Origin of the sequence: Agrobacterium sp. DE0009, from assembly GCF_007680755.1 — a bacterium.
Lineage (GTDB): Bacteria > Pseudomonadota > Alphaproteobacteria > Rhizobiales > Rhizobiaceae > Agrobacterium > Agrobacterium tumefaciens_B.
In genome coordinates, this window is the sequence record NZ_VEIU01000005.1 from 230,687 (window position 1) to 288,357 (window position 57,671).

The following is a 57,671-nucleotide window of genomic DNA, read 5'->3' on the forward strand; positions in this document are numbered from 1 at the left end:
CAAATACGGCCAGGTCATCGGCATCGCCACGCAGGACATCGAGCCTGGCCGACACGTGCACCTGCACAATCTTGCCATGGTGCCTTCAGAACACGCGCACCAGTTCAGTGTCGATATCGAAGAAAAGGGCATGGTGCCGGAAGCTGAGCGCCGGACCTTCATGGGGTACGACCGTGGTCTGGGCGGCGTTGGCACACGCAACTACATCGGCGTCATCGCCTCGGTGAACTGTTCCGCCACCGTGTCGCGCTATATCGCCGACTATTTCAACAAACAGGGCGGCCTTGACGGCTTTGACAATGTCGATGGTGTCGTCGCACTGACCCATGGCGGCGGCTGCGCGCTGAACACCAAATCGGAAGGCTACCGTCTGCTGATCCGCACCATCCAGGGCTATGCCCGCCATCCGAATTTCGGCGGCATTCTGTTGATCGGCTTGGGTTGCGAGACCAACCAGATTGCCCCTATCCTCGAACACTACAAGATGGAGGAGGGTGAGCGGCTGCGGACCATGACGATTCAACAACATGGCGGCACACGAAAGACGATCGATGCGGCGATTGCCGAGATCAAAGCCATGCTGCCGATGGCCAATGCCGCCCGTCGTACCGAGCAACCGCTCTCCAAGCTGAAAGTCGCGCTGGAATGCGGAGGCTCCGACGGCTATTCCGGTATCTCCGCCAATCCGGCTCTGGGTTATGCATCAGATCTTATCGTGCGCAATGGCGGCACGACTGTGCTTTCCGAGACGCCTGAAATCTATGGGGCCGAGCACCTGCTGACAAAACGGGCCGTCACGCCCGCGGTCGCCGAAAAGCTGCTGCAGCGCATCGATTGGTGGCGCGATTATACCGCCCGCAACGGCGACGAGTTAAACAACAACCCTTCCCATGGCAACAAGCTTGGCGGCCTGACCACAATCCTGGAAAAGTCACTTGGCGCGGTCGCCAAAGGCGGATCGATGCCGCTGAAGGCGGTTTATGAGTTTGCCGAAACCGTGACGGAACAGGGTTTCGTCTTCATGGATACGCCCGGCTATGACCCCGTTGCCGTCACCGGACAGGTCGCTGGCGGCTGCAACGTCATTTGTTTCACCACCGGCCGTGGCTCGGTGTCGGGCTTCAAGCCGTCACCCTGCATCAAGATCGCCACCAATTCCGAAATGTATGAGCACATGAAGGAAGACATGGATATCAATTGCGGGGAAATCGTTACCGGCAATGAAACGATCGAAGAATCCGGCAAACGAATTTTTGAACATATTCTCGCGGTGGCTTCCGGTGCCAAGACGGTGAGCGAGATTTACGATTATGGTGACAACGAATTTGTGCCGTGGCAGGTGGGCGCCGTCACCTGAAACGGCGGGCCAGGTACTGTCCCACGTGAAACAAGAATGACCCGGAAATCGCTTTCCGGGCCATTGTCATCCTGTCTGGGCCGCGCTTAGTGGCGGAAGTGACGCATGCCGGTAAAGACCATCGCCACGTTATGCTCGTTGGCGGCGTCAATCACGTCCTGATCGCGCATCGAGCCGCCCGGTTGAATGACCGCCGTAGCGCCCGCAGCGATGGCAGCAAGCAAGCCATCCGCAAAGGGATAAAATGCCTCGGAAGCGACCGCGGAACCACGCGTCAGGGGTTCGGCCAAGCCGAGCGCCTTCGCAGCATCTTCCGCCTTCTGAGCCGCGATACGGGCCGAATCGACGCGGCTCATCTGGCCGGCGCCGATACCAGCCGTCTGGCCGTCCTTTGCATAGATCACGGCATTGGATTTCACATGCTTGGCGATCTTGAAGGCGAACTTCATGTCCTCAAGCTCCTGCGCGGTCGGCGCACGCTTGGTCACCACCTTGAGTTCGAGGTCCTCGATCATGCCGTTGTCACGGCTCTGCACCAGCAGGCCGCCGGAAACGGTCTTCGCGGTCAGGCCAGCCGCGCGCGGATCTGGCAGGCCACCGGCGGCCAGAAGGCGCAGGTTCGGCTTGCGGGCGATGATCGACTTGGCTTCCTCGGTTACGTCAGGCGCGATGATGACTTCGGTAAAGAGCTTTACGATCTCTTCCGCCGTTTCGGCATCGAGCGTGCGGTTCAGGGCAATGACGCCACCAAAGGCGGAAACGGAATCGCATGCCAGCGCCCGCCGATAGGCTTCGGCAAGGGTCGGGCCGGTTGCAACGCCGCAGGGGTTGGCGTGTTTGATGATGGCGACGGCTGGCGCATTTTCCGGCAGGAACTCCGCCACCAGCTCGTAAGCCGCATCCGTATCATTGATGTTGTTGTAGGAGAGGTGCTTACCCTGCAGAAGCGTTGCGGTCGCAACGCCGGGGCGCTTCTCGCCGGTCAGGTAGAAACCGGCGCTCTGATGCGGGTTTTCACCATAACGCATCTTTTCCTTCAGCACGCCGCCGATGGCGCGGTAATCGGGCGTCTCAATTGCCAGTGCTTCGGCAAACCAGTTGGATATCACGGCATCGTAGGCAGCCGTGCGGGCGTAGGCCTTTGCGGCAAAACGCTGGCGCAGCGCATAGGAGGTCTGTCCGTCATCGGACTGGAGGGCTTCGACCAGCGCCGGGTAGTCGGAAGGATCGGTAACGACGGTGACATAGGCATGATTCTTGGCGGAAGCGCGGATCATCGCCGGGCCGCCAATATCGATATTCTCGACCGTCGTCGGATAATCGCCACCCTTGGCGCGCACTTCCTCGAAGGGGTAGAGATTGATAACTGAAAGATCGATCGCCTCGATACCATGCGCCTTCATGGCCTCGACATGATCAGCGTCGTCGCGGATCGCCAGTAGTCCGCCATGAACATTGGGATGCAGGGTCTTGACGCGACCATCCATAATCTCAGGGAAATTCGTAATGTCCGAGACATCCGTCACCGGAAGGCCAGCCTCAGCGATGGCCTTTGCCGTACCGCCGGTCGAAAGCAGCTTGACGCCAAGCTTGGAAAGCACCGTCGCCAGCTCGATAATGTCCGTCTTGTCAGACACGGATAGAAGCGCCGTACGGATTTTAACCTTATCAGGGGCGGGAATTTTTTTGGACACGACGGCCATCAGGCATACTCCGTTTCGCAGGGAGGGCAGGCTGGAATGGAAATGATCCAGCAATTGCCGCCGCGTTAACATAGCTTACCAGATTAATAAACAGAGAGGATGACGAAGGACAAAAACTATGCCGTTTTTACCCTTTGGAATAACGTTTTCAGGCCTTCCTTTCGAGAAGCCAGCGGATCTCGCGCGTGTTGACAAGGTTGAAGGGTAATTCAATCTGCTGCGACGGCCGCATGCCGGACGCATCCGCCATGAAAACATCCTCCGTTATGAAGAGCTCCAGCCCGGGCGCTGAAAGCAGCCATGTCGTGCCGTCGCCAGCCTCCAGATAGACCGACTCCTCGTCTCGCGGATGAAGCTGAATATGCGGATGGATGTGGAAGCGTGAAACGGCCGCCACCGATTGCAACTGCTCCTTCGCCGCGGCCCCATCGGCGCGGAGCAGGTCGCGACCCTTGATCTTCGTACCAGCGGCGTTCAATTCAATTTCACGTTCATGGTAGCAGCCAAAGTTCTGCACATAGCCGTCGTGAGCGGCCCAGAGGACATCGTTACCGTTGGCGTCTGTGCTACGCCGGCTATCGACATGGCTGACGCCCGATACCATAATAGGGCCGAGGAGCCGCGAGCGCGAGAGCCTGCTGGAGGACGTGTCCGCCAGCGTGACGGTAGAGTGCGCCGCCGTCGACCTGCTCGCCCGTTGATATTCGGGCGCAGCGTTTCGCGGAAAGCCTGAGTTGACGATGAACCGGTTTTTGCCGCAGGACATCTCGAACGACAGACAGCCCGAATGCGCTTGGCGGGAAAGTTCCGCGGAGCCCGGATGACCGGTATCAATGATGACGACAGTGTCATCCGCGGCAAGCCGATGGTAATTCACATCCGGCAGGACTTTCGATGGCCGACCGGCCGTCTCGTCATACCGAAGCACGGAAACGAGCTCGCTGGCAAGCGTCGCCGTGGCACCATTGAACAGCGCGAGATCACCACCCTGGTGACGGAAAAACCGGATAGCCGGGAACATACGATCGATCGCGGGAACAAGACCAGAGGGAAGGTCGTGTCCGAGATTGATGTAACTTTGCCGCAGCGGCAGGAGGTCGAGCAGCAAATCCAGTATGACGCGCGGATTGCGGGAGACATGGCCCCCATCGGGGAGAATCTGGCGTTCCATTTCCTGAGCCAGCTTCACGCCATTGCGGTTTATACGGGACAGGCGGGTTGGCATGGCGATGGAGGCCATGGCGAGGGCAATCCTGATCTTCAGCCGCGCTTCCCCATCCGGCGCGTGTTTGGCGATCCTTTCAAGGTAACGAACATGAAGGCCAATGCTTTTCAGGAAACGGCGATAGAAGCCCGCGTCGGCCTCGAATAACACCACCGGCGAGTGGGAGAGCCAGGCAATTAACCTCTGCGCCGCGATTTCCGGCGACCACGCGGTACCTGTAAGCCGCTTGCCGTGAAATCCCATCCATTCCGCAACAATTCGTCGGGCACGTTTGCAAGCTTCGCTGGATTTATCGGAGCGAATGTGGCGCAACCAGCTGAACGCGTGCAGCCTCTCTTCAAAAACCGCTGAAGGGTACTCAATCTGAAACGGCGATGCGCCGCCGGTCTCGACAACTCGCCCCGCAAGCGCGATACGGCCCCTTAAAAGTTCCTCCGCGAAATAAGGGTCGATCGCCCTCAGATCCGTCGGCGCCGCCACCAGCCCTGCCGGCACTCGATTGGCGAACCGAGAAAGATGCAGGCGCAATGGCGCGAGGCCGACACACAGATGACGATACGCCATCCGCGACAGAAGACCGGCGGCATTCATGCTGCCTGCGAAGGACCCTAACAAGCTGTGTTTCCCGTTTCACATGTTTTGTTTTTATCAGTGAACCGCGACGACCGGAACGTTTTCGATAAATATCTAATGATTCGCGAGAGCTTCGCTTTTTTCTACTTCTTACGCAAGACACTGCTAAAAAAGCCGTCTACACCGCCGAACATGTCCGGCGTCGTGCGAAGATCGCCATCTCTGTTGACGGCCGCCTCCATGCCCGGCCAATCCTCAGCGCGAACGGCAACCCGCTCGAAATCGGGATTTTCAGCCAGGACAGCGTCGATCACCTCTTCTCCCTCGGATGGATCAAGCGAGCAGTTGGAAAAGACCACCAGACCGCCCGGACCCACAAAGGTCAGCGCGTGCCGCAGCATCTGACCCTGTAGCGCCGCGAGTTTGGCGATATCGTTTGCATCCTTCGTCCAGCAGACATCCGGATGTTTGCGAAGTGTGCCGGTGGAAGAACAGGGGGCATCGAGGAGAACCGCGTCAAAAAGCTCTTCCGGTTGATACTTCAGCATGTTGGCCTCAACCGTCTCGGCATGCAGGCCAAGTCGGTCGAGATTTTCCTTCAAACGCCGGAGACGATTGCCGGACTGGTCCAATGCCGTTACATTGGCGCCAGCCAATGCAAGCTGCGCGGTCTTGCCACCGGGTGCCGCACAGAGGTCGGCGACACGCTTACCGGACACATCGCCCATGAGCTTGACGGGAATGCTCGCCGCGAGATCCTGCACCCACCACGCCCCCTCGGCAAAACCTTCCAATGAAGGGATTTGCCCTTCAAACGCGCCCAGCCGCACGCTGCCGTTCGGCATGAGCGTTCCACCAAGCTTCTCTGCCCACAGAGCCGGATCAGCTTTAACGGTCAGATCAATGGAGGAAGGCGTCAGCTGGGCGTGCGAAATCAGTTTCGCCGTTTCCTGCCCGTAGGCTGAAACAAGCCGCGCATAGAACCACTGCGGCAGAACGGGCACATCCGCAACGGCCTTTTCAATTTCCGCCTTCTCGCGACCAAGCCTTCTGAGAACGGCATTCACCAACTTTACAAAGCGACGGTTGCGCGGATCGCGGTGAGCCTGCTCGACGGCGAGATCGACAGCGGAATGATCCGGTACATCAAGATAGAGCATCTGCGCCGCACCAACGACGAGCACATGGTGAAGCGACCTTGCGCCCTGCGGGAGCGGTCCATCAAGCAGCATCGACAGCGCCGTTTCGATGCGGGGGAGATGGCGAAGCGCGCTGTTAACGATTGCCCGGACCAAGGCCCGGTCGGCAATCGAGAGGGCGCGATAGACGGGGTTGCCATTTTCACTATCGAGCATGCCGTCCAGCGATGTTTTCTTTTCCAGAACGGCTGCCAGAATGCGGCTGGCGGCAACGCGTGCGGAAAGACCAGGCTTATCCTGGAAAGACGAAGGGCCGTCTTCACGGCCCCTTCCATGCGCTGGCTTTGACCTGTTTGATCGCGCCTGCTTGTTCTTCGTATCGGATGTCAAGACCACGGCCCCTTGCGCTCGTTTTCATTGCCACGTCCCCAGCCTGTGTTCGGGACGGAGCCTGATTTGCGCAGAGGTCTACCACCCGTTGCCGGCGGCGTCGATCCTCGCGGCGAAAACTCCTGGGCCATGGCATGCAGCGCCGCAACGCGGTTTTCCGTATTTGGATGAGTCGAAAACAGATTGTCCATGCGCTCGCCCGAGAGGGGGTTAATGATGAACATATGCGCCGTTGCAGGATTGCGCTCGGCGTCGTCATTGTGAATCTGTCGGGCCATGCCTGAGATTTTCTGCAGCGCCGAAGCAAGCCAAAGCGGGTTCCCGCAAATCTCAGCGCCACGGCGATCGGCGGAATATTCGCGCGTGCGGCTGATCGCCATCTGCACCAGCATCGCTGCCAAGGGCGCGACAATCATTGCGACCAGAACGCCGATAAAACCGAGGGGATTGTTGCTGTTTTCCCTGTTTCCACCGAAGAAGAAGGCAAAGTTTCCCAGCATCGAGATCGCGCCCGCGAGCGTGGCGGTAATCGTCATCGTCAGTGTGTCCCGGTTCTGGACATGGGCGAGTTCATGCGCCATGACGCCAGCCACCTCCTCCGGCGTCAGCCGCTCCAAGAGACCGGTGGAGGCCGCAACCGCCGCGTTCTGGGGATTCCTGCCTGTCGCGAAGGCGTTTGGCTGCGGGCTGTCGTAAATGTAGACCTTCGGCATTGGCAGGCTGGCGTTCCGTGACAGATCACGAATCATGTGAAAAAACTCGGGCGCATTCGCCTCGTCGATTTCCCGAGCACGATAGGCCGAAAGCACCATCTTGTCGGAATTCCAGTAAGAGAAAAGGTTCATGCCGGCCGCAATTACAAGCGCGATCATCATGCCGCCCTTGCCGCCGATCAGAAAGCCGACACCCATGAACAATGCGGTCATGAACGCCAGAAGCATCGCCGTGCGCATCATGTTCATCCGTCAATTTCTCCCTGACACCGTGGCTGGAATAATCCGGGGTTTGATTGGCCCCACATTTTCTATAATCTGGGATGCGGCAACTATTTTTCAATATCCCGTCATTGGGAGGATTTCATGCAGAATGCAGATAACGACAATGCCTCGGCTCGGAATAGGGATGACGCTAGAGAGCTTCCACCGGCGGCGCAGAGAGCCCTGAAGGAAGCTGAGGAGCGTCGCAGGCAACAGGCTGACCTTCAATTGCCTCCGGAGACCGGTGGCCGTGGCGGCGCGGAACCAGTACGCTTTGGCGATTATGAAATAAAAGGTCGCGCAATCGATTTTTGACTGCGTAAAATGGAAATACCCGCCAGAAGCGGGTATTTTATAATTACATCAAATACTTATCATTTTTGCTCGAGAAGCCTGCATACCGCTTCGAGTTGCTCCAAGGTGCGATAGCTGATGCGGATCTGACCCGAACCGCCCTTGTGGTTGATCTTCACATCAAGTCCAAGCGCGTCGGACAGGCTCCGCTCAAGCGCGACCGTATCCGAATCCTTTTCAACGGCAGGACGTTTCTCGCCGCCATCGCCCTGGGACTTGATGTCATTCTGCGCGAGGCGTTCGGCGTCGCGAACAGAAAGCCCTTTGGCCACAATTGTCTTGGCGAGCGTGGACGGATCAGACGTCGACACAAGCGCCCGGGCGTGCCCGGCCGAGAGCGAGCCATCCGCCAGCATATCCCGGACCGGGTCGGGAAGCTTCAAAAGACGAAGACTATTGGCGACATGGCTTCGGCTCTTGCCTATGATCTCTCCGAGGTCGTTCTGGGTATAACCGTGCTCGGCAATCAGCTGCTCATATCCCATCGCTTCTTCGAGGGGATTGAGATCCGACCGCTGGACGTTTTCGACGATGGCCAGTTCAAGCGCGGTGCGATCATCGACATCGCGAACAATGACGGGGACCTCGGTAAAGCCCGCGAGCTGGGCCGCGCGCCATCGTCTTTCACCTGCAATGATCTCGTATCTGTTGGTTGCAACTGTTCGTACAACCACAGGCTGAACAATACCATGTTGCCGGATTGACGCCGCAAGATCCTGAAGCTCGTTCTCATCAAAGTGACGCCGCGGATTTCTTTGGCTTCGGGCAATGAACTCGATTGGTATCGTGCGGTCTGGACTGACAGCGCGCGGCGGCTCCCCAACCGGAACTGGCTGGTCCATTTCCCCGATCAGTGCGGCGAGGCCACGTCCCAAACGGCGCTTCGAGAGATCATCACTCATAAAATATTACTCCATACACTCCCAACAAAGATTACGCTGCTCTGCGCAGACGCTCCCTTTGGATCACTTCGGATGCCAGCTGCAGATAGGCCTGGCTACCGGCGCATTTCAAATCATAGAGAATGGCCGGTTTACCGTAAGATGGCGCTTCCGAGACACGTACATTTCGCGGAATGAGGGTGTGATAAACCTTCTCACCCAGATGTGAGCGCACATCTGAGACAACCTGCTGCGCCAGATTGTTTCGAGCATCGAACATCGTGAGGACGATGCCTTGGATGTCGAGCTGCGGATTTATCGATGAGCGGATTTGGCTAACCGTATCGAGCAACTGACTCAGCCCTTCAAGCGCGAAAAACTCGCATTGAAGCGGCACCAGAACCGAATGAGCCGCCGTCATCGCGTTCATGGTCAGGAGATTAAAAGAAGGCGGGCAGTCAACGAGAATATAGGAATATCCTCTAGCCTCAGGAGTCTCCATCGCCGAGCGCAGTAGAAAGACGCGGTTGGAAACATTCGCTACTTCCATTTCAAACCCGAGCAAATCCATGGTCGACGGAACAATGTCGAGATTCGGTACGGCGGTCGGGAAAGCCACATCCGCAACACCATAGTCGCCAACCAGAAGATCATAGGAAGAAAGCTTGCGCTCTTTGCGATCGATGCCCAGACCCGTGCTCGCATTCCCTTGGGGATCAAGGTCAACAATCAAGACCCGCTCGCCAATGGCAGCAAGCGCCGTCGCGAGATTAATGGCTGTGGTTGTTTTACCAACGCCGCCTTTTTGATTTGCGACTGCGATAATTCGATTTTTTTCAAAAGTCATGCCGCACCTGGCCAGCTCGTCAGCGCCTCAAAGAGAGGTTGCTGATTTCAAGAACAACAGAATCTGCCTCAATGGCACTCTGGTGTTTTATCAGATCGAACTGCCAACGACCATGCGCTTTCTGCACTTCGGATTCGTAATCCCGTCCTTTATTGAAAAAGGCCTTGAGGTCAGAATTTTTCTCTGCCCAGGGGTGAATATACTCCAAAAGAAGATCAAGCTCGGCCAGCGCCCGTGCCGAGACCGCGTCGCAACTTTCGATCGTCTGGGGCGCCGTTTCAATTCTTAAGGGGTGAACTGACCCGCGCGCACCTGTTTCTTTTAGAGCGATACGTAAGAACGCGGCTTTTTTATTGTTGCTCTCAACCAGATCAACCCAGCCGTCGCCCAATTCAGCAAGGAAAATCGCCGTTATTACACCAGGGAATCCACCGCCACTGCCGAGATCAATCCATCTTTGAGGTACAGAACAGAGCTGAAATATTTGCGCGCTATCCGCCACATGACGACTCCAGAGCTCTGTGAGCGTTGAGGGCGCCACCAGATTTGTGGTTTTGTTCCACTTCTTGAAAAGTTCGACAAAATGCTCGAGTCTCTCTTGTGTTTCACGTGAAACACTCTGGCCGTTTATATTCATAATTTGACTCGTTATGGGTGCATGCGCAACTTCGTATCGGCCACTTCTGAGTTTTTCCGAAGCAGAGCGAGGAGAAGCGATATAGCAGCGGGAGTCATGCCGTCAACACGAGCAGCCTGCGCGATATTCTCTGGACGCGCTTTTTCCAGCTTTTGTTTCAATTCGTTGGAAAGACCCGAAAGGTTCTTGAAGTCGAAACTAGAGGGAATCTTACGGTCTTCGTCGCGTCTGATATCGATAATATCCGCGTTCTGTCGTTGCATATAAACTGCGTAGCTAGCTTCGATTTCAAGGACCTCTGCCAACTTCTTGTCCAGCGCCGCCAATTCAGGCCAGAGAGCGGAAAGCGTATCGACGGTCATGTCAGGATAGGCGAGCAGCTCGTAAGCCGAACGACGGTGACCATCCTGGTTGAGCTTCAATCCCTGTTTAGCCGCCTGCGAAGGGCTGATCGTCAATCCCTTCATTACCTCGCGGCCATGGTCGAGGTCGGCGATGAAATCAGCAAATCGCCTTCTCCTTGCTTCGCCGACAATTCCAGCACGCAGGCCGAGCGGAGTCAGTCTCATGTCTGCATTATCCACACGCAGCGAGAGACGATACTCGGCTCTTGACGTGAACATTCGGTAGGGCTCACTGACGCCCTTGGATGTTAGGTCGTCGATCATGACACCGATGTAAGATTCGGTGCGGCTAAAGTAGATCGGATCACCGCCGCCGGCACAAAGTGAGGCATTGAGGCCGGCAACAAGCCCCTGCGCCCCTGCCTCTTCGTAGCCGGTCGTGCCGTTGATCTGCCCGGCCAGGAACAGCCCCGGAATCTTCCTGCATTCCAGGGACGGCTTTAATTCCCGAGGATCCACATAATCATATTCAATCGCATAACCCGGCTGAAGAATGGAAACACGCCCAAGGCCGGGTATCGTTCGGATAAACTCTTCCTGGACAGACGCGGGGAGGGACGTCGATATGCCGTTCGGATAGATCGTATGATCGTCCAATCCTTCGGGCTCCAGAAAAATCTGGTGGCCATCGCGTTCGCCGAAACGGGTAATCTTATCCTCGATGGAGGGACAATAGCGGGGACCGACACCTTCGATCTGGCCGGAATACATCGCCGACAAATGAATATTGTCCTGTATGACCTTGTGGCCCGCCGGTGTCGTCCGCGTCACACCGCACTCGATCTGCGGATTGAGAATACGGTCTGTCATGAACGAAAAGGGCACGGGGTGTTCATCGGCACCCTGCCGTTCCACGGCTTCCCAGTCGATGGTTCGCCCGTCGAGGCGTGCGGGAGTGCCGGTCTTCAAGCGGCCCATGGTAAGTCCCAGGCGAGCCAAGGTGTCAGATAGACCGACAGACGGTAGCTCGCCAGCGCGACCCGCAGGGATCTTTTGGGCGCCGATATGGATGAGTCCCCGCAAGAAAGTTCCGCTAGTCAGAACTACGGCGCCACATCGAATCCGGCTACCATTCTTCATGACAACGGCGGATGCCCGGCCTTCAGCCATTTCAATATCGAAAGCATCACCTTCAATAATCGTCAGGTTTTCGATCAGGCCGATCTCATGCTGCATCGCCTCGCGGTAGAGGCGGCGGTCAGCTTGCGTGCGCGGTCCGCGGACAGCTGGTCCCTTCTTGCGATTGAGCATACGAAACTGAATTCCAGCAGCATCTGCGACCCGGCCCATCAGCCCGTCGAGCGCGTCTATCTCGCGCACGAGATGTCCCTTGCCCAGACCACCTATGGCGGGATTGCAAGACATGACACCAATTGTATCGCGCTGATGAGTGATGAGCACAGTCTTTGCGCCATGTCTTGCTGCCGCTGCGGCCGCCTCGCTACCGGCGTGGCCGCCGCCAATTACCACAACATCGAATGACTGGTGCATGTTCTTACGTCCTGCTCTGCCGTGTTCACCGACCATGAGGTACAATGTTTCACGTGAATCATTTTCCTATGCAGAATTCCGAGAAAATAACGCCAAGCAAATCTTCAACGTCGACACGGCCTGTAATCCGGCCAAGGGAGGTGGCGGCAAGCCTTAGAAATTCAGACCTTATCGCAAGATCTGAACCTTCGGAATCGAGCGCATCACTAACATAAATGAGCGTCTCTTCAAGTCGTTTTTTGTGGCGTGCTCGGGTGGGAATCAGCGTCTGGCCAGCGCCAAGCCTATTTTCGATCTCCGCGCGCAGCCTCCCACGCAATTCATCCAGTCCGATCCCTTCCATTGCAGACACAAAGAGATCGAACGTTCCACAATGATTCCCTGAGCGGAGGGCGGTCTTCGTTCTTAAAAGCAAGGTTTGCTCATGAGGGACGTTGAAGAGGTGTTTCGGAGGCGAATCGTTGTCCGAAAGGATCAGGATAAGATCGGCGGTTTCCGCCGTGAAAATAGCGCGCCGCACCCCTTCCTGCTCGACAACATCCTGGGTTTCGCGAATTCCGGCCGTATCGAATAAGCGGACGAGGTAGCCATCGAAATTGATATCGACAGTCAACACGTCGCGAGTTGTGCCAGCAATATCCGTGACAATGGCAATGTCGCGCCCACTGAGCGCGTTCAGAAGCGTCGATTTTCCGGCATTCGGCTCACCGACAAGGGCAACCTTAAAACCGTCTCGGATAATCTCGCCTGTGTTACCGGCCGTCAAATGCCTCTGAATCTCGTCCTTTAGTGCAGCCACCGAGTCCCACACCTGCGACGCTACAGAATCGGGAACATCTTCTTCATCGGCAAAATCGAGTTCTGCTTCAATAAAAGCGCGAGCGCGGGTCAGGCGCTCGGCCCAACCGTCATAGAGCGCCGACAATCGACCGGTGCTTTGCTCCACGGCCAGCCGCCGCTGCATTTCCGTTTCGGCCTGGAGGAGGTCAGCCAGACCTTCGACTTCCAGTAGATCCATCTTCCCATTTTCAAACGCGCGACGTGAAAACTCGCCAGCGTCGGCAGGGCGCAGAGCATCGAGGCGGCCTAGCTCGTTCGAAATGGCTGCAATGACCGCACGGCTGCCGTGACTATGGATCTCGACGCAGTCTTCGCCCGTAAACGAGTTGGGTGCGGGGAACGTGATTACCAGAGCCTGATCGATGACCCCACCATTTCGATCCCGAATCGAACGGAGCGCAGCCTTCCGCGGCGGTGGCAACTCTCCGTGAATCAGAATTGCCAACGCATCAAATGCCCTTGGCCCGCTCAGGCGAAGGACAGCAACACCCGACGGCAATGCGCCGCTTGAAAGAGCATAGATCGTATCGGCAGAAGCGGGCATCATCACCTCGGTCTAAAACAGTCAAGCCGCATCCGAATGAACGAATGCGGCTTTCAGAACTGACATGGAGAATCCGGCTAAACTCCGGATCAGGTGTTCATCGACTCGAAGAAATCGGAATTGTTCTTGGTCTGCTTCAGCTTGTCGATCAGGAACTCGATGGCATCCATCGTGCCCATCGGCGCAAGAATACGACGCAGAACGAAAATCTTTTGAAGATCCTGCCGCGGCACAAGAAGGTCTTCTTTACGCGTACCGGACTTCAGGATATCCAGCGCCGGGAAGATACGTTTGTCGGCGACCTTGCGGTCGAGCACGATTTCCGAGTTACCCGTTCCCTTGAATTCTTCGAAGATGACTTCGTCCATCCGGCTGCCGGTATCGATCAGCGCCGTCGCAATAATCGTCAGCGAGCCACCTTCTTCGATATTACGCGCAGCACCGAAGAAGCGCTTGGGACGCTGCAGCGCGTTGGCGTCGACACCGCCGGTCAGAACCTTACCAGAGGAGGGAACGACGGTGTTGTAGGCGCGACCAAGGCGCGTGATGGAATCGAGCAGGATGACGACGTCACGGCCATGTTCGACCAGGCGCTTTGCTTTTTCGATGACCATTTCAGCGACCTGCACGTGCCGAACTGCCGGTTCGTCAAAGGTGGAGGACACAACCTCACCCTTCACCGAGCGCTGCATGTCGGTCACTTCTTCCGGGCGCTCATCGATCAGGAGAACGATCAGATAACATTCAGGATGATTTGCAGTGATCGAATGGGCGATGTTCTGCAACAGGACCGTCTTACCGGTGCGCGGCGGCGCCACGATCAGTCCGCGCTGGCCCTTGCCGAGCGGCGCAACGAGATCGATGACACGCGATGACAGGTCCTTCGAGGTCGGAACATCGAGTTCCATCTTGAAGCGCTCATTAGGGTAAAGCGGCGTCAGATTGTCGAAGTGAACCTTGTGGCGAATCTTTTCCGGGTCATCGAAATTGATCGTGTTGACCTTCAAAAGCGCGAAATAGCGCTCGCCTTCCTTCGGGCCACGGATCGGCCCTTCGACCGTGTCACCGGTTTTCAGCGAAAAGCGGCGAATCTGCGAGGGCGAAATATAGATATCGTCCGGACCGGGAAGATAGTTTGCATTCGCGGAACGCAGGAAGCCAAATCCGTCCTGCAGAACTTCGACGACGCCTTCGCCGATGATTTCGATGTCCTGGCTCGCGAGAACCTTGAGGATTGCGAACATGAGCTCCTGCTTACGCATAGTGCTCGCATTTTCAACTTCCAGGGATTCAGCAAAAGTCAGCAAGTCGGTAGGCGATTTGCTCTTAAGTTCCTGAAGCTTCATTTCAGCCATGAAGAGAAGACCGTTTGATAATGTAATGTCGGGGGAGGGCGTGTTCGCGAATCAGATGCTGTGGGTAAGACCGCAGATGACTGAATAATTCACATGCCACGAAGATGAGTGGGCTGAAAATAGCGATTGAACACGTTCCCCGCAAGAGGAAAGCACGAATTCCGCGAAATTTATCGTCTGACCGGCCTAACCAAAAGGTTTCACAACCACAAGTATGACAATCAGGATCATCAGCATGGTCGGAACTTCATTCATCAACCGCCAGTGACGGGCAGGTCTCGTGTTTTCATCACGCGCAAACCGTTTTGCACTCCGCGTGAAATAAACATGCGCCCCGGTCAATAGAACGACCAATCCAATCTTGGCATGCAGCCAGCCACCGGAAAAACCGTAGACCGACCAAGCGAGGTAGAGACCGAGAACCCAGGATATCATCATCGCAGGGTTCATGATGACCCTGATCAGACGCTGCTCCATCACCTTGAAGGTTTCGGACTGTTGCGAACCCGCGGGCGCATCCGTGTGATAAATGAAAAGCCGCGGCAGATAAAAAATCGCTGCCATCCAGGAAATCACGGCGATGACGTGAAGCGCCTTGATCCAGAGATAAAGATCGGCCGGATCTGCGTATAATAACAACGCTATGAACGCCAGGAAGACGCCAAGCGCGATGCCGGCACGCAAGGCCGCCCTTTTTCCAGAAAGGGTGGATGTCTGTTTTTCGGCGCTCATGCCGAAGCTCCAATGCCACGCACCCGCTGCACCAGCCGCGTCACGTTTTCCGGGTCCGCTTGCGGCGTAATGCCATGGCCGAGATTGAAAATCAGCGGGCCCTGTCCCAGTGCCTGCAGCACGGCGTCAATACCATCCTGCAAAGCCTTTCCGCCCGCCACCATCAGCATCGGGTCCAGATTGCCCTGGACAGGACCTTCCTTCTGCAACTCGGCTGCAAAGCTTAATGGAACTGACCAGTCGAGCCCAATTGCATCAGCGCCTGTCTTGGAGCGATAGTCCTTCAGGAGGTAACCGGCGCCCTTGGCGAAAGCGATGATCCGCGCATTGGGCCGGCGGGCACGCACGGACGCGATAATCCGGGCAACCGGCTTTACCGCGTAGTCCTCAAATTCCTTTTCGCCGAGAACGCCCGCCCAGGAATCGAAAATCTGCACGGCATCAGCGCCCGCATCGATCTGGGCCACGAGATAGTCGGCAGACACCTCAGCCAGAAACGCCAGTAGCTTTTCCATCGCGGCACGCTCCTGATAACCGAAGAGCCGCCCCGGTGCCTGATCCGGCGTGCCATGGCCAGCAATCATATAGGTCGCGACCGTCCAGGGAGCGCCACAGAAGCCGAGAAGAGTGGTTTCATCCGGCAAGCTGTTGCGTAATCGTGAAACCGTTTCGAAGACAGGTGACAGATACGTCATGACGCCAGATGCATCGAGACTGGCTATCCCGGTGACATCGATCGGGTCCATCGCTGGCCCTCTGCCTTCAGTGAAGGAAACGTTGCGATGCAGCGCGTCGGGGATGACAAGAATATCGGAGAAGAGAATGGCTGCATCCAATCCGAAGCGGCGTATCGGCTGAAGAGTGACTTCCGTCGCCAGTTCAGGGTTATAACAGAGGTCGAGGAAACTTCCCGCTGTCTTGCGCGTTTCACGATACTCCGGGAGATACCGCCCAGCCTGGCGCATCAGCCATATAGGTGGCGGCGTGACCGTCTCACCGTTCAACACCGTCATTACCTTACGTTCACTCATCGCACCAAGCTTCCAAAAAATAAAATCAAAGAGATTTAAAAGATTTTCTATTTCTTAGAGTCTGTGAGTAGCAAGGATTAAAATCGTTCCAGCTGAAATGCCGCAGGAAGCCATTTGGTGAGAGAAGTGCAAGGAACATCCGGCCACGCTTTCAGGCTCAATGGTGAAAAGTGATTTTACGTAATTTTTTCAGTTACTTGATCAAATCCTTTTGCCGACGCTGCCTGTGAATGACCTGTGGAAAATTTCCGACAGTTTTCGGTTCTTCCAACAATTCACAGGCTTGGCAAGAACGATTGCAGCCACTTGCGGATTGTGGAAAAACACCACCTTATTCACGTCGCGGTTCGGCCCGCAGGGCGATTGAGGGATTTGTCCCGGTTTATCAACAGCGGGAGAAAAACAGCGTGGAGAACAAAAAAAGCTTCTTCCATCTGCACTTGATTTCGGACTCAACAGGAGAGACTCTGATGTCGGCGGGTCGCGCCGTATCCGCCCAGTTCTATGCTTCAATGCCGGTGGAACATGTCTACCCGATGATCCGCAATCAGAAACAGCTCGCGCAGGTGGTTGATCTGATCGACAAGGAACCCGGCATCGTTCTCTACACCATTGTTGATCAGCAACTGGCGGAGTTTCTGGATTTGCGGTGCCACGCGATCGGCGTGCCCTGCGTCAACGTACTGGAGCCCATTATCGGCATCTTCCAGAGTTATCTAGGGGCCCCATCCAGGCGCCGGGTGGGCGCACAGCACGCGCTGAACGCCGATTATTTTGCCCGTATCGAAGCGCTCAATTTTGCGATGGACCATGATGACGGACAGATGCCGGAAAATTACGATGAAGCCGATGTCATCATTATCGGCATCAGCCGCACGTCGAAGACGCCAACGAGTATCTATCTCGCCAACAGAGGTATAAAGACGGCCAACATTCCCGTCGTACCCGATGTGCCATTGCCAGGAAGTCTTTATGCCGCCACCCGACCGCTGATCGTGGGACTAGTAGCGACGTCGGACCGCATTTCTCAGGTGCGTGGAAATCGGGAGCTGGGCACAACTGGCGGGTTCGACAGCGGTCGCTATACCGATCGCGCCACGATCATGGAAGAACTCAAATACGCACGCGCGCTGTGCGCACGCAACAATTGGCCGCTCATCGACGTCACGCGCCGTTCGATAGAGGAAACGGCGGCCGCAATCCTTGCCCTTCGTTCAAGGACGCGATAATCCGAATCCCATCATCGGGAGCGGAAGTCATGCCACAAGAGTTGATCCTCGCCTCATCCAGCGCATCGCGCCAGATGTTGATGCGTAATGCCGGACTGGCGTTTTCAGCGATCCCCGCGAATATTGATGAACGCGCCTTAGATGAGAAGCTGGAGCGAGAGGGCGCGAGACCTGAGACGGTAGCCCTTGAACTTGCTAAGGCCAAGGCGCTGTCCGTAAGTACGCTTCATCCGCAGGCCCTGGTGCTTGGGTGCGATCAGACCATGTCCCTTGGCGCTCGCGTTTATCACAAGCCAGCAACCATGAAGGAAGCTGAAGCGCACCTACTATCCCTCTCCGGTCAGGTTCACCGTCTCAACAGCGCGGCCGCTCTTGTTCAGCATGGCGAAGTGATCTGGGAGACCGTGTCGAGCGCAGAGTTGAAGGTGCGCGAGCTGAGCGCTGAATTTGTCTCCAGACACCTGAAACGGGTGGGTGAAAGCGCTTTGAGCAGCGTGGGCGCATACCAGCTGGAGGGAGAAGGAATCCAACTATTCACCTCAATCGACGGTGATTACTTTACGATTCTCGGCCTTCCGCTTTTACCACTGTTAACAAAATTGCGCGATCTGGGTGTCATCGATGGTTGATTCACGTGAAACATTAACCGTAAATGCCTTCGTCGTCGGATACCCGATTAAGCATTCCCGATCGCCTATCATCCATTCCCACTGGTTGAAAACATTCGGTATTGCCGGCTCCTATAAAGCCGTCGAAGTCGCGCCAGCCGACTTCGGAAACTTCATCATGTCCCTGAAGCACGGCGGACCCGGCGCACCGGTCGGTGGAAACGTCACCATTCCGCATAAGGAAGCAGTGTGCCAGCTCGCCGACAGGCCAGATGAACTGGCGCAGGAACTTGGCGCGGCCAACACGGTCTGGATGGATGAGGGCAGGCTGTGTGCCACCAATACGGATGGTTACGGTTTTGTCGCCAATCTCGATGAACGTCATCCCGGCTGGGACAAGACGGAGCGCGCGGTCGTTCTCGGTGCCGGTGGTGCCAGCCGAGCGGTTATCCAGTCACTGCGTGACCGGGGAATTGCTGAAATTCACGTCCTCAACCGAACTGTCGAAAGAGCCCATGAACTTGCCGACCGTTTCGGCCCGAGGGTTCACGCCCACCCGCAGGCCGCGCTTGACGAGGTCATGCAAGGAGCAGGGCTGTTTGTAAACACGACATCGCTGGGGATGGACGGAACGGAGGTCCCACGTCTCGATTTTTCGCCGCTTGCCGCTGGCGCGGTGGTTACCGATATCGTCTATGTTCCGCTCGTCACGCCGATCCTGAAAATGGCGCAGGAGCAGGGGATCGCAACGGTCGACGGTCTGGGCATGTTGCTGCACCAGGCAAAGCCCGGTTTCAAGACATGGTTCGGCCAAATGCCTGAGGTGGATGAGACACTGCGATCGCTGATCATTGCGGATATGGAGAGACATTGATGATCGTCATCGGTCTCACCGGCTCGATCGGTATGGGAAAAACCACCACCGCCCGCCTGTTTGCTGCCGAGGGTGTGGCTGTTCTTGACTCCGATGCGGTCGTTCATGAGCTCTACCGTGAAGAAGCAGCCCCGCTGATCGAAGAGGCCTTTCCGGGAACCACTGTTTCCGGTGTCGTTGACAGACAGAAACTCGGGGAAGTCTTACGAGAGAATCCGGCTAATTTTAAGAGGCTGGAGGAGATCGTGCATCCGCTGGTGCGAAAAAGGCAGCAAGCTTTCCTGGCCGCGGCACAAAATGAAGGGCGAGAATTCGCGCTGCTCGACATTCCACTGCTCTTCGAAACCGGTGCGGAAAATAGGATCGATAAAGTCGTGGTGGTAAGCTGTTCGCCTGAAGTACAGCGGGAGCGGGTGTTATCCCGCCCGGGCATGACGGAAGAGAAATTCGCAATGATCCTCGCCCGCCAGATGCCGGATGAGGAAAAGCGGCGACGCGCCGATTTCATCGTGGAGTCGGGAAGTGGTGTCGAAAATGCGCGGGATCAGGTAAGAGAGATATTGCAGACATTGGCCGCTCAGTCGCGCCGCGGAGAGACGAATGCGTGAGATCATTTTCGATACGGAAACCACGGGCCTAGAATCCAAGCTGGACCGTGTCATTGAAATCGGCGGGATTGAACTGATCAACCACTTCCCGACCGGGCGTACGCTGCACCTCTATATCAATCCGGAAGAACGCAAGGTTCATCCAGATGCGCTTGCGGTTCATGGCATCACTGACGAGTTCCTGAAAGACAAACCGAAATTCGCCGAGGTTGTTGACCAGATACGTGACTTCTTTGAGGGCGCGCGCTGGGTCGCCCATAACGCGACCTTCGATATGGGTTTCATCAATGCGGAATTCGCGCGGCTGGGCATTGAGCCCGTTTCACCTGAGTTGGTGACCGACACCCTGTCGCTTGCCCGCCGCAAGCACCCGATGGGACCGAATTCGCTGGATGCACTTTGCCGGCGATATGGCATCGACAATTCACACCGCACAAAGCACGGCGCGCTCCTCGACTCCGAACTGCTCGCCGAAGTTTATATTGAGATGATCGGCGGTCGTCAGACCGCGCTCGGTTTTGGCTCGTCTGCCAAAGAGCAAACGATCGTCATCGAAGAGGACGTCGCGTTTGAGCCGATGCAGAGGCCGCGACCTCTGCCGCCAAGGCTGGATGCGGAAACCATTGCGGCCCACGGTAAACTCGTCCTTGGCATGGGCGACAAGGCGATCTGGAACCGATATCAGAATTGATCATCGCTCGGCCGAAGCGCCAACAAAGACCAAAGAAAAACCCGGGCGAAGAACCCGGGTTTTGTTTTTCGTGCAATTTGCCGTTGGCTGTAGATCAGTTTGGAACAGCCTGAACCTGAGCCTTGGCCTGTTCTTCGGCAACGCGCTGGGCAAACATCTGTGCAAAATCGATCGGGTCGATCATCAGCGGCGGGAAGCCGCCATTGCGGGTGACGTCGGCAATGATCTGGCGGGCAAAGGGGAAGAGCAGGCGCGGGCACTCGATAAAGAGAACCGGCAGCATATGCTCCTGCGGGAAACCGGATATGCGGAACACGCCGCCATAAACCAGCTCGGCAGCGAAGAGAACCTTGTCGCCATCCTTTGCTTCAGCGTTCAGCGTCAGTACGACGTCGAAGTCCGAACCGGAGATCGGATTGGCGTTGACGTTCACATTGATATTGATCGACGGCGCATTTTCTCGTGCCTGCAGCGAACGGGGAGCGCCCGGATTTTCGAAGGACAGATCCTTGATGTACTGGGCAAGAATATTCAGAGATGGGCTAGCTGCGCCCTGTGCGCCATTTTCAGCGGTCATTACGGTTCCTCGCGGCGTGATTTCGTGGAAGGCGGTCTATCATTTCGACCCCGGGCTTACAACCCTTCGTGATCGCGCGCGGTCCAGCTGGGTCAGGGTTTGGGGAGGTCCCGATCATCGGGTCGGCTTGACCACGGCGAGTCCTTCGGGCCGTCGCGGTGAAATTCCTCTTCTTCGAGATCAACGACTTTCGAACCGCTACGGGCGCCGGGGCTCGTTTGATATCCGGAATAATTTCCCGACTGGCGGAAGGAGCCCCCAACAACGACGCGCGGCCCGAAAGCCTTCCACATGAAACGGCGAATGGCCGGCGAGAGAAGCAGCAGGCCAAGAATATCGGTGATGAAGCCAGGAATAAACAGCAGGATGCCTGCAACGACACGCATGGCGCCGTTCACCAGCTCATCCGCCGGCTGCGCGCCCGTGCGACCGGCATCCTGGAGATTTCTCACCATCCCGATGCCGCCAACTCGAAGGATCAGCAGGCCGAGGAAGGATGTGAACAGAACGAGCGCGAGTGTCAACCACAGTCCGATAGCCTTGCCGACGACAATGAAGCCGGCAATTTCGAGGATTGGCATCATCAGGATGACGATGGGGAGAAAGGAAAAACGCATCTTCTAGCCTTGGGTGTGCATCTCTGGCAGATTGCCGGTTCCCGGGGACACCGATGATTGAATCTGCATATTTGAATGATGATCAGATGCAGACTATATGATGGTGTGACATTCGAATTTAAATGGCGGTAATGGTAAAACATGGGCTTTAGCGACTTTATCACATTGTTTTTTCTCGTTGCAGCGGTGCTGATCTTCTTTCAGCTGCGCAGTGTCCTCGGCCGCCGCACGGGCAATGAAAAGCCGCCATTCGACCCCTATAGTCCGCGAGACGTGGCTAAGGGGCCCGTCACGGACGATAACAAGGTCGTGACGCTACCGAAGCGCGGCGAAAGCGAGGAAGAGAACCGGTATGCCGAGGCGGATGCGCTCGCACCCGTCGATACACCTTTGAATGCCGCGCTGCGGGACGTGATGACCAAGGACCCGACCTTCCGCCCGAAGGAGTTCCTCAACGGTGCCCGCATGGCCTACGAGATGATCGTCATGGGTTTTGCAGACGGGGACCGAAAGACGCTCAAAAACCTCCTGTCCAAGGAAGTGTTCGACGGTTTCGAGGCAGCGATCGCAGAGCGCGAGAGCCGTGGCGAGGTGGTGAAGTCCACCTTCGTCGGCATCGAGAAGGCGGATATCACACAGGCGAGCGTCCGCGATTCCGAAGTGCAGATTACGCTCAGGATCGTCAGCCAGCTCATTTCGGCGACCTACGATAAGGATGGCAAGCTGGTGGATGGTGATCCGGATGCGGTGGCGGAGGTCGACGACATCTGGACCTTCTCGCGCGACATACGTTCACGCGATCCGAACTGGAAGCTGATCGCCACTGAATCCGAGCAATGAGCACGCCCTTTTCCATCGAGGAAGTGTCGTTCGGCGATCTGCCAGGATGGCGGGAAGACGACCCCGCCAGACTTTTTCCGCCCATGGCCGCCGTCCTGTCGCATCTTCGTAAGGGCAAGCCATACAAGACAGGCGAACTCGGCATAACTGCCGCCGAGCTCGTAACGCTGCTGGAAGCCGCAGCGTCTGTGGAAATCCAGACACCCGAACAGGCGCGGGCCTTCTTCGAGACCAATTGTGTCCCTTTCAGAATTTCGGCGGCAAAGGGAAAACGCGGATTTGTAACCGCCTTTTACGAACCCGAACTTGAGGTCTCGGCTGAAGCGGACGACCTTTGGCGCTATCCGATCTATCGCAGGCCACCGGAATTGGTGGATGTCGATGACACCAATCGTCCCGCAGATTTCGACCCCTATTATGCTTTCGGAAAGCGGGATGACGCGGGCATCTCCTATTTTCCCGATCGTCGCGCGATTGATGAAGGCTATCTCGCGGGTAGGGGGCTTGAGATTGCCTGGGCGAAATCCAAGGTCGATTTGTTTTTCGTGCATGTACAGGGGGCGGCGCGGCTCGTTTTTCCGGATGATACGGTCAAGCGCGTCACCTACGCGGCAAAGGCTGGCCACCCGTTCTCACCGATAGGCCGCCTGCTGCTTGATCGGGGTGAACTGGACCCGAAAACGATCTCAATGCAGACAATCCGCAAATGGCTTGCCGATCACCCAGATCAGGTCGACAGCGTGCTGTGGCACAACCGATCCTACATTTTCTTCAGGGAAGCGGATGTCACGGGCCTGGATATGGGGCCAGTCGCGGCGGCGAAAGTGCCGCTCGTTGCGGGGCGTGCGTTGGCGGTGGACAGGCTGATCCATACGTTTGGGCTGCCATTCTTCATCCATGCACCAACGCTGACCCATCTGGATGGGGGCAAGCCTTTCGCGCGGCTGATGCTGGCGCTGGATACGGGTTCTGCAATCGTCGGCCCCGCGCGCGGCGACATTTTCACGGGCTCCGGTTTCGAGGCGGGCGAGCTTGCCGGCACGGTGCGCACCGAGGCGGATTTTTATATATTGCTTCCACGCGCCGTTGCGGGGAGATACCGGTCATGAAAGGCAGTCGCAAGCTCGGCAGGGAAGAAAGAGTACTGTGGGGAAAGGTCGCCAAAACCACGCGGCCCATCTCCGGCAGACTGGAAGATCTGCTGGCTTTCGATGACTTAGAAGAAGCGGCTGTTGAACCTTCTCCGCTGCAGGCGGCGAAAGACAGCTTTCCGCGCATGCTGGTTGAACCGGCCGAACCACCGCCATTGACAAAAGATAAAAAGGGCAAAATCCATCATCCGATGGAAAAGCCAGTCAAACGGAAACTGACGCGCGGGCGGCTGCCGCTGGAAGGACGCATCGATCTGCACGGGATGTTCCAGAGCGAGGCCCATGCGGTTCTCCTGGATTTTCTGCTGCGGGCGCATGAACGGGGCTTAAGACATGTGCTCGTCATCACTGGCAAGGGTCGTTCCATCGGCAGCGACGGGGCTTTGAAGCGGGCGGTTCCGATGTGGTTCTCCAAGCCGGAATACCGCCATCTTATTTCGTCTTATGAAGACGCGTCCGCCAATCATGGCGGTGACGGCGCGCTTTACGTTCGGTTATCGCGCCGGCGGAGCGAAAAATCATGACGCCTTTCGCGGAAGCCGTGCGACAATTGCGGGAGCGAAAAGGCGTAACGCAGAAGCAGATGGCCGCCGCCATCGGTGTATCCCCCGCCTATCTCTCGGCGCTGGAACATGGCAAGCGCGGACGGCCCAGTTTCGATCTGCTTCAGCGCATCGCAGGCTATTTCAACATTATCTGGGACGAGGCGGAGGAACTGTTCTTCCTCGCAGGATCATCGGACCCGAAAGTAACGATCGACACCATCGGATTGCCACCACAATATACGGCTTTTGCGAACCGTCTGGCGCGGGATATTCGCAAGCTGCCGCCGAGTGTGGTAGAGGAACTATCAGCCGTGCTGCAAAAAAGCCGTTCTTGCGATTGAAACCCCCTCTATCCCCTGCTTTATGAGCATCCTGAAGCATGCGGCCTTTGGGTTTGGGAGTAGAATTTCTATAGTCGCATGTCGGATTTGAGTGATTCGCTGGCTTCAGGCCCACTCACTGGAAACCTGGCCAGGAAAACTTTGGAAAGAGTACTTATGACCGAAACATCGTCAAGCGAAGTCGGCGCGAACGCGGAATATGGAGCCGATTCGATCAAGGTCTTGAAAGGCCTTGATGCCGTGCGCAAGCGGCCCGGCATGTATATCGGCGATACCGATGACGGTTCCGGCCTGCATCACATGGTCTACGAAGTCGTCGACAACGCGATCGATGAAGCGCTGGCGGGCCATGCGGACCTGGTGACAGTCACGCTGAATGCCGATGGTTCGGTCACCGTCACGGATAATGGTCGCGGCATTCCGACAGATATTCACTCGTCAGAAGGCGTCTCGGCTGCCGAAGTCATCATGACGCAGCTGCACGCGGGCGGTAAGTTCGATCAGAACTCCTATAAGGTGTCTGGCGGCCTGCATGGCGTGGGCGTATCGGTGGTCAACGCGCTTTCGGTCTGGCTGAAACTCCGCATCCGCCGAAACGGCAAAGTCCACGAGATCGGCTTTACGCACGGTGTTGCCGACGCGCCTCTTTCGGTTATTGGCGAATATGAGGGCCGCTCCGGCACGGAAGTGACCTTCCTTGCCAGCCCTGAAACCTTCACCATGACGGATTATGATTATGGCACGCTGGAGCATCGCCTGCGCGAACTCGCGTTCCTGAATTCCGGCGTCCGCATTCTGCTCACCGACAAACGCCATTCGGATGTTAAGCAGGAAGAACTGCTCTACGATGGCGGTCTCGAAGCCTTCGTCCGTTATCTCGACCGCGCCAAGAAGCCGCTGGTTGATAAGCCAGTCGCCATCAAAGGTGAAAAGGATGGCATTACGGTTGAGGTCGCCCTCTGGTGGAACGACAGCTACCACGAGAACGTGCTTTGCTTCACCAACAACATTCCGCAGCGCGATGGTGGCACCCATATGGCGGGTTTCCGCGCCGCCCTGACGCGCCAGGTGACGTCCTATGCCGAAACGTCGGGAATCCTGAAGAAGGAAAAGGTCAGCCTGCAGGGCGAAGACTGCCGTGAAGGCCTGACGGCCATTCTTTCCGTAAAAGTTCCGGACCCCAAGTTTTCCTCGCAGACAAAAGACAAGCTTGTGTCTTCTGAAGTGCGTCCTGTCGTCGAAAGCCTCGTCAACGAGGCGCTTTCCACCTGGCTGGAAGAACATCCTTCCGATGCAAGGATCCTTGTCGGCAAGGTGGTTGAAGCGGCCGTTGCCCGCGAAGCTGCCCGCAAGGCGCGCGAACTGACCAGGCGCAAAGGCGCGCTCGATATTGCCTCTTTGCCCGGCAAGCTTGCTGATTGCTCGGAGCGCGACCCGGCGAAATCCGAACTGTTCCTCGTTGAGGGTGATTCTGCCGGTGGCTCGGCCAAGCAGGGCCGTTCGCGTGAAACGCAGGCCATCCTGCCGCTGCGCGGAAAAATCCTGAATGTCGAACGCGCCCGCTTCGACAAGATGCTCTCCAGCCAGGAAATCGGCACGCTGATTACGGCGCTTGGCACCTCCATCGGCAAGGACGAGTTCAACGCCGACAAGCTTCGCTATCACAAGATCATCATCATGACGGATGCTGACGTCGATGGCGCCCACATTCGTACCCTGCTGCTGACCTTCTTCTTCCGCCAGATGCCGGAACTGATCGAACGCGGCCATCTCTATATCGCCCAGCCGCCGCTCTATAAGGTGACACGTGGCAAGTCCGTTCAGTACCTGAAGGACGAAAAAGCTCTGGAAGAGTACCTGATTTCCATGGGTATCGAGGAAGCATCGTTGACGCTTGGCACCGGAGAGGTGCGGGTGGGTGCCGATCTTCGAGAAGTCATTCTGGACGCGGTGCGGATGCGCTCGCTGATCGACGGGCTGCATTCCCGTTACAGCCGCTCGATCGTTGAACAGGCCGCCATCGCCGGCGCGCTCAACCCCGAGCTTTCGGCCGATCCGACCCGTGCGGAAGAGACCGTTGCCGAAGTTGCACGCCGGCTCGATATGATCGCGGAAGAAACCGAGCGCGGCTGGGCTGGTACTGTCCTTGAGGATGGCGGCTTGCGATTTGAGCGCATGGTCCGCGGCGTCAAGGAAGTTTCTACCCTCGATATGGGTCTGCTCGGCTCTGCTGATGCCCGTCATATTGACCAGCTTGCCGCGCGCACGCGTGAAATCTATGCGACACCGCCCGTCCTGCAGCGCAAAGACGGCACCATGGAACTGGCCGGCCCGCGCGCGCTTCTGGATGCGATATTCGCTGCGGGCCGAAAGGGCCTTTCCATGCAGCGTTATAAGGGCCTTGGTGAAATGAATGCCGAGCAGCTGTGGGAAACCACGCTGGACGCGAATGTCCGATCGCTCTTGCAGGTCCGTGTCAGCGATGCGACGGATGCCGATGGCCTGTTTGCGCGTTTGATGGGCGATGAAGTTGAGCCACGCCGTGACTTTATCCAGGAAAACGCGTTGAGCGTTGCCAACCTGGATATTTGATCCCCAGTGGAAAGCCCGCCTGGGCGATTCACGTGAAACGAAATCTTAGTAAAAAAGCCCGGCGGTGAATTTCCGCCGGGCTTATACATTAAAGGCCGGAGCATCGTTTTGGCCTTGTTTGTCTTTTTATTCAGGAACCGTTCCGTTGAAGGAGAGCGCGTTTCCGGCAAGATAAAGCGATCCGCCGATCAGGATGCGGGGCGGCGGGCCTTCCGGGTCGACGCGTCCTGCCACTTCCTCCAGCGCATGCGTCAGCGAGGATGTGGGTGCCGCCACAAGACCGGCATCAAAGGCTGCGTGGGCGAGAACGACGGGATCGATGGCTGCTTCAGTGCCGCTGATCGGAACGGTAAACACATATTCGGCAATATCTGCGAAGGCCTTGAAATAGCCGACCGGATCCTTGGTGTTGATCATGCCTGCGATGATAAACAGCGGACGTGGCGTCTTCTCTTCAAACCCTGCCATCGCTTCAGCGATAACTTCGCCTGCACCGGGATTGTGACCGCCATCGATCCAGATTTCCGAACCTCTCGGCGCGATATCGTGGATTTTTCCGGTCAGAATACGCTGCAACCGGCCGGGCCACTCTACCGATGTCATGGCCTTCTCGATCATCCGTTCAGTCACCTCGAAGCCCGCTGCCTTCACCGCGCGGATCGCTGCTGCGGCATTGGCAAGCTGATGGCGTCCGGGAAGCCGTGGTAAAGGCGCATCCACCAGACCGAACTCATCCTGGTAGACCATCCGTCCAAATTCTTCGTGAGCGGAAAAATCTTGCCCGTACACTGTGAATGGGCATCCCAGCCGCTCGGCCGTGGTTACCAGTGTCTCGAGTGCCGCATCATATTCCTGATGGCCGATGACGACGGGCGACGCCTTCTTCATGATGCCCGCCTTTTCGGCGGCGATCAATTCGACACGGTCACCGAGATAGGCCTGATGATCGAGGGATATCGGCATGATCACCGACACAGCTGGATGGTTGATAACATTGGTTGCATCGAAGCGGCCACCAAGTCCAACCTCGACGACGGCCGCATCGGCGGGATGCTCGGCAAACAGCACGAACATCGCAGCCGTCAGAATTTCGAAGACAGTTATTGTCTGGCCGGCATTGGCAGCACGGATACGACGCAAGGCATCCGCGAACACCTCGTCCCTGACATAGCGGCCCTTTTCTCCAGCAACGCCGAGGCGATATCTCTCGTGCCAATTCACCAGATGCGGCGACGTATGGACATGAACAGCGAGGCCCGCTGCTTCAAGCAAGGCGCGGCAGAATGCCGTCACTGAGCCTTTGCCGTTGGTACCGGCGACATGGATCACCGGTGGCATTCTGTTTTGCGGATTGCCGAGTTTTTCGAGAAGACGGGAAATTCTGTCGAGTGAAAGATCAAATCCCTTGGGGTGGAGCTGCATCAGCTCTTCAATGATCTTTTCGGCCTCACCAATCGCGGGCTTGGTCATGTCTTCTGTTCGCCTTTCAGGCGTTTCGCTTGCCATTTGCTGCCGCCTCAAGAAATGAAATCAGGCAACATATAGCATCATCCCGGAGGCAAGTTATGCCTCCGGGCGACATATTTTTTTGCCTCAGGCCGAAGCAGCCAGCGGCACGACGGCGTTTGCGTTGTCAGCTGGCGCCTTGGTCATGATCTTTAGCATGTTGGCCAGCGTGTCCGGGATTTCCCGGCGATCAACCACCATGTCCACCATGCCGTGCTCCAGCAGGTATTCCGAGGTCTGGAAACCTTCAGGCAGCTTTTCGCGAATGGTCTGCTCGATGACGCGCTTGCCTGCGAAGCAGATTTCTGCACCTGGCTCGGCGATGTGCACATCGCCCAGCATCGCGTAGGAGGCGGTGACGCCGCCCGTCGTCGGGTTGGTCAAAACCACGATATAGGGCATGCCACCTTCTTTCAGCATATTCACTGCAACCGTGGTGCGGGGCAGCTGCATCAGCGACAGAATGCCTTCCTGCATGCGCGCTCCACCGGAGGCCGGGAACATCACAAGCGGGCAGCGCTCGGAAAGAGCGCGCTCGAATGCCTTCACAATGGCTTCGCCGGCGGCGATGCCGAGCGAGCCGCCCATGAACTGGAATTCGTGCACGACGGCGACGATCTTCAGCCCCTTCAGCAGCCCAACGCCGGCAAGGATCGTATCGTCCTGCTCCGTCTTTGCACGGCTGTCGCGCAGGCGATCGGTATATTTCTTGGAATCGCGAAATTTCAGCGGGTCCTGCGCCACCTTCGGCTGCGGCAGAGCCTCATAGACGCCGCCATCGAAAAGATCGGCAAGGCGCGCCTTCGCCGGCATCTTCATATGATAGCCGGACGCCGGGATAACCCACTTGTTGTCCTCAAGGTCCTTATGAAAGACCATCTCGCCGGTTTCGGGGCACTTGATCCAGAGGTTCTCCGGAACCTCGGGGCGGCGGCCGAGCATGGAATTGATCCGCGGCCGAACGTAATTGGTGATCCAGTTCAACTGTCTACTCCTGACTGGGCCGCGCGCTTATTCCGCAGCGGCGAGGCGCGATGCACGCACGCCCGTTGAAAGTCCTTTTACCAGCGTCGTAACGGCCGGCACGGTGTCTGCGGTCGCCTGTCCGTCCTTGGTCAGGCTACCGGCAATCTGGTTGACGATGGCGGAACCCACCACCACACCATCCGCAACGGCGCCGATCGCCTTGGCATGATCGGCCGTCTTGACACCGAAACCGACACAGACGGGCAGTTCCGTATGCGCCTTGATACGACCGACAGCGCCCGAGATCAACGAGGGATCGGGAAGCGCCGAGCCGGTAATACCGTTCATCGACACGTAATAAACGAAACCGGAGGTATTTTTAAGGACGGCCGGCAGACGCTTGCCATCCGTGGTCGGCGTGGCAAGCCGAATGAAGTTGATGCCGCGCGCGAGCGCGGGGATGCAGAGTTCATCGTCCATTTCCGGCGGAAGATCGACGACGATCAGGCCATCGATGCCGGCAGCAAGCGCATCGTCGAGAAACGTTTCGACGCCATAGATATAGATCGGGTTGTAATAGCCCATCATCACGATCGGCGTCGCATCGTCCTGCTTGCGGAACTCGCGCGCGAGATCGAGCGTGGTCTTCAGCGTCTGGCCGCCTTTCAGCGCGCGCTGGCCGGCCAGCTGGATCGCGGGGCCATCCGCCATGGGGTCGGAAAATGGCATGCCGAGTTCGATGACGTCGGCACCGGCTTCCGGCAGTGCTTTCATGATGCCCAGCGATGTTTCAAAATCCGGGTCGCCGCCCATGAAATAGGTGATCAGGGCCGGGCGATTTTCAGCGCGCAAATCGGCAAAGCGCTTGTCCATACGTGCAGTCATGGTCTTATATTTCCATTCCAAGGAACTTGCTGACGGTGTGGACATCCTTGTCGCCACGACCGGAAAGGTTCATCAGGATGATCTCATCCTTGCCCATCTTCGGCGCGCGCTTGATGACCTCGGCCAGAGCATGGCTTGGCTCCAGCGCGGGAATAATGCCCTCAAGCCGGGTCAGCATCTGGAAGGCGTCCAGTGCCTCATGGTCCATGACCGGCACATATTCCACGCGTCCAATATCACTCAACCAGGAATGCTCCGGGCCGATGCCGGGATAATCGAGACCGGCGGAAATGGAGTGACCTTCCTTGATCTGGCCGTCCTGATCCTGCAGCAGGTAGGTGCGGTTGCCATGCAGAACGCCGGGGGAGCCGGCCGTAATGGAGGCACAGTGTTCTTCTCCGGAAAGGCCTTTACCGCCGGCTTCAACGCCGACGATACGGACGCTCTTGTCGTCAAGGAAAGGATGGAAGATGCCGATGGCATTCGATCCGCCACCGACGGCCGCGATGACCATATCCGGCAGGCGGCCTTCTGCCTCGAGCATCTGCGCCTTGGCTTCCTCGCCGATGACCGCCTGGAAGTCACGAACCATCTCCGGATAAGGATGCGGACCGGCAGCGGTGCCGATCAGGTAGTAGGTATCCTCGACATTGGTAACCCAGTCACGCAGCGCCTCGTTCATGGCATCCTTGAGCGTGCCGTGGCCGGCCGTGACCGGCTTTACCTCGGCGCCAAGCAACTTCATGCGGAAAACGTTCGGGGCCTGGCGCGCGACGTCGGTAGCGCCCATGTAGACGACACAAGGCAGGCCGAAGCGCGCTGCGACCGTTGCCGACGCAACGCCGTGCTGTCCGGCACCGGTTTCTGCGATGATGCGGGTCTTGCCCATGCGCTTGGCAAGCAGGATCTGGCCAAGGCAATTGTTGATCTTGTGCGAACCCGTGTGGTTCAGTTCTTCACGTTTGAAGTAAATCTTCGCACCGCCGAGTTCCGCCGTCAGACGCTCTGCGAAATAGAGAGGGCTCGGGCGGCCGGTATAATGGGCGCCGAGATGCTTTAGTTGGGCCTGAAACTCGGGATCGGTCTTGGCCTTGTCCCATTCCGCCTGCAAATCGAGAATAAGCGGCATCAGCGTTTCGGCGACAAAGCGTCCTCCGAAAATGCCAAAACGGCCGTCCTCATCGGGACCGGCGCGAAAAGAATTGGGTGTTGGCGCGTCGTTCACTTCAAGCTCCCTTTGGGCCTTTCGACCAATCATTCACCACATCGAAAAATGCATCTATCTTTGACAAATCCTTGACGCCGGGCGCACTTTCCACCCCGGACGACAAGTCTAATCCGCCTGCGCTGGTTTCGGACAGAGCCTCGACGACGTTGTCCTTATTTAAGCCGCCGGAAAGCATGTAATCAACACTTCCGTCGAGGGATCGCAGGATCGTCCAGTCGAAGGACACGCCATTGCCGCCCGGCAGATCGGAACCCGCGGGCGCTTTGGCGTCCAGCAAAATTCGATCCGCAATACCAATATAAGGGTCGATTTTGGCAAGATCAGCGGCATCGCGAATAGAAATCGCTTTCATGACCGGCAGGCCATAAAGCACCTTGACGTTCAAAAGGCGCTCAGGGCTTTCATTACCGTGAAGTTGCAGGATATCCGGCCTGACGAGATCGACGATTTCATCGAGATAATCGTTATCGGCGTTGACGGTCACGGCGACAACTTTTGCAGCACCTCTGGCACCCTTCGCCAACTCGCCGGCGAGGTCAGGTTCGATATGTCGCGGGCTTTTCTCGAAGAAAATAAAACCAACATGCGACGCTCCACGCCTGACGGCGCGTTCAAGCGCTTCCGGTGTCTTCAATCCGCAAATCTTGATATCCGGTTTCATACCCGCGACCTGACATGAAATGCGACAAGAGTCGAGCCAAATCGCACCCACATTTGATGGAATGTTTAACGTTAATCCAGATGGCGATGCCGAAGACCGTTTTCAATCGAAATCGATGGCGTGAAGTCTGGAACCGTGGCGTTTTAACCAGTCCTTGGCCTCATTCGTGTGTGGGCATAGTTTTTCGCACAACGCCCAGAATTTCGGCCCGTGGTTCATTTCGCGCAGATGCGCAACCTCATGGGCGGCCAGATAATCGATGACCGCCTCAGGGGCCATGACAATGCGCCACGAAAAACTGAGATTGCCGTCATGGGAACAGGAGCCCCAGCGGCTGCGTGTATCCTTGAGAGTGATGGACCTGACCGGCCGGCCAGCGATATCGGCATGAAAGGCGACGAGCCGTTCCAGATCGGCCTTGGCTTCCTTTTTTAGAAACGTGGCTATCCGCCGTTTCAGATGTTCCGGCGCACCGCTGACTTTCAAGATGGCAGCGCCGTCACCGTCTCTCGCAACATGGGTCACGCCACGCAGGCTGCCGCTGTGTTCAATCCGATGGGAAATTCCCCTGATGTCGATGGTCGCGCCCGGGAGAAGCACACCGGTTTCAGTTGTTTTCGCAAGCTTGGCCTCCAGCCAGCCCTGATGCCGTTCCAAAAAATCGTCCACATGCCGATGGTGCAAGCCGATCGGGATCGTCAGCTTCAAGGCGCGACCACCGGGTTCGATGCGTAACGTGATGCGTGTCGCGCGCGGATTTTCCCTCACCGTTATCGGCACCTGCCGCCCGGCCACCGCAACGGTGCGCTGGCTCGGCGCGGCCTTCTTCGCCGGCGGGGACTTCAGCGATTTTCTGAGGAGCGAAAACATCAAGTCTTCATAACCGATTCGTCCGTCCCTTGGCCACGCAAATGCGTAACGTGGCCCAACGTCCTTCCCTAGACTATCCGGTTTTTGCCGATGAAATCCAGCATGCGCGGCACGATTTCGGTGCGGAAACGCGAGCCGTTGAAGACGCCGTAGTGTCCGACATCGGGCTGCATGTAATGCGCCCGCTTATCGTCAGGAAGGTTGCGGCAGAGGTCATGAGCGGCCCTGGTCTGGCCCGCGCCGGAAATATCGTCATTCTCCCCTTCGACCGTGAAAAGCGCGACAGTGCGGATGGCGGCGGGATCGACCGCCCTGCCACGGTGCGTCATGTTTCCTTTGGGAAGCGCATGATCGATGAAGACGGTTTCTACGGTCTGGAGATAGAATTCCGCCGTCAGATCCATGACGGCCAGATATTCATCGTAAAACTCGCGGTGTTTTTCGGCCGAGTCACCGTCATTCTTCACCAGGTTCAGGTAAAAATCCTTGTGGGCCGTCATGTGTTTGTCGAGGTTCATGGACATGAAGCCCGACAGTTGCAGGAAACCCGGATAGACATTGCGGCCAAAAGCCGGCTGCGGCCATGGCACCTGCATGACTACATTGTCCCGGAACCACTCGATTGGCTTCGCCTTGGCCAAACCATTGACGGCCGTGGGATTGATGCGCGTGTCAATCGGACCACCCATCAAGGTCATGGAGGCCGGTTTGGATTGGTCGCCGTCGGCCTCCATGAGAGAGACAGCCGCCAGCACGGGCACGGAGGGTTGGCAAACCGCGACGATATGGGTGCCTGGGCCGATTTCGCGCAGCATCTCGATGACGTAGCCGATGTAATCGTCAAGATCGAAGGTCCCATCGCTCACCGGCACCATGCGGGCATCGACCCAATCGGTGATATAGATATCAGCCGAGGGCAGCAGGGCCTCGACGGTGCCGCGCAGCAATGTGGCATAGTGGCCGGACATCGGCGCAACCAGCAGCACCTTCGGCTCCGGGGTCGGATCGGGATTGGCTTCTTTTTTGAAATGAACGAGATTGCAGAAGGGCCGCGACCAGATGATCTCTTCTAAAACGGGCACCGCCTCGCCATCGATGATCGTCGTTGCAAGCCCGAATTCCGGTTTGACATAACGGCGTGTCAGGCGTTCGAACACCTCGAAGCTGGCATCGAGGCTTCGTCCAAAAGCCGTGCTGGAAAGCGGGTTGAGCGGGTTATTGCACGCCTGCCGCATCATGTCGGCACCCGCGCGCAGGGGCGCCATGGCCGCGTGATTCATTTCATAGAGATGGTAGAACACTGATGACGCCTCCCTCGCGATCACGCTCTTTTTTTCAACCATAGCAGCTTTTCGCAGGTGCACAAAATTTAAGGCGCCAGCGGTTTCCCGCCAGCGCCTCACATTTGGTTGAATGCCGTCGTCGATCAGATGTCGGCGACGAAAGTCTGCTTCTGGGAACCGAGGCCTTCGATCCCGAGTTCCACGACATCGCCGGCCTTCAGGTAACGCGGCGGCTTCAGGCCCATGCCGACGCCAGGCGGGGTGCCGGTGGAAATGACATCGCCGGGGTGCAGCGACATGAACTGGCTGAGGTAGGAAACGACGTGTGCGACGCCGTAAACCATTGTCTTGCTGGAGCCGTCCTGCATGGTCTGGCCGTTGACTTTCAGCCACATGCCAAGGTTTTGCGGATCGGTGATCTCGTCCTTCGTCACGAGCCACGGGCCGATCGGGCCGAAGGTATCGCAGGACTTGCCTTTGGTCCACTGTCCGGCGCGCTCGGTCTGGAAAGCACGCTCGGAGACATCGTGGGAAACGCAATAACCGGCAACATAGTCCAGAGCATCCGCTTCCGAGACATATTTTGCGGTCTTGCCGATGACAACGCCGAGTTCGACTTCCCAGTCGGTCTTTTCGGAGCCGCGCGGAATGACCACGTTATCGTTCGGACCCACGATAGCGGAGGTGGCCTTCATGAAAATGACCGGCTCCGGCGGCACAGTCGCGCCGGTTTCGGCGGCATGATCGGAGAAATTGAGACCGATGCAGATGAACTTTCCGGTTCCGGCAACGCATGCACCGATGCGATCTTCGCTTAGAACAGGAAGCGTATTGAGATCGAGCGCCGCGATCTTCGCCAGTCCCTCGGGAGAAATGGCATCCCCACCGATATCCTTCACATGCGCTGACAGGTCGCGGACTTTTCCTTCCGCATCGAGGATTGCCGGTTTTTCCTGGCCGGGTTGGCCAACACGCATCAATTTCATGGAACTCTCTCCCGCTTGTCAGACAATGTGATGCATATATGAACGATGCATTCATACTTGTCACCCCTTGACGATACCGAGTTTCAAAAAATACCTTCATCCCCGTCAAACAAAGGACATGTCCCGTGACGAACAGCAACAGCAGGCAATCCGAATATCCCGTCGATCCTATCTTTCTGGATCGATGGTCTCCACGTGCCTTCGATGGCAGCGCCATGCCGAAAGAGCATCTCTTGACCATCCTGGACGCCGCCCACTGGGCGCCATCCGCGTCGAACCAGCAACCCTGGCGTTTCGTCTACGCCCACAAGGGCAGCGAGGACTGGCCACTCTTCGTGGAGTTGTTGATGGAGGGGAACCAGAAATGGGCTAAGAACGCGTCCGTTCTTCTCTTCGTTATCTCCCGCGATCACACCATCTCGCGAGACGGCGAGAAGAAGCCATCCGCTACCCACTCCTTCGATGCCGGCGCCGCCTGGTTCTCGCTGGCAATGCAGGCCCATCTGCTTGGGTATCATGCGCATGGCATGGGTGGCATCTTTAAAGACCGGATCGTCGAGAAGCTCAACATCCCCGACGGGTTCAGGGTTGAGGCCGGAGTTGCGATCGGGACGCTGACGGATAAAACCGTTCTTCCCGAGGATCTGGCGGAACGGGAGGTGCCGAGCAATCGCGTGCCCCTGGCGGACGTCGCCTTCGAAGGTCGCTTCACTGGCAAGGCCGACTAACACTTAGGCGGCTTGGCGCCATAAAGAAAAAGCCCGGTAGCGATGCCGGGCTTTATTCATTTTGGTCGTTTCAGCTTAGGCAGCGCTGGAAATCCAGGCAGAAAGCGCCGTCTTGGGAGCGGCGCCGACCTTGATGTCAGCCACTTCACCACTTTTGAAAATGGCAAGCGTAGGAATGGAGCGGACGCCGAACTGGGCGGCGAGCTCTGGGTTTTCGTCGATGTTAAGCTTTGCGACCTTGACCTTACCGGCCAGTTCAGAGGAGATTTCCTCAAGGCTCGGCGCGATCATTTTGCACGGGCCGCACCATTCTGCCCAGAAATCCACCACAACGGGTTCGGCGGATTCAAGCACTTCGGACTGGAAGTTTGCGGCGTCGACTTTTACGGTAGCCATATCTGGCTCTCCTTTCAGATAAACTTTTCCGTTATCGATGTGATGCGGGAGCGTCGAAATTTCAATGCCCCGGTATCTCACTTTGTCTTTATTGCGGCAAGGGCATCTCTCATCGCATCGTTGCCAACCTCTATAAAGGCAGCATTTTCCGTATAAATCAGCGCACAGACAAATTCCTTGCCTGGGTAAAGCGGCGCAAGGATTTCGCGGTAGATTGCGAGCTGCGCGATATGCGCAAAGGGTATTTCGCTCGCGCTGCGCGGCGGGACACGGTTTGTTTTGTAATCGACGAGAATGACCTTCTCACCGTCTACGGCCAGACGATCGATGCGACCGGAAACGGCAAATTGCTGGCGACCGAGGATCATCGTTCCCATGATCGAAACTTCTGCGCGGCTATTGGCCGAGAAGGCCTGCTGCACCGCCGGTTCGGCTATTACGCGCAGAACGGCTGCCACCAATTGTTCGCGCTCCTTCGTTGGCCAAAACCGCGCCGCCCTTTCTGCGTAACGCCGCGCTGCCTCTTCCCGCTCGGCTTCCGGCAAATCCGGGAGCGCCTGCAACATGCGATGGACCAGCCGTCCACGTTGCAGGGCAAGTGACGAGACATCGGCTTTTTCGCCGAGCAGGGGCGAGCGCACCGCCAGATCATCCGCACCGTCATCGATGATGGTGCCGGCACCGGAAGGGCTGAGCGGCCTTGGCAGGGAAGGCAGCGCAGGCAGCGGTTCAAGAAGGCCGGCAGGAAGCGCATCACCTTCCTGCAGCGCGGGTTCCACCACTTTGCGCGGCGCAGGCGCGGAGCGTGCTTCAGACTTCCGCCAGACAAGCCCCTGCCACTCCTCGCCGTCGGCTCTGAAAAGCTCCGGCCTGCAATGGTCATCATTGTTGGCAAGTGCCGCCTTGACAATAGAATGCCAGCATTCCGGATTGTCTTTCTGACCACGGTAGCCGCACACGACAAGGTGGTCTGCAGCACGCGTCATGGCCACATAAAGCAGCCGTCGATATTCGTCCTCGGCGGCCGTTTTCAATCGCTCGTCGTCGGCGCGAATGAGATGATTGGAGAACCCGCTGACCGGCAGCCAGACCGGAAATGCGTCGGCGTCAGTTTCAACGAAACGCAGTTTCGGGACATGGCTATGGTTGAAGGCCTTCGATCCGCCATCAACGATGAAGACCACAGGCGCCTCAAGGCCTTTTGAGGCATGCACGGTCATGATGCGAACTTCGCCGCGATCCTTGTCCTGCTCGCGCTTCACCTCCGGGGAATCGGTTTCCAGAACGGAGAGAAAGGCCTGAAGGCCAGGCAGTCCCGTTCTTTCGTGATCGAGCGCGAAGGAGAGGAACTCATCCAGAACGTCGCTCGCCTCGTTGCCGAGTCTTCCGAGGAATTTCTTACGTCCATCATGCAGGGTGAGAACCGCCGCAAAGAAGTCATGTACCGTTGCTGTCTTCGACAGGGCGATGAAGCCTTCGAGCTTGGCGGCAACATCCGCAAGCGCGCTGTTTTCCTCTTGGGAGAGGACTTGCAGCCTTTTCCAGACGCTCTCCGTTTCAGACCGCGTCGCGGCAATGTCAAAAACGTCGTCTTCCGTGAGGTTGAAGAGCGGGCTTTTCAGCAGCGCAGCCAGCGAAAGATCATCTTCAGGCAGCACGACGAAATGGCCGAGCGCCAGGAGGTCCTGGACGGCAATGTGGTCGGTCAAGCGAAGACGGTCAGCACCGGCAACGGGAATATTCTTGCGACGCTTCAACTCGCGGGTCAGGGCATTGACGAAGGCATGACGTTTTCTCACCAGAACCAGAATGTCGCCGGGTTCAACGGCGCGCTCCACGCCCTTCTCAATGATGGTTTCTCGTCCGATCATATCCGCGATGCGGGCGGCAATGCGGCGCGCGACGATGGTAGCGGGCGCACTTTCCCGCAATGCATCAAAGGGTGCCGTCCAGTCCTCTTCATCCTGCGTGGTCTCGGGCGCCACCATATCCCACACCTCTACCGTGCCGGGATGTCCCGCGCGGTTCGATCTGTGTTCCACCGGCTCGTTGTCCGCACTTAGGCCACTCGCGTTTTTCGGATCGGAGAAAACCTGATCAACCGCGGCAAGGACATCCTCCGTCGAGCGGAACGATAGCGGCAGGCGAATGCGGTGAAACGCCTGCTCGACTGCATCGACACGCCTCTTGGTCTCGTCGCGTTCCTGCGAGAAGCGTTCCGGCCTTGCGCCCTGAAAAGAGTAGATCGACTGCTTCTCATCGCCCACGGCAAAGAGCGTGCGACGCCCCATCCGGGCGCTTTCACCGGTGAAAAAATCCGCTGCGAGCGACTGGATGATCGACCATTGCACCGGGCTTGTGTCCTGCGCTTCGTCAACGAGAATATGGTCGATGCCCTGATCGAGCTTGTAGTGAACCCAGGCGCCGGCCGTATCCCGATTGAGCAGATTGGCGGCGCGCTCGATCAGGTCCTCGAAATCGAGCTGGCTTCGTTGCTTTTTCAGATCCTCGAAATCGCCGATCAACCGCTCGGCCAGCACGAGCGCGCTCTTGGTTGCGCCCAGCATCCGCACCAGCCGGTACCGGTTGCGACAGGCCACCACGTGGTCCCGCGCCAGAGTCAGGGCATCAACGAGATCCGGCGCGGATTTCTGCATCGCCTTGTTGATGACATAGGGATCCGACTTTTTTTCGCCCTTTGCCGTCAGCAGCGCCGCCTCGACGAATTCCATCCGCCGGAGGGGATCGGTCTGACGCCTGGCTTCTCTCAACGCATAAGCAACCTCAATGACGCGGGAGCCGCCAACCTCGTCCGCAAGCGTGAGGTAGGTGTCGAGCGTCAGTCCGGAAAGACCCGGAAGCGGCCAGAAGGCGGCAGCTGCGCTTTGCTCGGTTTCGCCAGCGGCGATCTGCATGTCCTGTCTCAGGCGAGCGTCGAGCCCGCCTGAGCGTTGCGCCTCCAGAAGAAAGCCGCGCAGCGCACTGCGATTGGCGATGATGGCGGAGAGCAGCGCCTCCAGCCCGCTTTCGTCAGCGATATCGAGGACATAGGCAAGCGACTGCGCGAGCGCGGTATCGCCGCCGGACGAAACAGCCGTGAGAAGGGAACGCCGTGCCTCGGCCAGAAGCGTGGTCGCGGCGCGGTCATCAAGGACGGAGAAATGGCCAGCGACATTCGCCTCTAGCGGAAACTGGTGCAGCAGGGCTTCACAAAAGGCATGGATGGTCTGGATTTTAAGGCCACCCGGCGTCTCCAGCGCCTTTGCAAACAGCCGCCTTGCTTCCGCGAGTTTGATGCGATCCGGCACACGGCCCTCGATCGCCGTAATACGGTCCTTGAGGTCGGAATCCGGCAAAGTCACCCATTCCGCCAGCCGGTCGAAGACGCGGCTCGACATTTCCGAGGCCGCGGCCTTGGTATAGGTGAGGCAGAGTATGGCTGCTGGACGGCACCCTGCAAGCAGCAAGCGAATGACCCGCTGGGTCAGCACATGGGTCTTCCCGGATCCGGCATTGGCCGACACCCAGGCGGAGCTGGAAGGGTCGGAGGCAAGCCGCTGCCGCGCGCTGGTCCAGTCGATCCAGCTTTCGGGCGTATCGGCGGCGGGGCCGGCGTCAAGGGGATCAATCGTCATCGCCATCTCCCGGTTCTGCCGTTGACCATTCCGAGACACGGGCGAGGTGATCATATTCGCCGCCGTAGGATTGCTGCTCTTCCGGCACCAGGCGTGAGGCAAAGCCATTTTCGCCCTCGCGGAGTGAGCGGACAAATTTCGCTAATTGCTCGATCGATTCCGTTGCCAGCTCGACAGCTGACTTTGGTGGCCTTTTGCCGCTGCGGCTGGAATGTTCATTATTGACCTGATCGGGAAAAAAGCGGTCGCCCGGCCGCAACCGCACATAAATGAGATTTTCAGGCGTTGGTGATCCCGCTTCTCGGAAGGCCCCGCGCATGAGTGCTGCGGCTTCCAGCGCAAGCTGCGGATCAAGCAGCGCGCGCGCCTGATTGACCGATGGGGCAAGGCCCGTCTTGTAGTCGATGATATCCGCCTGACCGCTGGTCTTGATATCAATGCGGTCGGCGACGCCCGTGAGCCTTATTCCTGCCTCCGGAACTTCCTGCCCAGCCCGCGCCTCGAAAAAACTGCGTCGAACGGAGGGATGCCGTTCCTTTTCCCAGTCGATGAAGGCGCGGGCAACCGCCGCGAAACGCGGTCGCCAGATGACGTCGACATGGGGAGGCAGGTTCTCTGCATCGAAGCATTCGTCGAGAATGCGCTGCATCGCGTCGAGTGACGCCGGGGTACCAGGCACATGAGCCTCACGCGAGTAACGCTCAATGATCCGATGATAAAGGGTCCCGCGATCTGCGGCATTGGGATCCCGGTTAAAGGGTTCCAGCGGATCGAGCCGGAGGATGCGCCGGGCGTAGATCGAATAGGGATCGCGCCGCAGGCGGCCCACTTCGCTGAAGGAATAACGCGTCGGTTGCAACGCGGCCGGCGGTTTGGGGGCGGGACGTTTGGCAGGCTCCTGCTCGATGCTCTCGTCCATCAGGCCTGCCCAGTGGCGATAGGTCTCGCCGCGGTTTCTGAGACGTTCTGCGAAATCCTCGCCGCCTAGCGCCAGAAGCCGCTGCAGCCAGCGCGAGGCCACGGCGGGCGTCGAGCCCTGCCTCAGCGCCCGGGTGTAAAAGATTTGCCTTGTGCCGTTCGCCATTTCGAAATCATGCGCCAGCTGCCCAATGCGCCGCTCCGGAGGTTCCAGCCCGATCGCTGTCTTCATGCTTCGGGAAAGAAAGGGATTGTTGGCAGTCTGACCGGGCCAGAGCCCCTCGTTGAGGCCACCGATGACAACGGTGTCAACGCTTAGAAGGCGTGCCTCAAGGGCACCGAAGATGAATACGCGCGGATGTCGCATCGATCGTGGCTTGATCGATTCGCCTGCCACGAGGGCAGCAAAAATATCGATCCATTGCGGCCCGTCCGCATCGAGGATGTCGCCACTTTCCATCAACTCGGCAAGCAGGCTGGAGAGCTTGTCGCCTGCTTCTCCGGACCAAAGGGCCGAAAGATCGTTGGCGTCATCAGCGCAGATGGCTTCGATAACGCGGCCTGTCCGGGCAGCCCAATCGGAGAGTGGCAGCTTGTCGGTAAAGGCTCGACCGGAGCGATCACGCCGAACAAAGGCGGAAGACAGAGGCTCGGTGGCATTCGCGATGCGCCGGGCAAGATCGCGGGCCAAATCGACGCTTGCCTCCGGCAGCGCAAGCCGCCAGGCGGGCGGGTGCCGATCGTCGCTTTGCGCCATAAGTTGCGCATCGAGAACAGCTTCGAGATTGCAAATTTCCGTTTCGACGCGACCGCCGCGCAGCGCGATCAACTCCAGCGCCTTTGACGCTGCGACAAAAGCATCGTCGGAAAGACCGAAGCGGGCGAGGGGATGCTTCAAGAGCGAAATGATCGGCACCGGGTCACCGGGCCTGAGGATCGCTTCGAGCGCCAGTTGGGTCAGCCCAGCCTGCGGTGTTGCCGAGAGTGGCGTGCCGGCTGAATCGTCGGCCTCGATGCCAAAGCGCTGCAACTCCGTCGCCACGCGCCGGGCAAGACCGCGATCAGGCGTGATCAGCGCCGCTTGCGATGGTCGCCCGGCGCCCGGCGCCTGTAATGCTAAACGCAAGGCGACAGCGATGGCGGTCGCCTCTTCGCGCTCATTGGCGGCTTCTATCAGTGTCGCGTTCTCAAAAGCGCCGTGAATAAAGCCTGCGGGCCGTTCCTCGCGCCAGCGGTTCCAGTCGCTCGTGGACTTGGCGGGTGCCAGCGCGGCGGAGAATACCGCAGACCGTTTTTCAAGATCGTGGTCGAGCATGCCGATCTGAACGACATCGTCCCGGACAATGCCCAGCTTCTGCAAAAGCATGTAAAGTCCATATTGCGAATGCGTTCGGCTGGACGGGTCGGTCGGGTCTTCGGCGATCGCCTGCCATTGCTCTTCTGGCATGGCGAGATCGAGCCCGGGAAGCACGACGGTACCCTGGGGCAGGGCGGCGACGGCGGCGATGAGATCGGCAGCGGCAGGGATGGAGCCGGTGGAGCCGGCGACGATGATCGGCCCCGTATTCGGCAGGTTTGTCAGCCGGTTCGCTTCGGCCCTGAGAATGGCGTTGCGATGTCTGCCGGCCGAAGAACGGTTGAGTTCGGAAAGCCGCGCAGGCCAGAAGACACTCGCGATCTTCAGGAAATCCGCGGTCAGCTGCCACCACTGGGCATGCTCGCCGGTATCGAGGTGCTGAAGCGCTTCCCAATCCTTTTCTTCCGTATCCATCGCATCGATAACCTCGCCGAGCGCGCGCGCGAGCCAGATGGCATCGGCGGGGCTCGCGGGAGCGACGAGCGGCGAATCCGAGTGGATCGCCCGGATAGCGTCAGGCAGGCTGTTGCGCCAGGCGAGGATGAGGCGCGCCAACTCGATCAGCCGGCCGGTGCCGGAAATCGGCGGCGCCAGATCCATGATCTCAGGATTTTCGATATCGAAAAACCCGCTATCGTCGTCCGTTTCCCCAAGGGGGCGGATCAACGGCAGGATGGCGGATCGGCCTCCCAGCAGATCAACAAATTCGGATCGCAATACACGGGCGGAGCGCCGTGTCGGCACATAGATCGTCACCCTCGCGAGCGAAAGCGGATCGGCAGCGTCATATAGATAGTCGGCTGTCAATGTCCCCTCGCAGAGCGTTTCTGCGAGCGTTCTGAGGAACGGGGTTCCCGCAGCGATCGTCAGCACGCGTCTTGCGTGGTGGGAGACCGTCATGCAGAGCGCTTTTCCGTGAATTGCCGGATGATGCCTTCGGCATCATCAATCGCGTCGGGCGTGCCGACGGTAATCCAGTGTCCATCAAGAGAAAGGCCGAAGAGCCGATCTTTTTCAATGGCGCGATCAAAATAGATATTGAGGTTGAAGGCGTCGTCAGGGGCATCGTCCAGGAGACGCGAATTCATGGCGATGGCACCTGCATAAACAACGGGAAACGGATCGCGATCACGATAGCGCGTCAGCTTTCCATCATCTGCGAGGTTGAAATCCTTCTTTCCGTTGTGGCCGGTGGTACGGTCCATGTCAACGCAGAGGAGCGCCATGTCCATGCGCGTCGGATCGAAAAAATGTGCTAACCGGCGCAGGTTGCTGACCGCATTCGGCATTTCGCCGATCCAGAAAAGGTCGGCATTCATGACGAAGACGGGGCCGGGTTCCAGAAGCTTCAGGCCTTTGGCAAGCCCGCCGCCGGAATTCATCAACTGCGACCGCTCGTCAGAAATCAGGATGTCGACATCCGGGCGGGCCCCCAGATGGGCAATCATCTGGTCGGCATGGTGGTGAACGTTCACCACGACGGTTTCGACGCCAGCTTCCACAAGGGAGTCGAGAGCATAGTCGATCATTGGCTTGCCGGCGATTCTCACGAGCGGCTTAGGGATCGTATCCGTAATCGGCCGCATGCGCGTGCCCAGCCCGGCGGCCAGCACCATCGCGTTTTTGATCGTCATCCTGCTCAACCGTGTTCGTCGTTAAAATCCATGCCCATGCGAATGCACCACTGCTTAAGCGGCGCCAGCTCGGGATGCGACAGCGCTGCATGAAGATAGCGGAACGTCCGCGGCATATGCTTCATATAGCCCGGTTTTCCGTCCCGTTCCAACAGCCGCACCCAGATGCCGGCAAGTTTGCAGTTACGCTGCGCCGACATGATGGCAAAAGCCTTGAGGAACGTGGCTTCATCGAACGAAGCCACCGTTTTTCTTCGGGTCATATAATGGGAGAGCAGGCGTGCCTGCAGTTCCGGAGAGATGGTGACCCGCGCATCCTGAACGATGGAAGCGAGATCGTAAGCGGTGGGGCCAATCATCGCGTCCTGGAAATCGATGAGACCGACCCGCCGGACTCCCTCATTCCGGGCCTGCCAGAGAATGTTCGGAGAGTGGAAATCACGCAGCAGAAGCCCTGTTTCGCAGCCGGCAAGCGAATCGATCAGGCCGTCCCAGATCGCTTCGTACTCCTGTTTCTCGCTGTCGGTCAGTGGCTTGCCGCGCTTGTGCGGCAGGTACCATTCCACGAGAAGCGAGACTTCTATCTTGATCGCCTCGCGGTCAAACGGCGGAACTTCGTAGGTGCCGCCATCGCGCATCGGCAGCAAGTTCGGCGGCGGCGTCTGGTGAAGAGCGGCGAGACAGGCGACGCTTTGAAGATAACGCTCCTCAATCGGCGTGCCATCGGAAGCAAGCACGCCCTCCCGTCCGAGATCCTCAAGCAGGAGAATGCCCTGATCCAAATCGACGGCAAGGATGTCCGGAGCGCAAAACCCCATGTCTTTCAGATAATCGCCTATTGCAACGAAGGGGCGGGCATCCTGGGCGAGGTGCGCAATTTCCGCATAGGTTTTGCCGTCCGCAACGATCGCGCCTCTCATCGGGCGCCGCCAGTCCATCAGGATCAGATCCGCTCCATCAGCGGAGATCGTCTCATAGGCCCGGGTGGAAGCATCACCGCTGAGAAAGCGGCGAGCGGCGTCCGCCCTACCATGATCGCCTAAGAATTTCCGAATTGCGAAGACACGGTTGAGCCGGCTTCGCGCTTGCGCCGGCGCTTCGATCGTCGCAAGGCGACCGTTGCCAGCATGTGTCAGCCGCAGGAGAATGGTCTGCTGGGCCGGCAGAACCTCGGCGGCGATGTCCGGCCACTCGATCAGGCAGATGCCGTCCTCCAGCATCTCGTCTATTCCCAGCTCGTCCAGTTCTGACACGTCGGAGAGACGGTAGAGATCGAGATGGGCGACAGCAATACGGGCGTCATAGGTCTGAATAAGGGTGAAGGTGGGACTGGGAACCTCAAGGTTGGGCTCATCGGCCATTGCCCGGATGAAGGCGCGGGCGAGTGTCGATTTGCCGGCGCCGAGATCGCCGATCAGAGCGAGGCAATCGCCAGGTTTCAGAGCCAGCGCCAAGTCTTCACCGAGCCTGATGGTGTCCTTTTCTCCCTCAAGGGAGATGGTGATCGGCGAGGTGTCGTCACTCATTCTGCGGCGATGGAATGCGGCCGGGTGGCGGAAGGGATACGGCAGGTCACGATGGTGCCGTTGCCGGGGCGGCTGTCGATGCTGACCGTGCCGTGGTGCAGGCTGACAAAGCTTTCGACGATGGAGAGGCCAAGGCCCGCCCCCGTGCGCCGCCCGCCATTGCCGCGTGTCGCGAAGCGATCAAAGACCGTTTTCAACATGTCCTCGGGGATACCCGGACCCTTGTCGGCCACGGAAAAAACGAAGTCGCCTTCGCTGCGCTGGCAGGAAAGCTGGACGGAAGAGCCCTCCGGCGCGAAATTGATCGCATTGGTCAGCAGCTTGATGAGGATTTGCTTCAGCCGCTGGTGATCGGCTACCAGACTGCCGAGATGAGCGGGTGCAACGATTTCGAGCGAAATGCCGCTTTCCTGCAGGCGGTCGGCGATTTGCACCGACACATCGTCTAGCAGCTCGTTCAGGTCATTATCCGAATAATTGAGCTGCATGATGCCGGCATCGACGGTCGCCAGATCAAGGATGTCGTTGACGATGGTCAGGAGGACCGAGGATGAGGTGGAAATATGATCGAGATATTCCGCCTGCCGCTCCGTCAATTCGCCAATCCCGGGCGTCTTCAGAAGATCGGTGAAGCCGATGATGTTGGTCAACGGCGAGCGAAGCTCGTAGGAAACATGTTGGACGAAATCGTTCTTCAACTCGTCGGCCTTCAGCAGCGCGTCGTTCTTTTCCTTGAGCGCGCGCTCGGCGCGCACGCTGTCGGTCATGTTGACGAAGGTCAGCATGGTCTGCGCATCGGGAAGCGGGATGATGGCATAATCAAGCACGAGCCCGGAAAGCAGTTCCAGCGTTCCCTGTCGGGAAGGCCGCGCATCGTCGAAGCTGGTGATGAATTGGCTGAAGGAGCGCCACCCGTCCGGCCCGTCGTAAGATGGCGCACAGGCGGTCTCTATGGCGCGGATATGGGTGCCGGTTTCCGCCTGTTCCGCCGTCACGCCCCAGAGCGCCCGGAATGCGGGGTTTGACAGCCGGATGCGCCCATCCGCACCGAACACGGCGACACCTTCGGCAAGATGATCGATGGTTTCGCCCTGCACCTTGACCAAGGTGTTGTAGCGCATCTGCAGATCGACCTGTTCGGTCAGATTTTCGAAGACCCATGTCGCGCCGCCCTGCGGATGGGCTGTGGCGATGACGCGCAGCGTCTGTCCGTTCGGCAGATGCCAGAGGTCAGTCTTGGTATCGAGTGACCGATAAACGGAGAGCGCCGTTTCCTTCCAGTTCTTCCAGTTCAACTGCTCCGGCAACTTGCCGGCAGTGCGCAGCCTGTCGAGAAGCTCGGAATTATCGGGGCCGGACTCCAGGAACACGAGATCGAAGCCCCAGAGAGTGGCGAATGCATGATTGTAGAACTGCAGCCGCTGCCGTCCGTCGAAAATGGCGACTGGCGTTGCCAGATGATCGAGCGTCTCCGCGTGGCTTTTCAGGACACGCTTCAGTTCCTCGCTGATGGTCTCGGCTTCCGTCGCATCAATCGCGATGCCAGCCGAGCCACCGGCCGTCTTGATATCGACGACGTCGAAGAAGCTGCGGTTGCCGGACACCACCGTTGAAATCCGGTCGTGATAGGGAGATTCAGGTGTCGCCGTGGCGCGAATCTTCTGGCGCGTCACGGTGCTCAGCAATTCGCGCTTTTCCTGAACGGCCTGGGCCGCGTTGCGCGCATCCACCGCCTGGGCATAGGCGTGGTTCACCCAGATAAGTTCACCGTCCCCATTTCGCCGCCATACGGGTTGTTCGATGGAATCGAGAAGCTCCTGAAAGGTGGAGACCGAAGCGATAAGGCGCTCGCGCTCCACCTGCAATGCGGCAAGTTCCGCGCGCAGATTGTTGAGCGCGATGAAGCGTGCAAAGGCGTTGCCGCCTGACACCCGGCCTTGCACTTCGACCACTTCGCCGCGCTGCGTTTCGATGGTGAGGTCGAAACTCTGGGCGTTGCTGCGGAGTTTTTCGATTGATTTTTCAAGCTGGCTTGCGGATGCCGGTTTCAGCCAGCGGCCAAAGGCGAGGAAATCATGATCCGCCTGCGGCACCCCTGTCTCAGCCGGCAACTGGCCGAGAAATTCCGGGCGGCTGTCTGCGCCATCCCAGATGACGATGCGGCGGCTCTTGTCGGAGATCAGCGCTTCGTATTTTGCGATCTTATGGTGGGATTGTGCCAGTGCCTGACGGTACTCACTACTTTCCGCCTCGATATTGCCGCGCTGGCGCACGAGCCAGACGACGGAAAACAGCGTCGCGGAGATCATGCCAACGAAAAGCGAATAGGTGATTGTTTCTCCGGACGAAAACAGCCGCGCACCCGTCTTTGCCACCAGCCCATCCTGGGCCATTGCAGCGGTCGCCGAGCCAGTGAGAACGGTTCCCGACAGCAGGAGGTGCATGCGTGAGAAGCCAGAACGGATGACGCGGATTGCCAGACGGCATCGCGCGAAGACATTCGCAGGATTGGTCGTGGCCGGTGTGCGGACCGGAAATGCGCGAAAACGCGCTAACGCCTGCGCGCCCAGTGTCACGCCCGCATGCGTGTTTTCAACGCGTTGAACTACCTGCTTGCGCAGATCCGAATTGTGAACCGTCATCCCCGGTCTGTCTCCGTCCTATGTGCCGCATCTTCGACAAGACATCCCATTTCGTCCCCGCCGCCCTTTGGCGTGTCCGAATCAAGTCTGATGACAATACCGCCTTCATAAATCTGCGGGAAGGGAGCGCGCAAAAAAGATGCCGCGCGCTTTGTCAAGCGCACGGCATCTAGATATTGTGTAATATCGGTGGATATTAACTATGAAATTAATATCTGTAGTGTTCAGCCTTGAACGGGCCCTGCTTCGAGACGCCGATATAATCTGCCTGCACATCCGAAAGTTCGGTTAGACGCACGCCAAGCTTTTCAAGATGAAGGCGCGCAACCTTCTCGTCGAGGTGCTTGGGCAGCACGTAAACGTCGTTCTTGTACTCACCCTGCTTGGTAAAGAGCTCGATCTGGCCCAGAACCTGGTTGGTGAAGGAAGCAGACATGACGAAAGACGGGTGGCCGGTCGCGTTACCGAGGTTCAGCAGGCGGCCTTCCGACAGCAGGATGATGCGGTTGCCCTTCGGGAACTCGATCATGTCGACCTGCGGCTTGATGTTCGTCCACTTCAGGTTACGCAGCGAAGCGACCTGAATTTCATTGTCGAAATGGCCGATATTGCCGACGATCGCCATATCCTTCATCTCGCGCATATGCTCGATGCGGATGACGTCCTTGTTGCCGGTCGTGGTGATAAAGATATCAGCGGAAGAGACGACGTCTTCCAGGCGAACGACCTCAAAACCATCCATGGCAGCCTGAAGTGCGCAGATCGGGTCTATTTCGGTCACCTTCACACGGGCGCCAGCGCCCTGCAACGAAGCGGCCGAACCCTTGCCAACATCGCCGTAACCGCAGACGACGGCAACCTTGCCCGCCATCATCACGTCGGTTGCGCGGCGAATACCGTCAACCAGCGACTCTTTGCAGCCGTATTTGTTGTCGAACTTCGACTTGGTGACGCTGTCGTTGACGTTGATCGCCGGGAAGGGCAGCAGGCCCTTCTTGCTGAGATCATAGAGGCGGTGAACGCCGGTCGTCGTTTCTTCGGTCACACCCTTCAGGGCGTCGCGCTGCTTGGTAAACCAACCCGGCGAAGCCTTCAGCCGCTTGTTGATCTGCGCGAAGAGAATTTCCTCTTCTTCCGAACCGGGATTGGACAGAACGTCCTCACCGGCTTCAGCGCGTGCGCCGAGCAGGATGTACATGGTGGCGTCGCCGCCATCATCAAGGATCATGTTGGAGAGACCGCCATCGGTCCACTGGAAGATCTTGTCGGTGTACTCCCAATATTCCGTCAGGCTTTCGCCCTTCACGGCAAACACAGGAATGCCAGCCGCCGCGATGGCTGCCGCCGCGTGGTCCTGAGTCGAGAAAATATTGCAGGAAGCCCAACGGATATCGGCGCCGAGTTCCTTCAGTGTCTCGATGAGAACGCCTGTCTGGATCGTCATGTGAAGCGAACCGGAGATGCGGGCACCCTTCAGCGGCTTGCTTTCGCCAAATTCCTTGCGGCAGGACATCAGGCCCGGCATCTCGGTTTCGGCAATGTCCAGCTCCTTGCGGCCAAATGCGGCAAGGTTGATATCGGCGACGATGTAGTCCTTCTCAAGGCTCATGAAGTTCTCCAGATCAGAAGCGCCATGCGTTGCCGCACGGCTTTTTAACGTAGCAGCGGTTTAGCAGGCCACGAACGATCTGGCAATGATGATATAAAGAAGTCTTTATGTCTTTATATGGCTTCGGTTCAGGCTTCTTCGCCGAAGCGGTCGGCGACAAGCGCCTCGAGCGCCGCCAGCGCCTCTTCCGCCTGATTGCCGCTTGCCTCGACATAGACGCTGCAGCCGGGGCTTGCCGCCAGCATCATCAGGCCCATGATGGAGGTACCGCCAACCGTCATGCCGTCCTTGGATACGGTGATTGTCGCGTCGAAACCCTCGACCATCTGCACGAATTTTGCGGACGCACGAGCGTGCAGGCCACGTTTATTGATGATCGGTAGTTCCCGGGAGAGTGGCGACATGGGCTGACTTCTTACTTACCGCTCAAGACACGGCTGGCGACGTTGATGTATTTGCGGCCAGCCTCGGACGCGTCCTGAAGGGCCTTGTCCATGTTATCTTCGCTGCGAACGCCTGCAAGCTTGATCAGCATCGGAAGATTGACGCCGGCAATAACTTCGACATTTCCGTTATTCATCACTGAAATCGCGAGGTTGGACGGCGTGCCGCCGAACATGTCGGTCAGGATGATGACGCCATTGCCATCATTGGCGCGCGCTACGGCATCGATGATATCCTGCCGGCGTTGATCCATGTCGTCTTCGGGACCGATACAAACCGTCTCGATCAATTTCTGGGGACCGACGACATGCTCCAACGCATGACGAAACTCCTCAGCCAGCTTGCCATGGGTGACAAGCACTAGTCCGATCATGAAATGCTCCCTTGCACACGCACTCTCATTGCCGACTATCGCAACGCGGCAATCCTGTCCATTGGTGGGATTTCATCTTGATGAGGAAAATACGAATCGCAAGCCTAAAATCGCCTGAATTGCAGTCACTTCACATTCGTCTTGAAAAGATTCTGAGCAAGTGCAGCAAATTTTCCATAGGGCGTCAGGCTGGAAAGCGGAATACGCAGAAGCGGAAGATGCCCGCCACAGGGCAGGGGCAGAACCTCGTCATCGTCAGGAAGTCTTGGATTTGCGGGCGAAAGAACCGATGTCACGGCAAAATGCAGTGGCGCACACGCGATGCTCTTTAGCGAGACAATGCCACTACCGCGCAATTCCAGCAGGCCAGCGATCGTTTCCGGCCGCTCGGCCATGATTTTTTCGCCATCGCGATACACGAAAATCTGATCGTCTGCGATCAGCGCGGCGGGCAAACCGCACCGTTCCGCCTCGGTCAGAAAACTGAAGGCCAGCTCGCTTTTGCCGCTGCCGGAGGGGCCCGTGAACAGGATCCCGGTATTCTGGATAGCGATGGCAGTGGCGTGCAGGTTGAAGCGTTCAACGTTCATGAGTTTCGGCCGCCGGCAGCGACAGGGTGAAGCGAGCACCCGAGATCACGCCGTATTTGTCGACGACGTTTTCGGCCCGCAGGCTACCGCCATGGGCTTCCGCAATCTGGCGGCTGATGGACAGGCCGAGGCCGGAATTTTGGCCGAAACCTTCGCTTGCCGGTCGGTCGGTGTAGAAGCGCTCAAAAATCCGGTCGATATCTTCCGCCTGGATGCCGGGTCCGTTGTCTTCCACCTGAACGATGCAGCGGTCCCGATGGCGGGAAAGGCGTACGTTAATATGACCGCTGTCTTCGGCAACGAAGGAGCGCGCATTCTCGATGAGGTTTGTCACGATCTGTCCGATGCGCAGATCATGACCATTCACCACGAAGGAGGTCTTCGCACCGGCCTTCCGGTCGACAACATAGTCGATCTTCACCGTTTTCTTCTTGGTGCTGATCTGGCGGGATATATCCACCAGACCCTTCATCAGCACGTCGAGATCAACCGGCGAGGCATCGGCGCGCGCCAGTTCCGCATCGAGCCGCGACGCGTCTGAGATATCGCTGATCAGGCGGTCGAGGCGGCGCACATCATGGAAAATGATCTCGGTCAGGCGCTGTTTCGACTCTTCTGTCTTCGCTCGCGGCAGGGTCTCAACGGCGCTGCGCAGCGACGTCAGCGGATTCTTGAGTTCATGGCTAACATCGGCGGCGAAACTCTCGATGGCGTCGATCCGGTCGTAGAGCGCCGTCGTCATTTCGCGCAGCGCAATCGAAAGATTGCCTATCTCATCCTGGCGGGCAGAGAAATCGGGGATTTCTTCACGTGTTCTCGCGCCGCGCCGCACGCGGATGGCCGCCGCAGAAAGACGCCTGAGCGGTGTGGCGATGGTGGATGACAGGAGCAGCGACAGCACGATGTTGACGAGCGTTGCAATGCCGAAGACGCGCATGATGGCAAGGCGCTCGGCATGCACGATCTTGTCGATATCACCCGCCTGCGTCGACAGCAGCAAAACGCCGAGCACCGCGCGGAAACGCTGCACCGGCACGGCGACCGACACGATAAGCTCGCCTTTTTCGGTGACGCGCACGACCGCGCCGCGGACGCCGGTCAGCGCGTTCATGACTTCGGGGTAGATCGAGCCATCGCCGCCGGGCGCTTCCTTATATTGCGGCAGGCTGCTCGGCTGCAGCATGCGGTTGAACATGCTGGTAAACCATTCGCCCCATGTCTGCGTCTCCGGTGTGACCGGTGGCAGATCGAAGCGCAGGACCTGGCCGCGCGAATAAAGATGGCGCGAGTCGAGCAGCAGATTGGCATCGGCATCGAATAGCCGCGCGCGGGTCCGCGTCGGCGAAATCAGCCGCCGCAGGACCGGCGCCACACGCTCGGGATTGATCGGGAAGCTCAAATCCTCGTCATTGGGGGCAGGGGTAATGCTCTGACCTGCCTGCAACTCGAGCAGCTTTTCCGGATTGATGGTAATCGAGTTGGTATCGACCGAGGCGGAAGCGGAGACCGCGCCAGCGATGATTTCGCCCTGTGTCAGAAGACTTTCCACACGCGCGTCGATCAGTCCTTCACGGAACTGGTTGAGGTAGAGAATGCCACCGACCAGAACCACCGTCGCCGCAACATTGAAAAACAGGATGCGGCGTGTAAGGCTCGAAAACACCGCATTGCCGAAAATACGCCGGACGATCGTCAGCGGATGGATACGATGGCGGCGTTCGCTGCCGCGATCTTCGGCATCGTCACTGTCCGAGACGTTTTCCGGCGTTTTCTTCAACACGTATTCAAGTCCTTACCGCCCCGGATCGAGCGGTCCCCTCAGCGTGAGTCGGCTCGTTCAAGCCGCTTCGCGGAAGCGATATCCTACGCCATAAAGCGTTTCAATCATATCGAAGTCGCCATCGACCAGCTTGAACTTCTTGCGAAGGCGCTTGATGTGGCTGTCGATGGTTCGGTCGTCGACATAGACCTGTTCGTCATAAGCGGCATCCATCAGCGCGTCGCGGCTTTTGACAACGCCTGGCCGCTGCGCCAGCGAATGCAGGATGAGGAATTCGGTCACCGTGAGCGTCACCGGCTCACCCTTCCAGGTGCAGGTGTGACGTTCCTGGTCCATGGCGAGTTGCCCGCGTTCCAGCGTGCGCGCCTGCTGGTCTGCAGTCGGTTTCAGCACGCTGCCGGTTGCAGCGGATGCTTCGCGGCTGCTGGCGCGGCGAAGGATCGCCTTGACGCGCTCCACCAGAAGGCGCTGCGAGAAGGGTTTGGTGATGAAATCGTCCGCGCCCATCTTCAGGCCGAACAATTCGTCGATCTCTTCATCCTTGGAGGTGAGGAAGATAACCGGCAGATCCGACTTCTGGCGAAGGCGCCGCAGAAGCTCCATGCCGTCCATGCGTGGCATCTTGATGTCGAAAATGGCCAGCTGCGGCGGACGGGCAATCAACCCGTCGAGCGCGGAAGCCCCATCCGTATACGTTTCGACCCGGTAGCCCTCGGCTTCAAGCGCGATCGATACCGAAGTCAGAATATTCCGGTCGTCGTCGACTAGCGCGATCGTCTGCATGTAGTTGGTCTCCATCGTCATTTTCTCGTAACTCCCGACATCCACCCAGCCAAGGTTGCGCGCCGCGAGCCACTCTCTTGAGTATAAAGGTGGAACAAATTGTGGCAAAGGAAAAATGGCCATGAAATCGAGGGGGGCGCAGCTTCTGATTTTCACAAAAGGTCCGCTGCCGGATTTTAATGCGACTTCAACCGATTTAAAAAGAAATAAAATCTTTTAAATCGATTAATATATTGAAATCACTAAGTTTTTTAATTTCAGCCTCTTGCCTTTCCGAAAGACGCCACGTATTTTCCGTGAAAATTTCAACGGCCTTACGTCATCAACAAGGAACGCGTCATGAACGAGATTGGGGTTCATAATCCTGCCAATGGAGTCGCAGAACTCGGACTGGGCGAGGCCTCCCGCGTCTTTTATAACCTCAATGAAAGCGAGTTATACGAGCACGCGATCCGTAATGGCGAAGCCGAACTGACCGTGGATGGAGCGTTGCGTGCCGTCACTGGCCAGCACACCGGCCGCTCGCCAAAGGACAAATTCGTCGTTCGCGATGCCTCCACCGAAGACACGATCTGGTGGGATAACAACAAGCCGCTGTCTCCGGCGCACTTCGACCTGCTGCATAAGGATATGCTGTCGCATGCCGCCGGCAAGACTCTCTATGTGCAGGACCTGATCGGCGGCGCCGATGAGGGAAACGCACTGCCGACCCGCGTCGTCACCGAGCTTGCCTGGCATTCGCTTTTCATCCGTAATCTGCTGATCCGGCCGAAGCGCGAGACGCTTGATGGTTTCAGCCAGAAGCTTACCATCATCAATCTGCCGAGCTTCAAGGCTGATCCGGTGCGCCACGGTTGCCGCACGGAAACCGTTATCGCCTGCGACCTGACCAAGGGCCTCGTTCTGATTGGTGGTACGAGCTATGCCGGCGAAAACAAGAAGTCGGTCTTCACGGTTCTGAACTACCTGTTGCCCGCCAAGGGCGTCATGCCGATGCATTGCTCGGCCAATGTCGGCCCGGAGGGCGATTCCGCCGTCTTCTTCGGCCTCTCCGGCACCGGCAAGACAACGCTGTCTGCCGATCCGGCACGCACGCTGATCGGCGATGACGAGCACGGCTGGGGCGAACATGGCATCTTCAATTTCGAGGGCGGTTGCTACGCCAAGGCGATCAAACTTTCGGCTGAAGCCGAGCCCGAAATCTACGCTGCGACCAACCGTTTCGGCACGGTTTTGGAAAACGTCGTGTTGGACGAAAACCGCGTTCCTGACTTCAACGATAACTCGCTGACGGAAAACACCCGCAGCGCTTATCCGCTGCACTTCATCCCGAATGCGTCGGAGACCGGCATTGCCGGCCATCCAAAGACGATCATCATGCTGACGGCCGACGCCTTCGGCGTGCTGCCGCCGATCGCCCGGCTGACGCCGGAGCAGGCCATGTACCACTTCCTCTCCGGTTACACCGCAAAGGTCGCCGGCACGGAAAAGGGCGTGACCGAGCCGGAAGCCACCTTCTCCACATGCTTTGGCGCACCCTTCATGCCGCGCCACCCGGCGGAATACGGCAACCTGCTGCGTGAGCTGATCGGCAAGCACGGCGTGGATTGCTGGCTCGTCAACACTGGCTGGACCGGCGGCGCTTATGGTGTCGGCAAGCGTATGCCCATCAAGGCGACGCGCGCGCTTCTGACGGCTGCTCTTTCCGGCGACCTGAAGAATGCCCAGTTCCGCACCGATGCGAATTTTGGCTTCGCCGTTCCTCAGTCGCTTGACGGTGTCGACAGCGCGATCCTCGATCCGCGTTCCACCTGGGCCGATGGTGCCGCCTACGACGCCCAGGCGAAGAAGCTGGTCTCGATGTTCGTCACGAACTTCACCAAGTTTGAAGACCATGTCGACAGCAGGGTTCGCGACGCAGCACCGGGCCTTTTGCTCGCAGCTGAATGAGTTAAGCCTCATATATGAGGAGGAGGGGAACCCGGCCTGAGCGCCGGGTTTCTTTTTGCCAGGGTGCTCTTGGTTTCCCGCTGTTTTCATTTTTTGCGTTCTGTGGCATCACGGGCGCGGAGAAAGATCATGGCCAGCGACCCGCTTTACATCAGCAACCGTATCACCATCGCCGGCTGGGAGCTGACGGAGCAATTCGTTCTCGCTGGCGGGCCGGGCGGCCAGAACGTCAACAAGGTTTCGACCGCGGTTCAGCTGTTTTTCGACATCGCCAATTCGCCATCCCTTGCGGACCGGGTGAAGGCCAATGCGCTGCGTCTCGGTGGCAGGCGCGTCTCCAAGGACGGTGTGCTGATGATCGAGGCCAGCCGCTTTCGCAGTCAGGAGCGCAATCGTGAAGACGCGCGGGAGCGGCTAAAGGATTTGATCCTGGAAGCCGCGGCCCCGCCGCCGCCTGTTCGCAAGGCCACGAAGCCGACTAAAGGCTCGGTAGAGCGTCGTTTGAAAGCAAAGTCCGGACGTTCGGATATCAAGAAGATGCGTGGTAAGCCCTCCGGCGACTAATCCGAGGGTACTTGATTTTCAGAGCTTACGAAGCGCAACCGTGTCGATCAGGTGATTTTTGCCTTTGCGCAGAATGAGATCCGCCCGCGGGCGCGTGGGGACAATGTTCTGGCGCAGGTTTTTCAGGTTGATGTTCTGCCAGAGCCCCTCGGCGATGCTGAGCGCTGCCTCCTCACTGATCGACGCATAACGGTTGAAGAAGGAATTGGGGTCGCGGAAGGCGGTCTGCCGCAGGTTCATGAAGCGGTTCACATACCAGTTGTGAATGAAATCCTCGTCGGCATCGATATAGATCGAGAAATCGAAGAAATCGGAAACGATCGGCACGATGCGCCCGCCTGCCGGCAGATCACGCGATTGCAGCACGTTGATGCCTTCGAAAATGAGGATGTCGGGTTGGTCGACAACCGTGTATTCATTGGGCAGCACATCATACGTCAGGTGCGAATAGCGCGGCGCCCTCACATTCGGCTGACCGGCCTTGATTGCCGAGAGGAACCGCAGCAGCGCGCCAATGTCATAGCTCTCTGGAAAACCCTTGCGTTCCATCAGGTTCTCCCGCCGCAGAACCTCGTTCGGATAAAGAAAGCCGTCCGTGGTGATGAGATCGACCTTCGGGCTGGAAGGCCAGCGCGCTAGGAGCTCTTTCAGAATACGTGCCGTCGTGGATTTTCCAACAGCGACGGAACCGGCAATGCCGATGACAAAAGGCGTCTTGTTGACGTCAGCCATGTTGAGGAAGCGGTTGCGCTGCTCGAACAGCAGCTGCGAGGCTTCGACATGTGATGACAGCAGGCGCGACAGCGAGAGATAGATGCGCCGCACTTCGTCCAGATCGATCGGATCATCCAGCGAACGCAGCCGCTTGACCTCGTCCGCGGAAAGGGTCAACGGCGTATCGGCGCGGAATTTAGCCCATTCTTCGGAACTGAAGAAGTGATAGGGCGAATATTCGTCCGCACGAAAATGATCGAGTGTGCCTGGCATGCCTCTCTCCCCGCTGCCTGCCGTGACATTCATGACGTCGGCCTCGCCGCCTTTTCCGCAAGGCCGGTCTGGCCTGTGCGCCGTTCAAGCTCGGCAAAAACGTCAGCAAGTGGAATATCGGCAATCTTCAGCACGACAAGCAGATGGTAAAGCAGATCGGCGGCCTCGTTTTTCAGCCCATCGCGATCTTTGGCGATGGCGGCAATAACGGTCTCCA

Annotated in this window: 51 protein-coding genes (2 of these 51 running past the window's edge); 15 read left to right on the forward strand and 36 right to left on the reverse strand. The window is 58.0% G+C overall.

The genetic code is table 11. The features are described from left to right. Window positions 1-1,357 carry the 3' portion of a UxaA family hydrolase gene (locus tag FS804_RS18490; protein ID WP_144578372.1) on the forward strand. Its footprint begins 176 nt before the window's first position, so 1,357 of the gene's 1,533 nt are visible here — the last part of the coding sequence; its start codon lies beyond the left edge, outside the window; the stop codon is at window positions 1,355-1,357. Between the two features lie 86 nt (window positions 1,358-1,443). Here FS804_RS18490 and purH read toward each other — a convergent pair whose 3' ends face one another. The 4 genes from purH to htpX all read right to left on the reverse strand — a co-directional run bounded on the left by purH (window position 1,444) and on the right by htpX (window position 7,349). Next, window positions 1,444-3,060: a bifunctional phosphoribosylaminoimidazolecarboxamide formyltransferase/IMP cyclohydrolase gene (gene purH / locus FS804_RS18495; RefSeq protein ID WP_144578374.1), complete on the reverse strand. Its 1,617-nt coding sequence runs from the start codon at window positions 3,058-3,060 to the stop codon at window positions 1,444-1,446. Window positions 3,061-3,208: 148 nt separating this feature from the next. Then, window positions 3,209-4,876: a heparinase II/III family protein gene (locus tag FS804_RS18500; RefSeq protein ID WP_186376906.1), complete on the reverse strand. Its 1,668-nt coding sequence runs from the start codon at window positions 4,874-4,876 to the stop codon at window positions 3,209-3,211. A 125-nt stretch (window positions 4,877-5,001) separates the two neighbouring features. Next, a complete protein-coding gene (locus tag FS804_RS18505) occupies window positions 5,002-6,387 on the reverse strand; it encodes an RsmB/NOP family class I SAM-dependent RNA methyltransferase (protein WP_144578375.1) in 1,386 nt (461 codons plus the stop codon). After that, window positions 6,384-7,349, reverse strand: a complete 966-nt coding sequence (gene htpX / locus FS804_RS18510) for a zinc metalloprotease HtpX (RefSeq protein ID WP_063951551.1) — start codon at window positions 7,347-7,349, stop codon at window positions 6,384-6,386. The genes FS804_RS18505 and htpX overlap by 4 nt, the downstream gene beginning before the upstream one ends. A gap of 117 nt (window positions 7,350-7,466) precedes the next feature. Between htpX and FS804_RS18515 the strand changes: the two genes are divergently transcribed. Beyond that, window positions 7,467-7,679, forward strand: coding sequence for a DUF1674 domain-containing protein (locus FS804_RS18515; RefSeq protein ID WP_144578377.1), 213 nt, complete (start codon window positions 7,467-7,469; stop codon window positions 7,677-7,679). A 59-nt stretch (window positions 7,680-7,738) separates the two neighbouring features. Here FS804_RS18515 and FS804_RS18520 read toward each other — a convergent pair whose 3' ends face one another. The 8 genes from FS804_RS18520 to hemE form a co-directional block, all read right to left on the reverse strand. Further along, window positions 7,739-8,620 (reverse strand): ParB/RepB/Spo0J family partition protein, encoded by an 882-nt coding sequence (locus tag FS804_RS18520; RefSeq protein WP_063951553.1) that lies wholly within the window; start codon window positions 8,618-8,620, stop codon window positions 7,739-7,741. A 31-nt stretch (window positions 8,621-8,651) separates the two neighbouring features. Continuing rightward, the gene (locus FS804_RS18525) at window positions 8,652-9,446 is read right to left on the reverse strand and encodes a ParA family protein (RefSeq protein WP_144578378.1); all 795 of its coding nucleotides are present in this window, start codon (window positions 9,444-9,446) and stop codon (window positions 8,652-8,654) included. A gap of 19 nt (window positions 9,447-9,465) precedes the next feature. Further along, window positions 9,466-10,083: a 16S rRNA (guanine(527)-N(7))-methyltransferase RsmG gene (gene rsmG, locus FS804_RS18530; RefSeq protein WP_144578380.1), complete on the reverse strand. Its 618-nt coding sequence runs from the start codon at window positions 10,081-10,083 to the stop codon at window positions 9,466-9,468. An 11-nt stretch (window positions 10,084-10,094) separates the two neighbouring features. Then, the gene (mnmG, locus tag FS804_RS18535) at window positions 10,095-11,978 is read right to left on the reverse strand and encodes a tRNA uridine-5-carboxymethylaminomethyl(34) synthesis enzyme MnmG (RefSeq protein ID WP_144578382.1); all 1,884 of its coding nucleotides are present in this window, start codon (window positions 11,976-11,978) and stop codon (window positions 10,095-10,097) included. A gap of 58 nt (window positions 11,979-12,036) precedes the next feature. Continuing rightward, the gene (gene mnmE / locus FS804_RS18540; protein ID WP_186376898.1) at window positions 12,037-13,365 is read right to left on the reverse strand and encodes a tRNA uridine-5-carboxymethylaminomethyl(34) synthesis GTPase MnmE; all 1,329 of its coding nucleotides are present in this window, start codon (window positions 13,363-13,365) and stop codon (window positions 12,037-12,039) included. An 86-nt stretch (window positions 13,366-13,451) separates the two neighbouring features. Beyond that, window positions 13,452-14,717 (reverse strand): transcription termination factor Rho, encoded by a 1,266-nt coding sequence (gene rho / locus FS804_RS18545; protein WP_004444236.1) that lies wholly within the window; start codon window positions 14,715-14,717, stop codon window positions 13,452-13,454. Window positions 14,718-14,903: 186 nt separating this feature from the next. Next, a complete protein-coding gene (gene hemJ, locus FS804_RS18550) occupies window positions 14,904-15,449 on the reverse strand; it encodes a protoporphyrinogen oxidase HemJ (protein ID WP_186376900.1) in 546 nt (181 codons plus the stop codon). Continuing rightward, window positions 15,446-16,480, reverse strand: coding sequence for a uroporphyrinogen decarboxylase (hemE, locus tag FS804_RS18555; RefSeq protein ID WP_144578386.1), 1,035 nt, complete (start codon window positions 16,478-16,480; stop codon window positions 15,446-15,448). Before hemE ends, hemJ begins: the two co-directional genes overlap by 4 nt. Before the next feature lie 407 nt (window positions 16,481-16,887). Between hemE and FS804_RS18565 the strand changes: the two genes are divergently transcribed. Genes FS804_RS18565 through dnaQ form a run of 5 tightly spaced genes read left to right on the forward strand, consistent with a single transcriptional unit; the run spans window position 16,888 to window position 20,490 of the window. Further along, window positions 16,888-17,709 (forward strand): pyruvate, water dikinase regulatory protein, encoded by an 822-nt coding sequence (locus FS804_RS18565; RefSeq protein ID WP_144578389.1) that lies wholly within the window; start codon window positions 16,888-16,890, stop codon window positions 17,707-17,709. Window positions 17,710-17,738: 29 nt separating this feature from the next. After that, a complete protein-coding gene (locus FS804_RS18570) occupies window positions 17,739-18,338 on the forward strand; it encodes a Maf-like protein (protein WP_144578391.1) in 600 nt (199 codons plus the stop codon). Then, complete coding sequence (locus FS804_RS18575) at window positions 18,331-19,191, forward strand: shikimate dehydrogenase (RefSeq protein ID WP_144578393.1); 861 nt, start codon at window positions 18,331-18,333, stop codon at window positions 19,189-19,191. The genes FS804_RS18570 and FS804_RS18575 overlap by 8 nt, the downstream gene beginning before the upstream one ends. Beyond that, window positions 19,191-19,799, forward strand: coding sequence for a dephospho-CoA kinase (gene coaE / locus FS804_RS18580; protein ID WP_144578394.1), 609 nt, complete (start codon window positions 19,191-19,193; stop codon window positions 19,797-19,799). Before FS804_RS18575 ends, coaE begins: the two co-directional genes overlap by 1 nt. Then, on the forward strand, window positions 19,792-20,490 hold the full coding sequence (gene dnaQ / locus FS804_RS18585; protein ID WP_144578396.1) for a DNA polymerase III subunit epsilon: 699 nt from the start codon (window positions 19,792-19,794) through the stop codon (window positions 20,488-20,490). The genes coaE and dnaQ overlap by 8 nt, the downstream gene beginning before the upstream one ends. A 94-nt stretch (window positions 20,491-20,584) precedes the next feature. Here the strand turns inward: dnaQ and secB are convergent, their stop codons facing one another. Both secB and FS804_RS18595 read right to left on the reverse strand, forming a co-directional pair. Continuing rightward, window positions 20,585-21,067: a protein-export chaperone SecB gene (gene secB / locus FS804_RS18590; RefSeq protein WP_063951564.1), complete on the reverse strand. Its 483-nt coding sequence runs from the start codon at window positions 21,065-21,067 to the stop codon at window positions 20,585-20,587. A gap of 92 nt (window positions 21,068-21,159) precedes the next feature. Beyond that, entirely contained in the window at window positions 21,160-21,684 is a 525-nt protein-coding gene (locus tag FS804_RS18595) for an FxsA family protein (protein ID WP_144578397.1), read from the reverse strand. Window positions 21,685-21,825: 141 nt separating this feature from the next. On the opposite strand from FS804_RS18595, the gene FS804_RS18600 reads away from it, so the two are divergent. The 5 genes from FS804_RS18600 (at window position 21,826) to gyrB (ending at window position 27,153) form a co-directional block, all read left to right on the forward strand. Then, window positions 21,826-22,524: a Tim44/TimA family putative adaptor protein gene (locus FS804_RS18600; RefSeq protein ID WP_063951566.1), complete on the forward strand. Its 699-nt coding sequence runs from the start codon at window positions 21,826-21,828 to the stop codon at window positions 22,522-22,524. Next, complete coding sequence (locus FS804_RS18605; RefSeq protein WP_144578399.1) at window positions 22,521-23,633, forward strand: murein transglycosylase A; 1,113 nt, start codon at window positions 22,521-22,523, stop codon at window positions 23,631-23,633. The genes FS804_RS18600 and FS804_RS18605 overlap by 4 nt, the downstream gene beginning before the upstream one ends. Beyond that, entirely contained in the window at window positions 23,630-24,199 is a 570-nt protein-coding gene (locus FS804_RS18610; protein ID WP_063951568.1) for a Smr/MutS family protein, read from the forward strand. The genes FS804_RS18605 and FS804_RS18610 overlap by 4 nt, the downstream gene beginning before the upstream one ends. Beyond that, window positions 24,196-24,561: a helix-turn-helix domain-containing protein gene (locus FS804_RS18615; RefSeq protein ID WP_063951569.1), complete on the forward strand. Its 366-nt coding sequence runs from the start codon at window positions 24,196-24,198 to the stop codon at window positions 24,559-24,561. The genes FS804_RS18610 and FS804_RS18615 overlap by 4 nt, the downstream gene beginning before the upstream one ends. Window positions 24,562-24,717: 156 nt before the next feature. Then, a complete protein-coding gene (gene gyrB, locus FS804_RS18620) occupies window positions 24,718-27,153 on the forward strand; it encodes a DNA topoisomerase (ATP-hydrolyzing) subunit B (protein ID WP_144578401.1) in 2,436 nt (811 codons plus the stop codon). A gap of 126 nt (window positions 27,154-27,279) precedes the next feature. On the opposite strand, the gene FS804_RS18625 is transcribed toward gyrB, so the two are convergent. The 8 genes from FS804_RS18625 to FS804_RS18660 form a co-directional block, all read right to left on the reverse strand. Further along, the gene (locus tag FS804_RS18625; protein ID WP_186376901.1) at window positions 27,280-28,659 is read right to left on the reverse strand and encodes a folylpolyglutamate synthase/dihydrofolate synthase family protein; all 1,380 of its coding nucleotides are present in this window, start codon (window positions 28,657-28,659) and stop codon (window positions 27,280-27,282) included. A gap of 87 nt (window positions 28,660-28,746) precedes the next feature. After that, a complete protein-coding gene (gene accD / locus FS804_RS18630; RefSeq protein ID WP_144578404.1) occupies window positions 28,747-29,643 on the reverse strand; it encodes an acetyl-CoA carboxylase, carboxyltransferase subunit beta in 897 nt (298 codons plus the stop codon). A gap of 27 nt (window positions 29,644-29,670) precedes the next feature. Beyond that, window positions 29,671-30,510: a tryptophan synthase subunit alpha gene (gene trpA, locus FS804_RS18635; protein ID WP_144578406.1), complete on the reverse strand. Its 840-nt coding sequence runs from the start codon at window positions 30,508-30,510 to the stop codon at window positions 29,671-29,673. Between the two features lie 4 nt (window positions 30,511-30,514). Next, window positions 30,515-31,735, reverse strand: a complete 1,221-nt coding sequence (gene trpB / locus FS804_RS18640; protein ID WP_144578407.1) for a tryptophan synthase subunit beta — start codon at window positions 31,733-31,735, stop codon at window positions 30,515-30,517. Window position 31,736: 1 nt separating this feature from the next. After that, window positions 31,737-32,399, reverse strand: a complete 663-nt coding sequence (locus FS804_RS18645) for a phosphoribosylanthranilate isomerase (protein WP_144578465.1) — start codon at window positions 32,397-32,399, stop codon at window positions 31,737-31,739. A 102-nt stretch (window positions 32,400-32,501) separates the two neighbouring features. Next, window positions 32,502-33,269 (reverse strand): M48 family metallopeptidase, encoded by a 768-nt coding sequence (locus FS804_RS18650; RefSeq protein ID WP_144578409.1) that lies wholly within the window; start codon window positions 33,267-33,269, stop codon window positions 32,502-32,504. Between the two features lie 68 nt (window positions 33,270-33,337). Then, on the reverse strand, window positions 33,338-34,570 hold the full coding sequence (locus FS804_RS18655; protein ID WP_246665907.1) for a polyhydroxyalkanoate depolymerase: 1,233 nt from the start codon (window positions 34,568-34,570) through the stop codon (window positions 33,338-33,340). A gap of 125 nt (window positions 34,571-34,695) precedes the next feature. Beyond that, entirely contained in the window at window positions 34,696-35,538 is an 843-nt protein-coding gene (locus tag FS804_RS18660) for a fumarylacetoacetate hydrolase family protein (RefSeq protein WP_144578413.1), read from the reverse strand. Between the two features lie 125 nt (window positions 35,539-35,663). Here FS804_RS18660 and FS804_RS18665 point away from each other — a divergent pair, with 125 nt between their 5' ends. Further along, window positions 35,664-36,266: a nitroreductase family protein gene (locus FS804_RS18665; protein ID WP_144578415.1), complete on the forward strand. Its 603-nt coding sequence runs from the start codon at window positions 35,664-35,666 to the stop codon at window positions 36,264-36,266. 75 nt (window positions 36,267-36,341) lie between these two features. Here FS804_RS18665 and trxA read toward each other — a convergent pair whose 3' ends face one another. From trxA to chvI, 12 genes are all read right to left on the reverse strand, one after another. Continuing rightward, window positions 36,342-36,662, reverse strand: a complete 321-nt coding sequence (gene trxA, locus FS804_RS18670; RefSeq protein WP_063951578.1) for a thioredoxin — start codon at window positions 36,660-36,662, stop codon at window positions 36,342-36,344. Window positions 36,663-36,739: 77 nt separating this feature from the next. Continuing rightward, on the reverse strand, window positions 36,740-40,297 hold the full coding sequence (addA, locus tag FS804_RS18675) for a double-strand break repair helicase AddA (protein WP_144578417.1): 3,558 nt from the start codon (window positions 40,295-40,297) through the stop codon (window positions 36,740-36,742). Next, window positions 40,287-43,472 (reverse strand): double-strand break repair protein AddB, encoded by a 3,186-nt coding sequence (addB, locus tag FS804_RS18680; protein WP_144578419.1) that lies wholly within the window; start codon window positions 43,470-43,472, stop codon window positions 40,287-40,289. Before addB ends, addA begins: the two co-directional genes overlap by 11 nt. Further along, window positions 43,469-44,206 carry a nucleotidyltransferase family protein gene (locus FS804_RS18685; RefSeq protein ID WP_144578421.1) on the reverse strand — a complete coding sequence of 246 codons (738 nt, stop codon included), beginning with the start codon at window positions 44,204-44,206 and terminating at the stop codon, window positions 43,469-43,471. The genes addB and FS804_RS18685 overlap by 4 nt, the downstream gene beginning before the upstream one ends. Before the next feature lie 5 nt (window positions 44,207-44,211). Then, complete coding sequence (tsaE, locus tag FS804_RS18690; protein ID WP_144578423.1) at window positions 44,212-45,732, reverse strand: tRNA (adenosine(37)-N6)-threonylcarbamoyltransferase complex ATPase subunit type 1 TsaE; 1,521 nt, start codon at window positions 45,730-45,732, stop codon at window positions 44,212-44,214. Beyond that, entirely contained in the window at window positions 45,729-48,374 is a 2,646-nt protein-coding gene (locus FS804_RS18695; RefSeq protein WP_144578424.1) for a PAS domain-containing sensor histidine kinase, read from the reverse strand. The genes tsaE and FS804_RS18695 overlap by 4 nt, the downstream gene beginning before the upstream one ends. 208 nt (window positions 48,375-48,582) lie before the next feature. Next, complete coding sequence (gene ahcY / locus FS804_RS18705) at window positions 48,583-49,983, reverse strand: adenosylhomocysteinase (protein ID WP_144578426.1); 1,401 nt, start codon at window positions 49,981-49,983, stop codon at window positions 48,583-48,585. Between the two features lie 128 nt (window positions 49,984-50,111). Then, window positions 50,112-50,387, reverse strand: coding sequence for an HPr family phosphocarrier protein (locus FS804_RS18710; RefSeq protein WP_004444304.1), 276 nt, complete (start codon window positions 50,385-50,387; stop codon window positions 50,112-50,114). A gap of 11 nt (window positions 50,388-50,398) precedes the next feature. Further along, window positions 50,399-50,800, reverse strand: a complete 402-nt coding sequence (locus tag FS804_RS18715; protein WP_063951584.1) for a PTS sugar transporter subunit IIA — start codon at window positions 50,798-50,800, stop codon at window positions 50,399-50,401. 125 nt (window positions 50,801-50,925) lie between these two features. Continuing rightward, entirely contained in the window at window positions 50,926-51,390 is a 465-nt protein-coding gene (locus FS804_RS18720) for an HPr kinase/phosphorylase (RefSeq protein WP_144578428.1), read from the reverse strand. Continuing rightward, window positions 51,380-53,170, reverse strand: a complete 1,791-nt coding sequence (chvG, locus tag FS804_RS18725) for a two-component system sensor histidine kinase ChvG (protein WP_063951586.1) — start codon at window positions 53,168-53,170, stop codon at window positions 51,380-51,382. Before chvG ends, FS804_RS18720 begins: the two co-directional genes overlap by 11 nt. 57 nt (window positions 53,171-53,227) lie before the next feature. Beyond that, window positions 53,228-53,953: a two-component system response regulator ChvI gene (gene chvI / locus FS804_RS18730; RefSeq protein ID WP_003505377.1), complete on the reverse strand. Its 726-nt coding sequence runs from the start codon at window positions 53,951-53,953 to the stop codon at window positions 53,228-53,230. Window positions 53,954-54,292: 339 nt separating this feature from the next. Here chvI and FS804_RS18735 point away from each other — a divergent pair, with 339 nt between their 5' ends. Both FS804_RS18735 and arfB read left to right on the forward strand, forming a co-directional pair. Next, on the forward strand, window positions 54,293-55,903 hold the full coding sequence (locus tag FS804_RS18735; protein ID WP_144578430.1) for a phosphoenolpyruvate carboxykinase: 1,611 nt from the start codon (window positions 54,293-54,295) through the stop codon (window positions 55,901-55,903). A 129-nt stretch (window positions 55,904-56,032) separates the two neighbouring features. After that, window positions 56,033-56,467: an alternative ribosome rescue aminoacyl-tRNA hydrolase ArfB gene (gene arfB / locus FS804_RS18740; RefSeq protein ID WP_144578432.1), complete on the forward strand. Its 435-nt coding sequence runs from the start codon at window positions 56,033-56,035 to the stop codon at window positions 56,465-56,467. An 18-nt stretch (window positions 56,468-56,485) separates the two neighbouring features. On the opposite strand, the gene coaA is transcribed toward arfB, so the two are convergent. Both coaA and FS804_RS18750 read right to left on the reverse strand, forming a co-directional pair. Further along, window positions 56,486-57,487 (reverse strand): type I pantothenate kinase, encoded by a 1,002-nt coding sequence (gene coaA, locus FS804_RS18745; protein ID WP_186376902.1) that lies wholly within the window; start codon window positions 57,485-57,487, stop codon window positions 56,486-56,488. Then, window positions 57,484-57,671, reverse strand: partial view of a phosphoribosyl-ATP diphosphatase gene (locus tag FS804_RS18750; RefSeq protein WP_144578436.1) — the 3' portion only. 136 nt of this gene lie beyond the right edge of the window; only the last 188 of its 324 coding nucleotides appear in the window; its start codon lies beyond the right edge, outside the window; it ends in the stop codon at window positions 57,484-57,486. Before FS804_RS18750 ends, coaA begins: the two co-directional genes overlap by 4 nt.

Coding starts and splice junctions, on each gene's coding strand:
- FS804_RS18500 (WP_186376906.1), bottom strand. CDS start 4,876: ATGAATGCCGCCGGTCTTCTGTCGCGGATGGCGTATCGTCATCTGTGT.
- rho (WP_004444236.1), bottom strand. CDS start 14,717: ATGGCTGAAATGAAGCTTCAGGAACTTAAGAGCAAATCGCCTACCGAC.
- FS804_RS18600 (WP_063951566.1), top strand. CDS start 21,826: ATGGGCTTTAGCGACTTTATCACATTGTTTTTTCTCGTTGCAGCGGTG.
- FS804_RS18575 (WP_144578393.1), top strand. CDS start 18,331: ATGGTTGATTCACGTGAAACATTAACCGTAAATGCCTTCGTCGTCGGA.
- chvI (WP_003505377.1), bottom strand. CDS start 53,953: ATGCAGACGATCGCGCTAGTCGACGACGACCGGAATATTCTGACTTCG.
- FS804_RS18520 (WP_063951553.1), bottom strand. CDS start 8,620: ATGAGTGATGATCTCTCGAAGCGCCGTTTGGGACGTGGCCTCGCCGCA.
- FS804_RS18610 (WP_063951568.1), top strand. CDS start 23,630: ATGAAAGGCAGTCGCAAGCTCGGCAGGGAAGAAAGAGTACTGTGGGGA.
- addA (WP_144578417.1), bottom strand. CDS start 40,297: ATGACGATTGATCCCCTTGACGCCGGCCCCGCCGCCGATACGCCCGAA.
- FS804_RS18525 (WP_144578378.1), bottom strand. CDS start 9,446: ATGACTTTTGAAAAAAATCGAATTATCGCAGTCGCAAATCAAAAAGGC.
- mnmG (WP_144578382.1), bottom strand. CDS start 11,978: ATGCACCAGTCATTCGATGTTGTGGTAATTGGCGGCGGCCACGCCGGT.
- FS804_RS18720 (WP_144578428.1), bottom strand. CDS start 51,390: ATGAACGTTGAACGCTTCAACCTGCACGCCACTGCCATCGCTATCCAG.
- hemE (WP_144578386.1), bottom strand. CDS start 16,480: ATGAGTGAACGTAAGGTAATGACGGTGTTGAACGGTGAGACGGTCACG.
- FS804_RS18685 (WP_144578421.1), bottom strand. CDS start 44,206: ATGACGATCAAAAACGCGATGGTGCTGGCCGCCGGGCTGGGCACGCGC.
- FS804_RS18695 (WP_144578424.1), bottom strand. CDS start 48,374: ATGACGGTTCACAATTCGGATCTGCGCAAGCAGGTAGTTCAACGCGTT.
- ahcY (WP_144578426.1), bottom strand. CDS start 49,983: ATGAGCCTTGAGAAGGACTACATCGTCGCCGATATCAACCTTGCCGCA.
- FS804_RS18650 (WP_144578409.1), bottom strand. CDS start 33,269: ATGTTTTCGCTCCTCAGAAAATCGCTGAAGTCCCCGCCGGCGAAGAAG.
- FS804_RS18660 (WP_144578413.1), bottom strand. CDS start 35,538: ATGAAATTGATGCGTGTTGGCCAACCCGGCCAGGAAAAACCGGCAATC.
- secB (WP_063951564.1), bottom strand. CDS start 21,067: ATGACCGCTGAAAATGGCGCACAGGGCGCAGCTAGCCCATCTCTGAAT.
- hemJ (WP_186376900.1), bottom strand. CDS start 15,449: ATGAGCGCCGAAAAACAGACATCCACCCTTTCTGGAAAAAGGGCGGCC.
- coaA (WP_186376902.1), bottom strand. CDS start 57,487: ATGAATGTCACGGCAGGCAGCGGGGAGAGAGGCATGCCAGGCACACTC.
- htpX (WP_063951551.1), bottom strand. CDS start 7,349: ATGAACATGATGCGCACGGCGATGCTTCTGGCGTTCATGACCGCATTG.
- FS804_RS18625 (WP_186376901.1), bottom strand. CDS start 28,659: ATGGCAAGCGAAACGCCTGAAAGGCGAACAGAAGACATGACCAAGCCC.
- trpA (WP_144578406.1), bottom strand. CDS start 30,510: ATGACTGCACGTATGGACAAGCGCTTTGCCGATTTGCGCGCTGAAAAT.
- FS804_RS18595 (WP_144578397.1), bottom strand. CDS start 21,684: ATGCGTTTTTCCTTTCTCCCCATCGTCATCCTGATGATGCCAATCCTC.
- FS804_RS18735 (WP_144578430.1), top strand. CDS start 54,293: ATGAACGAGATTGGGGTTCATAATCCTGCCAATGGAGTCGCAGAACTC.
- addB (WP_144578419.1), bottom strand. CDS start 43,472: ATGACGGTCTCCCACCACGCAAGACGCGTGCTGACGATCGCTGCGGGA.
- FS804_RS18715 (WP_063951584.1), bottom strand. CDS start 50,800: ATGATCGGACTAGTGCTTGTCACCCATGGCAAGCTGGCTGAGGAGTTT.
- FS804_RS18515 (WP_144578377.1), top strand. CDS start 7,467: ATGCAGAATGCAGATAACGACAATGCCTCGGCTCGGAATAGGGATGAC.
- arfB (WP_144578432.1), top strand. CDS start 56,033: ATGGCCAGCGACCCGCTTTACATCAGCAACCGTATCACCATCGCCGGC.
- dnaQ (WP_144578396.1), top strand. CDS start 19,792: ATGCGTGAGATCATTTTCGATACGGAAACCACGGGCCTAGAATCCAAG.
- purH (WP_144578374.1), bottom strand. CDS start 3,060: ATGGCCGTCGTGTCCAAAAAAATTCCCGCCCCTGATAAGGTTAAAATC.
- FS804_RS18645 (WP_144578465.1), bottom strand. CDS start 32,399: ATGAAACCGGATATCAAGATTTGCGGATTGAAGACACCGGAAGCGCTT.
- FS804_RS18605 (WP_144578399.1), top strand. CDS start 22,521: ATGAGCACGCCCTTTTCCATCGAGGAAGTGTCGTTCGGCGATCTGCCA.
- trxA (WP_063951578.1), bottom strand. CDS start 36,662: ATGGCTACCGTAAAAGTCGACGCCGCAAACTTCCAGTCCGAAGTGCTT.
- rsmG (WP_144578380.1), bottom strand. CDS start 10,083: ATGAATATAAACGGCCAGAGTGTTTCACGTGAAACACAAGAGAGACTC.
- FS804_RS18615 (WP_063951569.1), top strand. CDS start 24,196: ATGACGCCTTTCGCGGAAGCCGTGCGACAATTGCGGGAGCGAAAAGGC.
- FS804_RS18570 (WP_144578391.1), top strand. CDS start 17,739: ATGCCACAAGAGTTGATCCTCGCCTCATCCAGCGCATCGCGCCAGATG.
- tsaE (WP_144578423.1), bottom strand. CDS start 45,732: ATGAGTGACGACACCTCGCCGATCACCATCTCCCTTGAGGGAGAAAAG.
- FS804_RS18710 (WP_004444304.1), bottom strand. CDS start 50,387: ATGTCGCCACTCTCCCGGGAACTACCGATCATCAATAAACGTGGCCTG.
- coaE (WP_144578394.1), top strand. CDS start 19,191: ATGATCGTCATCGGTCTCACCGGCTCGATCGGTATGGGAAAAACCACC.
- mnmE (WP_186376898.1), bottom strand. CDS start 13,365: ATGATGCCCGCTTCTGCCGATACGATCTATGCTCTTTCAAGCGGCGCA.
- gyrB (WP_144578401.1), top strand. CDS start 24,718: ATGACCGAAACATCGTCAAGCGAAGTCGGCGCGAACGCGGAATATGGA.